This is a genomic window from Streptomyces sp. NPDC091280 (assembly GCF_044768565.1).
In the GTDB taxonomy this organism is placed as follows: Bacteria; Actinomycetota; Actinomycetes; order Streptomycetales; family Streptomycetaceae; genus Streptomyces.
The window spans coordinates 381,865-437,684 of the sequence record NZ_JBIVUZ010000011.1 but is presented as its reverse complement, the minus strand read 5'-3'; the positions used below and the strand labels follow the sequence as shown (position 1 = coordinate 437,684).

The window sequence follows — 55,820 nt, the reverse complement described above, 5'->3', positions numbered from 1 at the left end:
GGCGGGGCTGCTGGCGGACTGGAGCGCCCGGCTGCTCGCGGCGGACGGCGTCAACCATGTGGACGCCTCGCTGCTCACCGTGCACGAGAACAAGTTCTACGCCGACACCGCCGGGACCGTGACCACCCAGCAGCGGGTCCGGCTGCACCCGCAGCTGAGCGCGGTGTCGGTCGACGAGTCGAGCGGCGAGTTCGACTCGATGCGCACCATCGCGCCGCCCGTGGGGCGCGGCTGGGAGTACCTCACGGGTACCGGCTGGGACTGGGACGAGGAGCTGGCGCGGATCCCCGAGCTGCTCGCCGAGAAGATGCGCGCGCCGAGCGTCGAGGCGGGCCTCTACGACCTCGTCGTCGACCCGTCCAACCTCTGGCTGACGATCCACGAGTCCATCGGCCACGCGACCGAACTGGACCGCGCGCTCGGCTACGAGGCCGCCTACGCGGGCACCTCGTTCGCCACCTTCGACAAGCTCGGCAAGCTCAAGTACGGCTCCGAGCGCATGAACGTCACCGGCGACCGCACCGCCGAGCACGGCCTCGCCACCATCGGCTACGACGACGAGGGCGTCGAGGGCCAGTCCTGGGACCTGGTCAAGGACGGCACCCTGGTGGGCTACCAACTCGACCGTCGCATCGCCAGGTTGACCGGCTTCGACCGCTCGAACGGCTGTGCCTACGCCGACTCCCCCGGCCATGTCCCCGTGCAGCGCATGGCCAACGTGTCGCTCCGGCCCGACCCGGCGGGGCTGTCCACGGAGGATCTGATCGGCGGGGTCGACCGCGGGATCTACGTGGTGGGCGACCGGTCCTGGTCGATCGACATGCAGCGCTACAACTTCCAGTTCACCGGACAGCGGTTCTTCAAGATCGAGAACGGGCGGATCACCGGACAGCTGCGGGACGTCGCGTACCAGGCGACGACCACCGACTTCTGGGGGTCCATGGCGGCCGTCGGCGGTCCGCAGACCTATGTCCTGGGCGGCGCCTTCAACTGCGGCAAGGCCCAGCCGGGCCAGGTCGCGGCGGTCTCGCACGGCTGCCCGTCGGCCCTCTTCACGGGCGTCAACATCCTCAACACCACGCAGGAGGCCGGTCGATGAGCGCCCGTACGAACAAGCCGCACGAGATCGTCGAGCGCGCCCTCGAACTGTCCCGGGCCGACGGCTGTGTCGTCATCGCCGACGAGCAGTCGACCGCCAATCTCCGCTGGGCGGGCAACGCGCTGACCACGAACGGGGTGACGCGCGGGCGCACGCTCACCGTCATCGCGACCGTCGACGGCAAGGAGGGCACCGCCTCGGGGGTGGTGTCCCGGTCCGCCGTCACCCCGGAGGAACTGGAGCCGCTGGTGCGGGCCGCCGAGGCCGCCGCGCGCGGGGCCGCGCCCGCCGAGGACGCCCAGCCGCTGGTCACGGGCGTGGCCGCCTCGCCCGACTTCACGGACGGGCCCGCCGAGACCTCGTCCTCCGTGTTCACCGACTTCGCCCCGGCGCTCGGCGAATCGTTCGCACGCGCGCGTGCGGGCGGTCGCGAGCTGTACGGCTTCGCCAACCACGAACTGGTCAGCAGCTACCTGGGGACCTCGACGGGCCTGCGGCTGCGCCACGACCAGCCCAACGGGACGCTGGAGCTGAACGCCAAGTCCCCGGACCGTACCCGCTCGGCCTGGGCCGGCCACTCCACGCGGGACTTCAAGGACGTCGACCCGGCCGCCCTGGACGCCGAGCTGGCCGTACGACTGGGCTGGGCCGAGCGGCGGATCGAGCTGCCCGCCGGGCGGTACGAGACGCTGCTGCCGCCGACCGCGGTCGCGGACCTGCTGATCTACCAGATGTGGTCGGCGTCGGGACGGGACGCGGTCGAGGGCCGCACGGTGTTCTCCAAGCCGGGCGGTGGCACCCGCGTCGGCGAGAAGCTCACCGAGCTGCCGCTGACGCTGCGCAGCGACCCGAACGAACCGGGCCTGGAATCCGCCCCGTTCGTGCTCGCGCACTCCTCCGGGGGCGACCAGTCGGTGTTCGACAACGGCCTGCCGCTGGCGGCGACCGACTGGGTGCGCGAGGGCGAGCTGCGGCATCTGCTGACGAGCCGGCACAGCGCGGGTCTGACCGGGCTGCCGGTGGCGCCGTCGATCGACAACCTGGTGCTGAGCGGGGGCGAGGACCGTTCCCTGGAGGAGATGGTCGCGGACACCGGGCGCGGGCTGCTGCTCACCTGCCTCTGGTACATCCGCGAGGTCGACCCGGCGACCCTGCTGCTCACCGGGCTGACCCGGGACGGCGTCTACCTCGTGGAGAACGGCGAGGTGACGGGCGAGGTGAACAACTTCCGGTTCAACGAGTCGCCGGTGGATCTGCTGGGGCGGGCGACGGAGGCCGGGCGCACGGAAAAGACGCTGCCCAGGGAGTGGAGCGACTGGTTCACTAGGGCTGCGATGCCCGCGCTGCGGGTGCCGGACTTCAATATGAGCTCTGTCAGTCAGGGCGTATAACCTCGTAACCGACGCACGTCGTACGTGCGTCACAAGACCAGTCAAGGAGATACGAGAACCGTGACGGACATCGTCGACGAACTGCGGTGGCGCGGGCTGATCGCCCTCTCCACTGACGAGGACGCATTGCGCAAGGCGTTCGCGGACGGTCCCGTCACGTTCTATTGCGGTTTCGACCCGACCGCGCCCAGCCTGCACCTCGGCAACCTCGTACAGATCCTCACCATGCGCCGGATCCAGCAGGCCGGCAACCGCCCGCTGGGCCTGGTCGGCGGTGCCACCGGTCTGATCGGCGACCCGAAGCCCACCGCGGAGCGGACGCTGAACTCGCCGGACGTCGTGGCCCAGTGGGTCGAGCGGCTGCGCGCGCAGATCGCGCCGCTGCTGGACTTCGAGGGCCCGCACGCCGCGATCATGGTCAACAACCTGGACTGGACCCAGGGTCTGTCGGCCATCGAGTTCCTGCGGGACATCGGCAAGCACTTCCGGGTCAACAAGATGATCGCGAAGGAGGCCGTCTCCCGGCGGCTTAACTCCGACGCGGGCATCAGCTACACCGAGTTCAGCTACCAGATCCTCCAGGGCATGGACTTCCTGGAGCTGTACCGCAGGCACGGCTGCACGTTGCAGACCGGCGGCAGCGACCAGTGGGGCAACCTCACCTCGGGCACCGACCTGATCCACCGGGTCGACCCGGAGGCCGTGGTGCACGCGCTGGGCACCCCGCTGATCACCAAGGCGGACGGCACCAAGTTCGGCAAGACGGAGTCCGGCACGGTCTGGCTGGACCCGGAGATGACCACGCCGTACGCCTTCTACCAGTTCTGGCTGAACGCGGACGACCGGGACGTCTCCAAGTTCCTGCGCATCTTCAGCTTCCGGTCCCACGAGGAGATCGAGGAGCTGGAGCGGCAGACCGAGGAGCGTCCGCAGGCGCGTGCCGCGCAGCGCGCGCTGGCCGAGGAGCTGACGACGCTGGTGCACGGCGCCGAGCAGACGGCCGCGGTGACCGCCGCGTCCCGGGCCCTCTTCGGGCAGGGCGAGCTGGCGGAGCTGGACGAGAGGACGCTGGCCGCGTCCCTCTCCGAGCTGCCGCACGTCCAGGTCGCCGAACTCGGCCCGGTCGTCGACCTGTTCACCGAGGTGGGGCTGGTGGCGAGCAAGTCCGCGGCGCGGCGGACCGTGAAAGAGGGCGGGGCCTACGTGAACAACGTGAAGGTCACCGCGGAGGATGCCGTGCCGGACACGGCGGAGCTGCTTCACGGGCGGTGGCTGGTGCTGCGGCGGGGCAAGAAGAATCTGGCGGCCGTGGAGGTCACGGGCGCGTGAGCGCGTGACGAAGGGGCGGCCTCCCGGTCCGGGAGGCCGCCCCTTCGCCGTAGGCCCTCAGGTCCGCTGTTTGTTCTTGCCGATGGTCGCCATGTAGGCCATGTCGACCACGAAGACGATGATGATCGCGGCGATGAGCTGGAACGCGTGGCGGCTCCAGTCGATGCCGCTGGTCGCGTCGACGCCGGCCGCGCGGGCGATCGCGTTGCCGACGATGGCCCCGAGCATGCCGCAGATGGTGGTCAGCCAGAGCGGACTGTGCTGCTTGCCCGGGATGATCGCCTTCGCGATCAGGCCCAGCACGAATCCCACGATGATCGCCCACAACCAGCCCATGGCTGCCTCCTTGTACGGCTCGACGTGAGCATTACGCCAAGTGTGGGCCCGGTCGCCGTACGCCGCATGTCGGGCACGGCCGTACGTGGTACGGCGCAGATCGCTCACCCGGACCCGGGGTGCCCCGGTCTCGAAGGCGGCGCAGGCGCGGCGTAACGTTGGAGGCATCGGGGCCCGGTTCCCGGATCGGGTACGACACCGGGTGCGGGCCGGGGAGAGTCCGATGCGGGCGGATGGTGGAATGTGATGCGGAAGCTGCACGGCGAGGGCAACGCCCAGGTGTTCCGGATCACCGGAGCCCGGACGGGACTCGCGGAGGATGTCCGCGGCCGGCAGCGCCGGTATGTCATCTCGATGTCGATCCGTACGGTGGCGGTGATCCTCGCCTGCTCCCTGTGGAACGTCGAACGGCACGTCGCGATCGTCGCGCTGGTACTCGGTGTGCTCCTCCCCTATGTCGCCGTGGTGATCGCGAACGCGGGGCGGGAGAACGCGCCCGGTCTGCCGTCGACGTTCGTCACCACGCCGCTGCGGATGGGGGCCCCTCCCACGCTTTCGGCAGTCGGGGAGATCGCACCGCCGCGGCCGGACGGGGCGTTCGCGGAACCCGTCCCGGAAGACGTCGTGCCCGGGCCGACACCGGGTGCGGGGGGCGAACCGCGGGGCCGGTCGTGACCATGGCGAACGTGCCATAAACGGAAGTCGGCTCCGCACCAAGCTCAAGAAAAGCTCAGATCAATCATGTTGTTCCGGTGCCGGGCGACCGGTTACCCGTGACATACTTCGTACGCGCTCCGCATCCCCCGTCGGAGCGACAGACCGACGCCGGGCAGCTCCCCCCGTGGCTGCTCGGCGTCGCCTTTTCAGCGCATCTGTGAGACGAATTCCGTGAGTTCCCGTGAGTGACGAGACACCGATCTGCTCCGCGAAGGGCTGCCGCGCGGACGCCCTGTGGGTCCTCGCGTGGAACAACCCGAAGATCCATACGCCGGAGCGGCGCAAGACGTGGCTCGCGTGCGAGGAGCACCGCGAGCATCTGTCCCAGTTCCTCGGTGTGCGCGGGTTCCTGAAGGACGTCGTCCCGTTCGAGGACTGGGCAGCACCCGAACTCCCGTAGGCCCGGCCCGAAGTCCTGTGGCCCCCTCCTTCGGCTACGGCGGCCGGTCAGCCGCCGATCGCCGACATCGGCCGGTCCGGCTGAAGGAACGAGGGGTCGTCCAGGCCCGAGCCGGCCTTCTTGCCCCACATCGCCCGGCGCCAGATACGGGCGATCTCCTCGTCCGGGGCGCCCTCGCGCAGGGCGGTGCGGAGGCTGGTCTCCTCGCGGGCGAACAGGCAGTTGCGTATCTGGCCGTCGGCGGTGAGGCGGGTGCGGTCGCAGGCCCCGCAGAAGGGGCGGGTGACCGAGGCGATGACGCCCACCCGGTGGGGGCCGCCGTCCACGGTCCAGCGCTCGGCCGGGGCCGAGCCGCGCTCGTCGGAGCCTTCGGGGGTCAGCTCGAAGCGGGTGCGCAGGGAGGCGAGGATGTCGTCCGCGGTGACCATGCCCTCGCGCTTCCAGCCGTGCTGGGCGTCCAGGGGCATCTGCTCGATGAAGCGGAGTTCGTAGTCGTGGGCCACGGCCCAGGACAGCAGGTCCGGGGCCTCGTCGGCGTTGAGGCCCGGCATCAGGACCGCGTTGACCTTGACCGGGGCCAGGTCCGCCTCGCGGGCGGCTTCGAGGCCGTCGAGGACGTCCTGGTGGCGGTCGCGGCGGGTGAGGGTCTTGAAGACGTCCGGGCGCAGGGTGTCCAGGGAGACGTTGACCCGGTCCAGGCCCGCCTTCTTCAGGGCGGTCGCGGTGCGCTTGAGGCCGATGCCGTTGGTGGTGAGGGACATCCGGGGGCGGGGCTCAAGGGCCGCGACCCGCTCGACGATGCCGGCCAGGCCGGGGCGCAGCAGGGGCTCGCCGCCGGTGAAGCGGACCTCCTCGATACCGAGGGAGGTGACCGCGATGTCGATCAGGCGGACGATCTCGTCGTCCGTGAGGAGGTCGGGCTTCGCCAGCCATTGCAGGCCCTCCTCGGGCATGCAGTACGTGCAGCGGAGGTTGCACCGGTCGGTCAGCGAAACCCGCAGGTCGGTGGCTACTCGGCCATAGGTGTCGATGAGCACGTGGGCCCCCTCCCTCGATTCTGATCGCATGTTTTCCGACACCTGCGAGCCTACGCGACACCTCTGACAACACGAGCGGCCCGATCCCACGAGGTACGACGGGGCCGCGTCGTAGAGAGCTACGACGCGGCCCTGGGAGGTGGGGTGGCTCAGTGGGCTCCGGTGCCGGTCAGGGACCGTACCTCCAGTTCCGCGTACTTGGCGGTGTCGGTCTCCTCCTTGGAGAGGACCGTGCCGAGCCAGCCCAGCAGGAAGCCGACCGGGATGGAGATGATGCCGGGGTTCTCCAGGGGGAACCAGTGGAAGTCGACGTCCGGGAACATCGAGGTGGGTTTGCCGGAGACGACCGGCGAGAACAGGACCAGGCCGACCGCGGTGACCAGGCCGCCGTAGATCGACCACAGGGCTCCGGAGGTGGTGAAGCGCTTCCAGAAGAGGCTGTAGAGGATCGTCGGGAGGTTGGCGGAGGCGGCGACCGCGAAGGCGAGGGCGACCAGGCCGGCGACGTTCAGGTCGCGGGCGAGGGCGCCGAGAAGGATGGAGACGGCGCCGATGCCGACCGTGGCGTACCGGGCGGCGGACATCTCCTGCTTCTCCGTCGCCTGCCCCTTCTTGATGACGTTGGCGTAGATGTCGTGGGCGAAAGAGGAGGACGAGGCCAGAGTGAGGCCGGCGACGACCGCGAGGATCGTGGCGAAGGCGACGGCCGAGATGCTGGCCAGGAGGATGGCGCCCCAGTTGGAGTCGACTCCGCCCAGATGGAGCGCCAGGAGGGGGGCAGCCGTGTTGCCCGCCTTGTTGGAGGCGATGATCTCGTCGGGTTTGATCAGTGCCGCCGCGCCGAAGCCGAGGGCCAGGGTCATCAGATAGAAGGCGCCGATGAGACCGATGGCCCAGTTGACGGACTTACGGGCGGCCTTGGCGGTGGGCACCGTGTAGAAGCGGATCAGGATGTGCGGCAGGCCGGCGGTGCCGAGGACGAGGGCGATGCCCAGGGAGATGAAGTCCAGCTTGGTCGTGCCGGTGGCGCCGTACTTGAGGCCGGGGTCCAGGAAGGCGGAGCCCTTGCCGCTGTTGTCGGCGGCCTTGCCGAGCAGGTCGGAGATGTTGAAGTTGAACTTGAGCATCACCAGGAAGGTCAGCAGCAGGGCGCCGGCGATGAGCAGGCAGGCCTTGACCATCTGGACCCAGGTGGTGCCCTTCATGCCGCCGATGGTGACGTACACGATCATCAGGACGCCGACCAGGGCGACGATGCCGATCTTGCCCGCGTCGGACGTGATGCCCAGGAGCAGGGAGACCAGGACGCCCGCGCCGGCCATCTGGGCCAGCAGGTAGAAGATCGACACCACGATGGTGGAGGTGCCGGCCGCGGTGCGGACCGGGCGCTGGCGCATGCGGTAGGCGAGGACGTCACCCATGGTGTAGCGGCCGGAGTTGCGCAGCGGCTCGGCCACCAGGAGCAGGGCGACCAGCCAGGCGACCAGGAACCCGATGGAGTACAGGAAGCCGTCGTAGCCGAAGAGGGCGATGGCGCCGGCGATGCCGAGGAAGGACGCGGCGGACATGTAGTCGCCGGAGACGGCCAGTCCGTTCTGGAAGGCGGTGAACTGCCGGCCGCCCGCGTAGAAGTCGGCGGCGCTCTTGGTCTGGCGGCCCGCCCAGACGGTGATGACGAGCGTCGCGGCGACGAAGACCGCGAACAGGGTGATGATCAGCGGCCGGTGCTCGCCGGCCTCGCCGGCGGCCAGGGTGATCGCGGGGCTCATGCGCCGTCCTCCATCCGGGACTTGATGGCTTCGGCCTTGGGGTCGAGCTTCGCGGCGGAGTACCGCGCGTACCACCAGGCGATGAGGAACGTGGTGAGGAACTGGCCGAGGCCCAGGACGAGGGCGACGTTGACGTTGCCGACGACCTTGGTGTCCATGAAGTCGTCCGCGTAGTTGCACAGCAGGACGTACAGGAGGTACCAGGCGATGAAGGCGACGGTCAGCGGAAAGGCGAAGGAGCGGTGGGCGCGGCGCAGTTCGGCGAACTCCGCGCTCTCCTGGACCTGTTCGTACTCCTCGGTACTGGGGAGCTTGCGTTCGGCTTTCGAGGGCGGTGGTGTCTCGGTGGCCACGGTGTCTCCTCGCGTTGCGGACATGCTGGTTGCGACCTCACAGACCTACGGATCACGCCACCAGGAGTGATCGGGCGACTCCCCTGTGCAATGCCGGCGGGGTCCCCGATCCTGCTGGCGGTTCCTGCCCAAGGTCCACGGCGCCACGCGCGGACCGGTTCAACTCCTTTGACTTCTTTGAGGACTCGCCTTTGGGAAGTCATTGCTGGCCAGCCCTCGCGGGAGATAGCTTCAGCTCGCACCACTCGTCATGTACCTGCCCGAACGGCACCGCGTCTCGGGCCTTCTCGCTTCCGGATGATGTGGAGATCCCATGGCTCATCTGCGCCCCAGACACCGGCTCGCGCTCGCCGTACCGGTCGTGCTGTCGCTGACCGCCTCGCTCGGTTTCCTCCCGTCGGCGGCTTCGGCGGTCCCGATCGCGGGGACCACCGCGCAGACCGCCGACGCGCCCAACCTCGCGTATGTGGTCAACACGCGACTGGACCACCGCACGATCAACACGGTCAAGAAGGCGATCAATGCGGCAGGCGGCACCATCGTGGTGACGTACGAGAAGATCGGTGTGATCGTCGTGCACTCGGCGAACCCCGACTTCGGGCCGGTCATCCGCAAGGTGCCCGGTGTGCAGTCGGCCGGCGCCACGCGCACCGCGCCGCTGAGCCCCGCCTCGACCACGGACGAGGGCGCGGTGCAGTACCTCTCCAAGGAGCAGGCCGCGAAGACGGCGAAGGCCTCCGCCGCGGCCGGTGACAGCGAGCCCCTCGAAGCCGACCAGTGGGACCTGCCCGCGATCGGCGCCGACAAGGCCGCGAAGATCAACCCGGGCAGCAGGAGCGTGACGGTCGCCGTCATCGATGTCGGCGTCGACGACACCCACCCGGACATCGCCCCGAACTTCTCCCCCTCGCAGTCCGCGAACTGCGTGGGCGGCAAGGCGGACACGACGTACGGCTCCTGGCGTCCCGTCGACTCCGCGCACTACCACGGCACGCATGTCGCGGGTGAGATCGCCGCCGCCCGCAACGGCATCGGTGTGGCGGGCGTCGCGCCGGGCGTGAAGGTCGCCGGGATCACGGTGGCGGAGCCGGACTCCAGCCAGTTGTTCTACCCGGAGAGCGTGGTCTGCGCGTTCGTGTTCGCCGCGGACCACGGCGTGGAGATCACCAACAACAGCTACTACGTTGATCCTTGGCTGTACAACTGCATGGACGACCCCGATCAACGTGCCATCGTGGACGCGGTCAACAGGGCCCAGCTGTACGCCCAGAGCAAGGGCACGCTCAATGTCGCCGCGGCCGGCAACTCCAACGACGACCTCGACTCGCATGCCCTGGTCGACGACTCCAGCCCCGACGACTCGACCGCGGTGACCCGCACGGTCGACCCGCACGAGTGCTTCGACGTACCGACCCAGCTGCCGGGCGTCGTGACGGTGAGCTCGGTCGGCGTCAAGAAGGCCAAGTCCTACTTCTCCAGCTACGGCAAGGGCGTCATCGACGTGTCGGCGCCCGGCGGTGACGCCCTCCAGATCCCCGACACCCCGTCGAAGAACGGCCGCATCCTGTCGACGCTGCCGAACAACTCCTACGGCTACCTCCAGGGCACGTCGATGGCGACCCCGCACGTCGCCGCCGTGGCCGCGCTGCTGAAGTCGACGCACCCGCACGCCTCGCCGGCCCAGCTCCAGGCGCTCCTGAAGGCCGAGGCCGACAACCCGGGCTGCCCGACCGGCATCTACGACACCAACGGCGACGGCGTCGCGGACGCGACCTGCGAGGGCGGCAAGCGCGTCAACGGCTTCTACGGGTTCGGCATCGTGAACGCGCTGCGGGCGGTCAAGTAGCCGTAGCCGTAGCCGTTGTTGTCGGCTGTTGAGACTGCGGGCCGGGCGGACATCCGCCCGGCCCGTTCTCATGTCTGCATCACGAGGGCATCTATATTGATTGAATCAATACTGCATAGTGAAATCATGACTGGCATCAAGGTGGCATGGGCCGCCATCGGTGGCGATCCCGCCCTGCTCTCACGGGTCTCGACCGTCGCGCGCGAAGGCGCGCTCGAAGCGCGGCTTCCCGTACGGGAGTTGGCGCGGGCCTGCGTGGGGGCGTGCGCGCTGGCAGCCGCCGAGTTGGGGGCACGGCGGGCCGGGCGCACGGAGGTGCCCGGAGTGCGGGTGGACGACGGGGCCCTCGCGACGGCGTTCGTCAGTGAGCGGCATCTGCTGATCGACGGGCGGGCGCCGGTCTCCTTCGCGCCGCTGTCGCGGTTCTGGCGGACGGCGGACGGCTGGGTCCGCACCCACGCGAACTATCCGCACCACCGGGCGCGGCTCCTCGGCGCATTGCGGCTGCCTGCGGACGCCTCCGTGGAGGACGTGGCCGCCGTGCTCGCCGAGCGGTCCGCCCTGGAGACCGAGAACACGGTCTACGGCGCCGGAGGTCTCGCGGTCGCGCTGCGGACGGCGGCCGAGTGGGCTGTACACCCGCAGGGGGTCGCGGTGTCCGGGCGGGCCCTCGTCGAGCGTGAGCGGCTCGGCGGCGCACGCGCGCGTGCGCTGCCGCCACTCGACGGCGACCCCTCGCTGCCCGCCGCCGGGCTGCGTGTGCTGGATCTGACCCGGGTGATCGCGGGCCCGGTCGCAACCCGCACGCTGGCGCTGCTGGGCGCGGACGTGCTGCGGGTGGACGCCCCGGAGCTGCCCGAGGACGCCGACGCGCACGCGGACACCGGTTTCGGGAAGCGGTCGACCCGGCTGGATCTCGGCCTGGCCGCCGACCGGCGGACCTTCGAGGACCTGCTCGGGCGGGCCGACGTGATCGTCACCGGGTACAGGCCGGGCGCTCTCGACCGGTTCGGGCTCTCCCCCGAGGCGCTGGCCGACCGCCGACCCGGGCTGATCGTGGCGCAGTTGTCGGCGTGGGGCGCGTACGGGCCGTGGGGCGAGCGGCGCGGGTTCGACAGCCTGGTGCAGGTCGCGACCGGTGTCGCGGTGGCGGAAGGGTCGCCGGAGCGGCCCGGGGCGCTGCCCGCGCAGGCCCTCGACCACGGGACCGGGTACCTGCTGGCGGCCTCGGTGCTGCGGGCGCTGACGGAACAGGCCGGGGAGTCCGGCCAGAGGTGCGGCTTCGCCCTCCGGCTGGCGCTCGCGCGGACCGCGGCCTGGCTGACCGCACCGGGAGTGGCGGGGCCGGTGCACGCGGAGAGCGGGACGGCGTACGACCGGCCGGATGCCTGGCTGGTCGAGACGGACAGCGGTGTCGGGCGGCTGCGGCACGCGTTGTCACCGGTCTCCTTCGCCGGCGGACCCGTGAACTGGGCGCGCCCGCCGGGCCGTTGGGGCACGGACCCGGCTCGTTGGGCTTGACTCGGGAGCGGACCGGATACACACCTATGAGCGGAATCCGGTTCCGCCAGTTGTTTTGCTGCACTTGCCCGGTTCTGTGGCGGCTGGTGAAGATCTTGGGGTGACCTTGATACGACCGACTGTCGAAGCGGCCGACACCCGTGGCCCCGGGCGGCGCCCCGGTACGCGCCGGGCCGTCGCCGTGCTGGCCCTGGTGCTGCTCGCCGCCCTGATCCCGCTGCTCGGCCCGTCCGCCGCGCTGCACGGCACCGGGGAGGCCGCGGCGCCCGGTGTCGGTGGTATCGCGCTGCTGCGGGCGGTGCTGTTCGGCGCGCTGTGCGTGCCGTTGGGCGAGTTGTTCGTGAACCGGCTGGCGCGCACCGTGCCCGGCGCTCCCCCGAACGGCCCCGGCAGTTGGGCCCTGTACGCGGCCGGTGCCGGTTTCGTCGCCGCGCTGGGACTCGCGTCGGTGGTGGCGACGGGCAATCTGGTGCCGCACGGCCTCGCCGAGATCGATGTCGGCGGCCTGTACCAGTCCCGGGACGGCAAGCTGGCGCTCCTGGAGGTCAACGCGTTCGCGGTGGCCGCCCTGTGCGCCCGGTCGCGCCGGCCCGCCGTCCAGGTGTGGCCGCCGGCCGCCGTGGTCCTCGCGGAGGCGCTGCGCGCGCACCCGGTGGGCGAGCCCGGCCCGCTGGTCGGCTCGGAACTGACCGCGGTGCATCTGACGTGCGCGGCCCTGTGGGTGGGTGGGCTGCTGCACGCGCTGCGGACCTTGCGGCGGTGGCGGGACGCGGAGGCGGGCGCCGCGCTGCTGGGTCTCTACGCGCGCGTGGCGGCCGTGCTGCTGGCCGCGGTCACCGCCACGGGGGTGTGGAGTTCGCTGCGCAGGATGCCGGCCGGCACGATCCTGGACCAGCTGACGACGACGGCGTACGGGCGCACCCTGCTCGCCAAGGTGCTTCTCGTCGCCGCCGTCGCCGTCCTCGCGCTGTGGGCGCGCCGCCGGCTGCGGCGGGCCGCCGATCCGCTGGCCGCCTGCTCGCCTGCGCGGGCCGAGGTCGTCGCCCTGGGGGTGGTGGTCGTGCTGTCCGGACTGTTGACGGCCTTGCCGGTGCCGATCCGCTGGCATTGACCGGCTCAAGTGTTGACCGGCTCAGGCCTTGATCAACCCGGTGTCGATCAACTGTTGACGACCAGGACCTTCAGGGCCGTGCGCTCGTCCATCGCCTTGTAGCCGTCGGGTACGCCCTCCAGACCGACCGTCAGGTCGAAGACGGGCGAGGGGTCGACGACGCCGTCCAGAATGTCGGGCAGCAACTCGGGGATGTACGCGCGGACCGGCGCGACGCCGCCGCGCAGCGCGATGTTCCGGTCGAACATGACCCCGAGGTCGAGACCGGTGCCGCTGCCGTGCGGCACACCGACGAAGCCGATGGCGCCGCCGTCCCGCGCGATGTCGACGGCCGTACGCATGGACTGCTCGGTGCCGACGGCCTCGACGACGGAGTGCGCGCCCTGGCCGCGGGTGAGTTCACGGACGGCCTCGACGGCGGCCTCGCCGCGTTCGGCGACGACGTCGGTGGCGCCGAAGTCGCGGGCGATGGCGGTGCGGGTCTCGTGGCGGCCGAGGGCGATGATGCGCTCGGCGCCGAGGCGCTTGGCGGCGAGCACCGCGCACAGACCGACCGCTCCGTCGCCCACGACGGCGACGGTGGCACCCTTGCGGGCGCCCGCGCCGAGGGCCGCGTGGTGGCCCGTGCCCATGACGTCCGACAGGGTCAGCAGGGCGGACAGCAGGCGGTCGTCGGAGGCCGCCTCCTTGGGGAGCCGGACGAGCGTGCCGTCGGCGAACGGGACGCGTACCGCCTCGCCCTGGCCGCCGTCGTAGCCCACGGCGCCCCAGAAGCCGCCGTGCACGCAGGAGGTGGTGAGGCCCTCTCGGCAGTAGGCGCAGACGCCGTCGGACCACATGAAGGGCGCGACCACGAGGTCGCCGGCCCGGACGCCGTTCACCTCGGAACCGGTCTCCTCCACGATCCCGAGGAACTCGTGTCCGATCCGCTGCCCCGGCTGCCGGGCCGCCTCGCCGCGGTAGGCCCACAGGTCGCTGCCGCAGATGCAGGCCCGCAGCACCCGGACCACGGCGTCGGTGGGCAGTTGCACCATGGGCTCGGGCACGTCCTCCACGCGCATGTCGAACGGGGCGTGGATGGTGGTGGCGCGCATGGCGAGGGTCCTTCTCGTCGCTGGTCCGCTGCTGGTGCGGTGCGCTCAGGGGGTGGTCGAGCGCACTTCACGGTACGCCGTGACGGGTGCGGGCCGCGCATCGAGGGCGCCCCGGACCAGCAGGAACTGCGCCGCAGCGTAGGTCAGCATGATCCAGAAGTCGGGCCGGGGCGGCTGCGGCCAGTCGGCGACGCCGGTCGCGATGAGGGTGTCGGAGAGCACGAAGAGCGCCCCGCCGAGTCCGGCGGCCGGGCCGAGCCGGGTGGCCGCGGTGTACGCCATGGCGGTCAGGAGGGTGCTGTAGCAGGCGACGGGGACGCGGAGGCCGGCAGGCAGGCCGGGCCACAGCAGGGCGACCAGGGTGAGAAGGGCGACGGCGCAGCCGACGGCGAGCAGACCGGCACGCGCGCGTGCCGGACCGTGGCGCCGGAACAGGACGAGGTAGCAGACGTGACCGGCGGCGAAGGAGGCCATCCCGGCCATGAACGCGGGCTCGCTGTCCGACAGCAGCAGGACGTCGCCGCCCCAGCCGCACAGCAGGGCGGCGACCAGGAGCCGGGGGCCGCCCGCGCGGGCGGCGGACGCCGCGAGCAGCGGCATGAGCAGCGGCTTGGCGACCAGATGGCCGGCCCGGAAGCCCACGGCGAGGCAGACGAGGTCGAGGACCGCGGCGAGGACGAAGGCGGCCGACAGCGCCCGGGACGCTCTCACGCGGCCACGGACTCCTCGGTCTGCTCCACCGCGACCGCCGGCTGCCAGCCGGGTCCCCGGAACACCCGTCCCGCGCGCTCGCGCCAACTGGTCGCCCTCTTCAGGTCCTTGGCGATGGCGACGTACTCATGGGTGGCGACCTTGATCGGGTTGAACGTGTTGATGTTCTTCGTCAACCCGTAGACGGGCCGCTCGACCTCCGGGACGAACGACCCGAAGAGCCGGTCCCAGACGATGAGGATGCCGCCGAAGTTGCGGTCCAGATAGCCGCCCTGGGAGGCGTGGTGGACCCGGTGGTGGGACGGCGTGTTGAAGACGAACTCGAACCACCGGGGCATCTTGTCGATCCGCTCGGTGTGGATCCAGAACTGGTAGACGAGGTTCACGGAGGAGCAGAACGCCAGCGCGGCGGGATGCACGCCCAGGGCGACGAGCGGAACGTAGAACGGCCATACCGTGAGGGTCGTCCAGGGCTGGCGCAGGGCCGTGGTGAGGTTGAACCTGCGGCTGGAGTGGTGGACGACGTGACAGGCCCAGAGGATGCGGATCACGTGGTGGCCGCGGTGGGACCAGTAGTAGAAGAAGTCCTGCGCGAGCAGCATCAGCGGGATCGTCCACCACAGCACGGGCACGCGCAGCGGGGTGAGTTCGTAGACCGCCGTGTAGACCGCGACGATCGGGATCTTCCAGAGGAAGTCGAAGACGAGGCTCCCGAGCCCCATGCCGACGCTCGTGGCGGCGTCCTTGGCCTCGTAGCCCGCCGCGTCCTCGTCGGGGTGGACGCGCACGCTGATCACCTCGATCACGGTGAGCAGCACGAAGGCGGGTATCGACCAGAGCACGGCGTCGGGCAGGTTCGGCATGAGTGAACCGTAGGACCGCCAATCGGCCACGACCAGACGTTGTTACCCACAAGTATTTCCTGGGGTACGCGCTTGCTTGTTGGCGATCTCCGCCAACCGGTCACGCGCCCGCGGCTCCCAGCAGGGTCCCCGCCAGGTACGTGACCGCCATCGCCAGCGCGCCTCCGGCCACGTTCCGCGCGATCGCCGTCCTCGGGCCGGCCGCCCCGAGCCGTGCGCTGGTCCAGCCGGTGAAGACGAGGGCGGCCAGGGACGAGACGACGGTGACGCCGAGCCGCCAGCCGGCCGGGGGCAGGACGATCGCCAGGAGCGGCAGCAGGGCGCCGGCGGTGAAGGACAGGAAGCTCGCCCAGGCCGCGTGCCAGGGGTTGGTGAGGTCGTCGGGGTCGATGTTGAGTTCCACGCGCGCGTGGGCGCGCAGCGCGTCGCGTTCCGTGAGCTGGGCCGCCGCCTCCATGGCCACGTCGCGGGACAGACCGCGGTCCTGGAGGATCTCGGTCAGCTCCTCCAGTTCGGCCTCCGGCTGCTCCCTCAGTTCACGTCTCTCCAGGGCCAGGGCGGCCTTCTCCGAGTCGCGCTGGGTGGAGACGGACACGTACTCCCCGGCGGCCATCGACATGGACCCGGCGAGGAGACCGGCGAGGCCGGCCGTCAGCAGTGCCGAGCGGTCGTCGGTGGCACCGGCCACGCCCACGACGAGACCGGCGGTGGACAGGATGCCGTCGTTGGCGCCGAGGACCGCGGCCCGCAGCCAGTTCAGCCGGGACCCGAGGCTGCCGCCGTGCGCCTCGGCATGGGACTCGCCGTTGGTTTCAGTCACCCCCGGAGGATTCCACCCCCGGCCTCACCACACCCGCACCGACGCCCCTCGCGCGAACACCGGGCTCGTGGCGTCCGCCGGCGGTTCGGCGAGCGGTCGCGCGATCTCGGCCACCGTGGGGCCGACCTTCGCCGCGATCGGGTCCAGGAGGTCCAGGTCGAAGCCGTAGACGCGGGCCGCGTTGCCGCCGAGCATGGCGGCGACCTCGTCGCGGGGCACGCGCGCGTAGGCGAAGCGCAGGCCCTCCCTGGAGTAGGGGTAGGTGCCCTCGTCGTGCGGGTAGTCGCTGCCCCACATGATCTTCTCGATGCCGATGCGGTCACGCAGGGGCACCTCGTGCGGGCGCATGAAACTGGCTCCCACGAAGCAGTTGTCGCGCCATACCTCGGAGGGACCCTTGCCCATCGAAGCGGCGAGCCCCGCACCGAACTTGGACTCCGCCGTGGCCGCCTTCGACGCCGCCGCGACCAGGCGCCCGTGGTAGTAGTCCAGCATGTCGAGCACCCCGGGTATCCAGCCGGAGCCCTGCTCGGTCAGCACCAGCCGCAGGTCCGGGTGGCGGCGGAAGGCACCGCCGAAGATCAGGTGCCACAGAGCGCGGTGCGAGAACCAGGTCGTCTCGACCATGAACACCGCGCGGGCGGCCGGTTCCTCACCGAGGGGCGGGGCGGCCGAGCCCGCGTGGTGGTTGACGGGCACGCCGAGTTCCGCGCACACGGCCCAGATCGGGTCGTACGCCGACGAGTACAGCTCGGGCAGCCCCGAACCGGGTGGTGTGCCGGGCAGCAGCAGCCCGCCCCTCAGGCCCGCTCCGACCGCCCACCGGATCTCCCGGACGGCCTCCTGGACGTCGTTCAGGAGGATCTGGAAGACACCCGCCCGCCGGCCCGGCGCAGCCGCGCAGAAGTCCGCCAGCCAGCGGTTGTGGGCCCGCAGACCGGCCCAGCGGCACTCGAACTCCTCGGGCGTCGGCGCGGGCGCCATGAGGGAGCCGGAGGGGAAGAACGGCGGGATGGTGTTCGGGAAGACGACCTCGGCGACGATCCCGTCCTGTTCCAGCTCCGCGATCCGCCGCGCGGAGTTCCAGTTCTTGTCGGCCGCGTCGGCGACCAGGTCCTCGTACGGGTTGACGTAGGTGGCCGCCCAGGCGTCGAACCGGTCGTGGTACCGCTGCTCCAAGTAGGGCCGGTAGTCCAGGAGATCGGCACCCGCGTGGCAGTCCGCCGAGATGACCGTGTACCGGTCCTCGCCCCCGGGCGTCGCGGGCCCTTCGGCGGTCATGGCGTCACCCCCAGCGCCGGGAAGTCGTGGTCGGTCAGCCAGTGCCGCCCGACCTCGCGGGAGCGCGCCCAGGACGCCCGCACGGCCTCCTGGTCGTCCTGCTGGCCGAGTTCGGCGGGGGTGGGGCCGATCCGGCGGGCCAGCGGCTCCAGGGCCGCCACGTCGAAGCCGAAGGCCTCGGCCGCCGCCAGGCCCAGCATGCGGCGGGTCTCGTCGACCGGGATGTCGTGGAACGTGCGCTTCAGCCACGCGCGCGTGTCGGGCCAGGTGCCCTCGGGGTGCGGGAAGTCGCTGCCCCAGAGGATGTTGTCGACGCCGATCTCGTAGCGCTGGGCCAGTTCACGGCGCTTGGTGTTGGTCGCGCAGATGAACACCTGCCGGTCGAGGTACTCGCTCGGCGGCCGTTTCAACTCCGCGAAGGGAGACAGCTTCTTGCCGCCGTGGGCGCCCAGGTAGAGGCGGTCCATGAACCACAGCTGGTTCGGCAGCCACCAGCAACCCGACTCCGCGACACCGAACTTGAGGCCCGGGTGGCGTTCGAAGACCCCGGACCAGAGCAGGAACCACAGCGGCCTGGCGGGCCACCAGGTCACCTCGCTGACGTAGATGCCCAGATGGTCGCCGTACTCGTGGCGGGGCGCTGCCCCGGAGTGGGTCAGCACCGGCATCGCGCACTCGGCGGCGGCAGCCCACACGGGGTCGTAACGGCGGTCGTGGTAGGGCTCCTTGTCGACCCACATGGAGGGGATCATCAGGGCGCCGAGCCCCGACTCCTTGGCGCGGTGGATCTCCGCGACGACCTCCTCCGTGGGGGCCGTCACCGGCAACAGGGCGACCCCGCAGTGCCGTTGGGGGTTCTCGGAGACGAAGTCGGCGAGCCAGCGGTTGTGGGCCCGCGCGCCCGCCATGCCCAACTCCGGGTCCTGGTCCCCGGAGAGGCCGAGTCCGACACCGAACGGCGCGGCCGTCTGGCTGTCGACCGCGTCGGCGTCGGGGAAGACCACCTCGGCGGCCACCCCGTCGCCGTCCAGCTCCTTGAGGCGCTGCGCGGAGTCCCACCCCCCGCGCAGACCCTCCTCGTTGTCCTGGAACCACTTCGCGGCGAACGCCTCGTTGCGGATGCCGAGCCGGGTCATCTCCTCGCGTCGCCGGTCGCGTCCGGCGAGGAACTCGTCGAAGTCCCGGTGGAACCGGGCGTCCAGATAGGGCCGGTACTCCTCGGTGGGCAGTCCGGCGTGGCAGTCGGAGGAGATGATCAGGTACGGCTCCTGGTCGGTCACAACAGCCCCCTCAGTCCAGGATGAAGCTTTCGAGGTACGACGGGTTCGCCCGGTCGAGCATCGAACGCGCTCGGGCCCGGATCTGGGCGTCGCTGTGCTCGCTCTCGGGGAGCAGCCAGAAGCGGTCCGCGCGGATGCCGTCCACGACGAGGTCGGCGACCTCCTCGACGGGCGTGAAGGCGACCTCCTTGCCCGCCGCCTTCATGGCGCTCTCCCACTGGTCGAGGCTGCGGTAAGGGGTCCTGCGGGGGCGCTCCTTCGCGTACCGGGCGGGCCGGTTGCGATGCGACTCCCACAGGCCCGTGCGCAGCATGTGCGGCCCCGGGAAGAGCACCGAGGCACCCACGCGCGCGTGCTCCGCCCTCAAGTGGGCGTACAGGGACTCGGTCATCGTCACGACGGCCGCCTTGGTGACCGCGTACACGGAGGCGGTGGGCAGCGGGGCGATCCCGCCGTCCCCGGAGGACGTGTTGACGACATGACCGGGTTGACCCGACTCGATCATCCTCGGCACGAACGCCTGGATGCCGTGGAAGACGCCCCACACGTTGACGGCGAACGCCCACTGCCAGTCGTTCGGTTCGTGCTCCCACATCCGGCCCTCGGCACCCGACCCGACGCCCGCGTTGTTACACAGGATGTGGACGGCGCCGTACGTGTCGTACGCCGACTCGGCCAGATCCAGGACCTGTTGGCGTACGCCGACGTCGACCACGCGCGCGTGCACGTCGCCGCCGTCGGCACGCAGTTCGGCGGCGGCCTTGTCGAGGGCGCCCTGCTCGACGTCGGCGAGGACCACCTTGAGCCCGTCGGCGGCGAACCGCCGTGCCATCGCCAGCCCGATGCCGCTCGCCGCACCGGTGACGACGGCGACCTGGCCCTCCCTCAGCTCCATCAGACGCTCCCCTCGGGCGGCCCGTCGTGCACCTGCTGCGGATCGTCGTAGCGCTGGTGGATGTACGGCAACAGGGCCCGCGCGTCGACCCGTTCGACGACCCTGCCGCGCTGGTCGCTGGTCTTCTCGCCGATGGTGATGTCGACGAGGGTGCGGACGGGGAGGTCGGCGACCGGGTCGTACATCGACTCGCGCAGGACGACGTCGCCGGTGACGCGTTCGAGGCGGCGGACCTTCTCGTTGCGCCGGCAGTGCACGAGCACCGGGTCGGCGTCGAAGCCCGAACCGTCCACCGCGGGAAGGAACTTGAAGTAGAAGTCGGTCTTCTGCGTCGGCCCGGGAAGCGGCAGTTCCTCGCTGACCGCGCCGCGGACCTCGACGAAGGCGATGCCGTGCCGGGCCAGGGACGCGCGCACGACGAGACCCACGCGCTCGACGGTGACCTCGCCGAGCTTCTTGGGTTCGCCGAAGACCTCACGGCCGCCGGTCAGGGCCCGCTCGTGCGTCATCGGCATGACCAGCGGGTACCAGCCCTCGACGCCGTCGTGCGCCGCGGCGACCGCGAACGAGCCCGCGCCCAGGGGATAACCCGTCAGTTCGACCTTGCTGATGTTCACCCGGACCAGGGGCCGCCCGGTGGGCTTCAGGGGCGGCGGCAGCACCGCCGCGACCGCGTCCGGGTCGCTCTCCCAGACGGCCACCACTCCGGTGGACCAGATGTCCGGGAGCTTCGCGCCCACCGCGCGTGCCGCGGCGATCTCCGCCTCGGTCCGTGCGCCGTACCGTACGCGTGCCATACGCCGTACCGCCCCTCGTAGGCCGTCATCCGTCAGGCGGGCAGCACGGTCGCACCGGGCGGGCAAAAGGTCCATAGCCACGCGCGCGTGCGTTCGGCGGACCCGAACGGGCGGGCGGGACAAGGCACCTGACGGACAGGGCTGTCAGTGACGGCCCGTATCCTCAGTGACCATGCTCGAAGACCACTCGCCCGCAGTGTCCGCGGCCACCCCGTGGCCGGCCGCCTATCCCCAGGGGTATGCGGTGGTTGACGTGGAGACCACCGGTCTGGCCCGGGACGACCGGATAATCTCCGCGGCCGTCTACCGGCTGGACGCGTTCGGCGAGGTCGAGGACCACTGGTACACCCTGGTCAACCCGGAGCGCGATCCCGGCCCGGTGTGGATCCACGGTCTGACGAGTGACGTACTGGAGGGCGCGCCCCTCTTCAAGGATGTCGCCGAGGAGTTCGCGACCCGCCTGGAGGGCCGGGTGCTGGTCGCGCACAACGCGGTCTTCGACTGGCAGATGATCGCCCGGGAGTACGCGCGCGTGGCGATCGACCCGCCGGTCCGGCAGAGGCTGTGCACCATCGCGCTCTCCAAGGAACTGGCCCTGCCGCTGCCCAATCACAAACTGGAGTCCCTGGCGGCGCACTTCGGCGTCGTGCAGCAGCGCGCGCACCACGCCCTGGACGACGCCCGCGTGCTCGCCGAGGCGTTCCGGCCGAGCCTGCGCGCGGCGGCCCACAGCGGCGTACGGCTGCCCCTGCACGAGTGCCGGCCGCTGACCGAGTGGACCGCCGACCGGCCCGCGCCCCGGATCGGCCAGCAGGCGGGCCGCTACAGCGGCTACGGCGCCGGGAGTTGGCGTCCCGCGCGCAAGCGGCCCGCGTGCCCCTACCCGAACCCGGGGCGGTTCGAGGACGGCAAGCCGCTCAAGCAGGGGATGCGGATCGCGTTCTCCGGGGACACGTCGATCGAGCGCGAGCTGCTGGAGGACCGCGCGGTGGAGGCCGGACTGCATGTCGCGACGAGCCTGTCCCGGCTGACCAGCCTGCTCGTCACGAACGACCCGGACTCGGGCACCTCGAAGGTGGTCAAGGCCCGCCAGTTCGGCACACCCGTGGTGGACGAGGCGGCCTTCGGGCAACTGCTCCGGGACGTCGAGCAGGCGGACTGAGCGGGCCGTGGGGAGCCGTACGGACGGGTGATTGGGGCGCGACTCGCCCCGCGCCCGCTCGCCCGTGCCGGGCCGACGGCTCACCCTGTGGCGCATGGCGAGATGTGAAGTGTGCGGCAATGACTACGGCATGAGCTTCGAGGTGCACGCGCAGGGCGCGGTACACGTCTTCGACTGCTTCTCCTGCGCGATCCACCGCATGGCCCCGATCTGCGAGCACTGCCGGGTGCAGATCATCGGCCAGGGCGTGGAGGTCGAGGGCCACTGGTTCTGCGGCGGCCACTGTGCGCGGGCCGAGGGGAAGGTGGGGATCATCGACAAGGTCTGAGGACGGTCCGAGGACAGACCCCCCTGAATGCGCCCCACGGTCGAGTTGTACGGTCGTGGGGTGTACCGCTTCCTGATGTCCCGGCAGTGGGTGATCCTCGCGTTGATCACCCTCCTCCTGATCCCCACGATGATCAGGCTGGGCATCTGGCAGATGCACCGCTACGAGATGCGCAGCGCCCGCAACCAGCTCGTCGCGAACGCGCTGCACGCCAAGCCGGTCCCCGTGGAGACGATCAGCACCCCCGGGCACGCGGTCACCCGCACCGAGAGGTACCGCACCGTCACCGCGACGGGCACCTTCGAGCCCTCCAAGGAAGTCGTCGTCCGGCGCCGCACCAATGACGACGACGAGGTCGGCTTCCATGTACTGACCCCGTTCGTGTTGACGGACGGCAAGGTCGTGTTGATCAACCGTGGATGGATCCCGGCGAACGGCGCCCAGACCGCCTTCCCGAAGATCCCCGCGCCGCCGAGCGGGAAGACCACAATCACCGGGCGTCTGATGGCCGACGAGACGACCGCGGCGAGCGGTATCAAGGACATCAAGGGTCTGCCCGACCGGCAGATCATGTTGATCAACAGTGCGGAGCAGGCGAAGCGGCTGCACGCCCAGGTGCTCGGCGGCTATGTCGAGCAGACGGCGCCCGAGGCGAAGGGCGACACCCCGGAGCAGATCTCCGACCCGGGCAAGGAAGACGCCCCGCTGAACTACGCGTACATGATCCAGTGGTGGCTGTTCGCCGCGGCCGTACCGGTCGGCTATGTCGTGCTGGCCCGCCGCGAGGCCCGTGACCGCCGGGAGGCGGCGGCCAAGGAGCAGGAGACGGAGCGGGCGGAACCGGCGACGGTCTGACCCGCCGCTCGTCACCCGCCCGGCCCCGACCTTGATTGCGTGGTCGATACTCCGGGAACCCGCACCCCGTGCACCCACGTATCGAGGACTACGCCCTCATCGGCGACGAACAGACCGCGGCCCTGGTCGGCATGGACGGCTCGGTCGACTGGCTGTGCCTGCCACGCTTCGACTCGGCCGCCTGCTTCGCCCGGCTGCTCGGGGACGAGGACAACGGCCACTGGCGCATCGCCCCCGAGGGCGCGGAGCGCTGCACCCGCCGCGCCTACCGCCCCGACACCCTGGTCCTGGACACGGAGTGGGAGACCGACGCGGGCTCGGTGCGCGTCACCGACCTGATGCCCCAGCGCCACCAGGCGCCCGATGTCGTACGCGTCGTCGAAGGACTGAGCGGCAAGGTCACCGTCCGCAGCACGCTCCGTCTGCGCTTCGACTACGGCGCGGTCGTGCCGTGGGTGCGCAGGTCGGACGGACACCGGGTGGCCGTCGCGGGCCCCGACTCGGTGTGGCTGCGCAGCGAGCCCGAGGTACGCACATGGGGCGAGGACTTCAGCACCCTCTCGGAGTTCACCGTGGAGGCCGGGCAGAAGGTCGCCTTCGTCCTCACCTGGCATCCCTCGCACGAGCCGCGTCCGCCGCTCGTCGACCCGTACAAGTCGCTGCGGCACAGTGTCGCGGACTGGCGGCGCTGGGCGGCCCGGTGCCGCTACGAGGGCCCCTACAGGGACCTGGTCGTGCGCTCCCTGATCACGCTGAAGGCCCTCACCTACCGTCCGACCGGCGGGATCGTGGCCGCCGCGACCAGCTCGCTGCCCGAGGAGATGGGCGGCGTGCGCAACTGGGACTACCGCTACTGCTGGCTGCGCGACTCCAGCCTCACCCTCGGCGCTCTCGTCGCGGCGGGCTACCACAAGGAGGCCGAGGCCTGGCGCGACTGGCTGCTGCGCGCGGTCGCGGGCGATCCGGCGGACCTCCAGATCATGTACGGCGTGGCGGGCGAGCGGCGGCTGCCCGAGTTCGAGCTGCCGCACCTCTCCGGCTTCGGCGGCTCGGCGCCCGTACGGATCGGCAACGGCGCGGTCGACCAGCTCCAACTCGACGTCTACGGGGAGGTGATGGACTCCTTGTGGCTGGCCCGGCGCGCGGGTCTGTCGCCCAAGCCGCACATGTGGTCGTTGCAGAGCGTCCTCCTGGAGTGGCTGCGCGCGCAGTGGCGGCAGCCGGACGAGGGCCTGTGGGAGGTGCGCGGCGGACGGCGGCACTTCGTGCACTCCAAGGTCATGGTGTGGGTGGCCGCCGACCGGGCCGTACGCACCTTGGAGGAGTACGCCGACCTCCCCGGGGACCTGGCGGGCTGGCGCGAGCTGCGGGACGCGGTGCACCGGGACGTGTGCGAGAAGGGCTTCGACCCGGTCCGCAACACGTTCACGCAGTACTACGGCTCGCAGGAACTCGACGCCTCCTTGCTGCTCATCCCCCGCTTCGGGTTCCTGCCGCCCGACGATCCGCGGGTCGTCGGCACGGTCGACGCGGTCCGCGCGGCGCTCGGCCACGACGGTTTCGTACGCCGCTACGACACCGCCGCCGACACCCCGGTGGACGGGCTCCCGGGCGACGAGGGCGCCTTCCTGGCGTGCTCGTTCTGGCTCGTGGACGCGCTGCACATGACGGGCCGTACGAAGGAGGCCCGGGTGCTGTTCGAGCGGCTGGTGGGGCTGGTGAACGACGTGGGGCTGCTCGCGGAGGAGTACGACCCGGTGGCCGGCCGTCAGCTGGGCAACTTCCCGCAGGCGTTCAGCCACATCGGGCTGGTGAACACCGCCCTCGCCCTGTTCGGGGACGAGAGGGCAGGATAGGGGCCATGGATCTTGGACTGAAGGACCGGGTGTACGTCGTCACCGGGGCCACCCGGGGGCTGGGCAACGCCGCCGCGCGCGAGCTGGTGGCGGACGGCGCGAAGGTGGTCGTCACCGGGCGGGACGAGCAGCGGGCCGCCGAGGCGGCGGCGGGGCTGGGGCCGAACGCGGTGGGCGTGGGCGTCGACAACGCCGACGCGGACGCGCCGGCGCGGCTGATCGCCACCGCGCGGGAGCGCTTCGGGGGCTTCGACGGCATCTTGGTGAGCGTCGGCGGGCCGCCGCCCGGGTTCGCCGCGGACACCACCGACGAGCAGTGGCGGACCTCGTTCGAATCGGTCTTCCTGGGGGCCGTACGGCTCGCCCGCGCGGCGGCCGGGGAACTGGAGGCCGGCGGGGTCATCGGCTTCGTGCTGTCCGGTTCGGTGCACGAGCCGATCCCCGGGCTGACGGTCTCGAACGCGCTGCGGCCCGGGCTGGCCGGTTTCGGCAAGTCCCTCGCCGACGAGCTGGGCCCGCGCGGCATCCGTGTCGTGGGACTGCTGCCCGCCCGGATCGACACGGACCGGGTGCGCGAGCTGGACGGCCTCTCGGCGGACCCGGAGGCGACCCGCGCGGCCAACGAGTCGCGGATCCCGCTGCGCCGGTACGGGACGCCGGACGAGTTCGGGCGTGCGGCGGCGTTCCTGCTGTCGCCGGCCGCGTCCTACCTGACGGGGATCATGCTGCCCGTGGACGGCGGTATGCGGCACGGGTTCTGACGGGCGCCGTCAACTGACCCGCTCCGCGCGGTGCTTGACACCCGTCAGCTGCACCTCCGTGGGGAGGGCGTCCAGGCCCGCCGAGTCGCGGGCGTGGGACAGGGCGTTGGCCGTCAGGTGGTCGAGGGCGACTCCGGGGTCCACATGGGGTTCCAGGCTGAGCCGGACGCGGGCCGCAGGGGCCGTACGGGTGCCGGCGAGCCGGACGTGCGCGTGGGCCACGCCGTCCAGGTCGCCCGCGTCGGTGGCGAGGACGCCCTCCAGGGCCCGGCCCCGCAGCAGCGCGCCCTCGCCGTCGCCGGTGCGGACGGCGACCTCGGCGAGCCGGCGGCGCCGCAGCACCGCCACGAGCCACCACAGGGCCAGCAGGACGAGGACCGCGAGCACGGCGAGGACCGTGGGCCACCACCAGCCGTCGTGCCGCCAGCGGGTCCGCCGGGCGTCGCTCAGCAGGACGTCGTGCCGGCCGTCGTAGATCCACCAGGACGGCGGGCGCACGCCCAGGCCGACGGCCAGCACGGAACCGCCGAGCACGACCAGCACGAGGCCCACGACGCCGATCACGACACGGTTGACCGACCTCAGCACCGCGCTCACCCCTTCCGTCCGGAACGGCCGACACGCAGCGACAGCGCGAACGGCCGGGCCAGCCCGAGCCCGGTGATCGCGTCGGTCAGCACGGCGTCCAAGTCGGCCCGTACATCGTCGAGTTCACGGAAATGGGACACCGCGCGGACGTCTGCTCCGGTCCGGCTGGTCCGTACGCGCACGGACTGCACGCCCGAGACCTCCATGGCCCGGTCGCGCAGGACCATCGCGGCGGCGGCGCGTCGCAGGCCGGCCCGGACGTCGGCGTGGGTGCGGCGCATCGGCAGCACCTGGCGCAGGCCGGGCGTGAGGGCGAGCACGATCAGCCAGAGGCCGAGGGCGGCGGCGATGCCGGCGCCGACGAGGATCCAGGTGTCGTCCAGGGGCCGCTCGGCGAGCTGCCGGGTCAGTTCGCGGCGCCAGTGCGCGGACGGCCGCTTGGCGCGTACCGCGGTGATGTCGTAGAGCAGGGCGCCCGCGCCGAGGAGCAGCAGGACGGCGACGATGCCCGCGGGGACGCGGCGCGTCGACCAGAAGCGGCGGTCCTTTCCGCCGCCGTCGACCAGGGGGGCGGGACCGCGGTCCGCCACCGGGTCGTAGCCGCCGTGTCCCGGGTCGGTCTCCTTCTCGATGACCGGTAGTCGTTGGGTCGTGCCTTCGGAGCCCTGGGGCTCGCTCATCGCGTCCTCCCCTGTGCCGCGCGGTGTGTCTGTGCCGGATGCAGCCGTTCCACCTGGACGGCGACCTCGGGCACCTCCATGCCCACCAACGCGCGTACCCGCTGAACCACCTGTCGACGCACCTTGAGACAGCGGTCGCCGATGTCGCACGGATAGCCGAGTTCGAGGTGCACGCGCACGCGTGCCGTGTCGTGGTGGACGACCACGGTGGCGTGCGGCGGCGCGGCCTCCGGGGGCAGCGGTCCCAGCACCTCACGGGCCGCCTGGGCGGCGATCTTCGCGACGACCCGGTCGGCGATCCGGGTGGCGCCCCGCTCACCGCGCGGGACGGCCGCCGGGGGTCCGCCGCGCGTGTCGACCGCGCCGTCGCCGCTCACGGGTGTCATCGCCGCCGGTCGTCGCGCGGGCGGAAGAAGTCGCCGAGTTCCAGGTCCCCTTCGAGGAACCGGCCGACGACGAACCCGATGGCGCCCAGGGCGGCCACCAGCAGGAACGCGCCGAACCCGCCGAAGTATCCGGCGAAGCCCAGCGCCATTCCGGCGATCATGCCGACCACGGCCCTGCTCATCCTGCGCTCCTCAGCTCGTACGTCGGCCCGCTGCCCATGGGTTCGTCCGCCGGTCCGGTCACTGGAGCCGGGGTTCCGGTTCCTCGTCCTCCTCGTCGGGCAGTTTCACATCGCTCACCGCGATGTTGACCTCGACGACTTCGAGTCCGGTCATCCGCTCGACGGCCGCGATGACGTTCTCCCGTACGGCCCGGGCGACATCGGCGATCGACACCCCGTAGTCGACGACGATCTCCAGGTCGAGGGCGGTCTGCACCTCGCCGACCTCGGCCTTGACGCCCCGGGACACCGACTTCGACCCGCCGGGCACCCGGTCGCGCACGGCCCCGAAGGTGCGGGACAGCCCGCTGCCCATGGCGTGCACGCCCAGGACGTCCCGGGCGGCCAGCCCGGCGATCTTCTCCACGACCCCGTCGGCGATGGTGGTACGCCCTCTGGACGCCGGGTCGCCGCCGCCGCGCCTGGTGGGGGTCTTGCGGGTCTGCAACGGCTCCCTCTCGCCGTCTGGGTCCTGCGTCCGGTTCCGGTCCGTCATGTCGGTCATCGCCGTACGTCCTTTTCGGTCGTCGTCCTTCGACCACGGTAAGTGCGGTTTCGTTCTGCCGCGCCGGGGATGCGGCAGGCTGGAGGAATGACGGCGGACGCGTGGACGCGAGTGGTACGGCAGCAGTTGGGTCTCGGCAGGCTGCTGCCCCTGGGGGACCGGCGGGACGGCGCGTGGATCACGGAGCGGGCGACCGGGGCCGTGCTGCGGGGCGCGGCGCGGCACGTACGGGGTGTGCGGCCGGGTGCGCTGCGCATCGGGCTCGCCGATCCGGAGGATGTGCGCGAGCCCGCCGTGCCGCCGCCTCCGGGGGCGCTGCCGCCCGGTCCGCTGCGGATCTCGGCCGACTTCGCGGCCGTGGCGACCGAGCCCCTCCCGGAGACCGCGTCCCTGCTGCGGACGGCGCTGGCGACGGCCGCGGCGGAGCGGCTCGGGCTGGTGGTGGCTGAGGTTGATCTACAGGTGACGGGCCTGCTGGACCATATGGACGACATGGACCGTGTGGACGATGCGGATGACGCGGACATCCACATTGACCATGTTGATGACCTCGACCAGCTGGTCAATGTTGATGACGGCGGCGAGTCCCTGATCATCGCAGCCGCGCTCGGCGCCCCGGGCGTGGTCCGGCTGACCGGTGCGCTCGGCGGGCTGGGCCGGGCGGTGCACATCGAGAAGCGGCAGGGCGATGGCTCGTTGCCGCGCCTGCACGCGCGCGTGGAGATCGCCGTACGCGCGGACCACCGGGCCCTGGAGGTGGCCCGTGAGGTCCGCGCGAGGGTCGGCGAGGTGCTGCCGGGTCACCCGACCGTGGCGGTACTTGTCACGAAGGTCGAGTGACCCGCGGCCGGCCGGGCGGCTACTCGCCGACTCCCGCCAGGTCCCGCAGTCGCCGCGCCTGGGCGGCCCGCTCGGCGGCGCGCTGGTCATCGTACGTACGCCCCTGGACGCCCTGGAGCAGCGCCTTGGTCTCGATGAGGGCGTCGCGCGGCGCGGCGAGCAGGGCCGTCGCGAGGTCGCGCACGGCGTCGTCGACCTGGTCGGCGGGCACGGCGATGTTGGCCAGGCCGGTGCTCACCGCTTCCTCGGCCGCGACGAAGCGCCCGGTCGCGCAGATCTCCAGCGCGCGGGCGTAGCCGACGAGGCCCACCAGGGGGTGGGTGCCGGTCAGGTCGGGCACCAGTCCGAGGCTGGTCTCGCGCATGGCGAACTGCACATCGTCGGCGACGACGCGCAGGTCACAGGCGAGGGCGAGTTGGAAGCCGGCTCCGATGGCATGCCCCTGGACGGCGGCGATGGACACGATGTCGCTGCGTCGCCACCAGGTGAAGCCCGCCTGGTACCCGGCGATGGCCTCGTCCAGCTCGGCGTCACCGCTGTGCGCGAGCTCGATGAACGACGGTTCGCCGTCGAAGCCCTCGGGGGTGAACGCCTGCCGGTCGAGTCCGGCCGAGAAGGACTTGCCCTCGGCACGCAGCACCACGACACGGACGGTGCCCGGCAGCGACCGCCCGGCCTCCGCCAACGCCCGCCACAGAGCGGGACTTTGGGCGTTGCGCTTGGCCGGGTTGGTCAGCGTCACCGTGGCGATCGCGTCGTCGACGGTGAGCCGTACGCCGTCCTTGTCGAGTACGGGACCGAGGTCCTTGTCGTCCTGTTCGGGCGAAGCCATGGGGCGCCTCCGATGTGTGCGGTCAACAGAGCAGAGCTAAGTGACTGCACAGTAACCACCCGGCCGGTCAGTCGTCCGACCGGGTGGCCACCATCGAAGCCGATGAAACGCTCGGGGTCAGGCCGAAGCCTTCTTGCCCCGGGTCGCCCCGCCACGCCCACGGAGCGTGACGCCCGACTCACTGAGCATCCGGTGTACGAAGCCATACGAGCGGCCGGTCTCCTCGGCCAGCGCCCGGATGCTCGCACCGGAGTCGTACTTCTTCTTCAGGTCTGCCGCGAGCTTGTCGCGCGCGGCGCCGGTTACCCGGCTGCCCTTCTTCAGAGTCTCGGCCACCCGTGCCTCCTCATGGGAAGTGCGCTCTGGTCTCCTCATGATCACCCCTCAAGGCGTTCATGGCCACCCATTCGGCAAGGTCCGTGAGACAAGGTTTTGACGACAGGAGCGCGTCCCCACAAGCGGAATATGGAATTCCAGACGATCGTGTCCGTACGGCCGAACGAGTTGTTCCGCGAAATACCAGGTCAGAGACGCGGAGCGGCCGAGCCCCTGTCGATAAAGGACTCGGCCGGAAAATTGATGTACGACACACCTCGGTACGAGGAGATCTCACACAGATGGTGGATCACCGGTAGGCCGAATGATCCATACGCCGTGGATCAAGCATTCGATCAAGCCGGTTCGATCAGGCCAGGGCGACGAGATCCGCGTAGTCCGCGCCCCACAGGTCTTCGACGCCGTCCGGCAGCAGGATGATCCGCTCCGGCTGGAGCGCCTCCACCGCGCCCTCGTCGTGGGTGACGAGGACGACGGCGCCCTTGTAGGTGCGCAGCGCCCCGAGGATCTCCTCGCGGCTGGCCGGGTCGAGGTTGTTGGTGGGCTCGTCCAGGAGCAGGACGTTCGCCGAGGACACCACCAGGGTGGCGAGCGCGAGACGGGTCTTCTCGCCGCCGGAGAGGACCCCGGCCGGCTTGTCGACGTCGTCCCCGGAGAACAGGAACGAGCCGAGCGTCTTACGGACCTCGACCAGGTCCAGGTCGGGGGCGGCGGAGCGCATGTTCTCCAGGACCGTGCGCTCCGGGTCGAGGGTCTCGTGCTCCTGGGCGTAGTAGCCGAGCTTGAGGCCGTGGCCCTGGATGACCTCTCCGGTGTCGGGCTTCTCGGCGCCGCCGAGCAGGCGCAGCAGGGTCGTCTTGCCCGCGCCGTTCAGACCGAGGATGACGACGCGCGAACCCTTGTCGATGGCCAGGTCGACGTCGGTGAAGATCTCCAGGGAGCCGTACGACTTCGACAGGCCCTCCGCCATGAGCGGGGTCTTGCCGCAGGGCGAGGGCTCCGGGAAGCGCAGCTTGGCGACCTTGTCGGAGACGCGCACCGCCTCAAGGCCGGCGAGCAGCCGGTCGGCGCGCTTGGCCATGTTCTGCGCGGCGACCGTCTTGGTGGCCTTGGCGCGCATCTTGTCGGCCTGCGAGTGCAGGGCGGCGGCCTTCTTCTCGGCGTTCTGCCGCTCGCGCTTGCGGCGCTTCTCGTCGGCCTCGCGCTGCTGCTGGTAGAGCTTCCAGCCCATGTTGTAGACGTCGATCTGGGCGCGGTTGGCGTCCAGGTAGAACACCTTGTTGACGACGGTCTCGACGAGGTCGACGTCGTGGGAGATCACGATGAAGCCGCCGCGGTACGTCTTCAGGTAGTCGCGCAGCCAGACGATCGAGTCGGCGTCCAGGTGGTTCGTCGGCTCGTCGAGCAGCAGGGTGTCCGCGTCGGAGAACAGGATGCGGGCCAGCTCGATACGGCGGCGCTGACCGCCGGAGAGCGTGTGCAGCGGCTGGCCGAGCACCCGGTCGGGCAGGTTCAGCGCGGCGGCGATGGTGGCGGCCTCGGCCTCGGCGGAGTAGCCGCCCTTGGTGAGGAACTCGGTCTCCTGGCGCTCGTACTGGCGCATGGCCTTGTCGCGGGTGGCGCCGGTGCCGTTGGCGATGCGCTGTTCGTTCTCGCGCATCTTGCGGATCAGGATGTCCAGGCCGCGCGCGGAGAGGATGCGGTCGCGGGCCAGCACGTCGAGGTCGCCGGTGCGGGGGTCCTGCGGTAGATAGCCGACCTCGCCGGAGCGGGTGACGGCGCCGGCGGCGGGCTGGCCCTCGCCGGCCAGGACCTTGGTCAGGGTGGTCTTGCCGGCGCCGTTGCGGCCGACCAGGCCGATGCGGTCGCCCTTGGCGATACGGAAGGTCGCGGACTCGATGAGGACGCGGGCACCGGCGCGCAGTTCGATACCGGAGGCGGAGATCATGGTCAGACTCCAGAGCGGGGTCGTAGGCGGAAGGGGCGGCTGAGGACGTTCCCGCCGTCTAATGCGCGAGGAGAATGGCCATGGGCCAAGTCTAACGGGGCAACGCAAGCGTTTTTCCGGTGCGCGGGTGTGTTCGGCGCCACCAGGAGCGTCCCCCGTTCGGCCGCTCGTCCGGCGCCCCCGCGCGGGCCGCGGGCGAGGATGGGCGCCGGGGGTCCACACGCGCGGAGAGCGGGGCCCATGCAGTTCGACGACGACGCGAATCTGGACACCTCCGAGGTGCAGGACGTGCGCGGCAGCCGGATCCCCGGTGGGCGCGCGACCGTGGGCGGGGGCCTCGCCGGGCTGATCGCGCTGCTCCTGGGGCTGTTCTTCGGCGTCGGCCCCGACAACCTGGGGTTGTCGTCGGGCGGCGACTCACCGGTGGCCACTGCGTCCTCGCTGGCCCAGGTGCAGTCGCCCTGCCGTACCGGGCAGGACGCGAACACCAAGGAGGACTGCCGCATCGTGGCGGTGGTCAACAGCGTGCAGGACTTCTGGGCGCAGGAGTTCCGGCGGCGCAACGGGACGTACACCCGCTCCCCCACGGTCTTCTTCACCGGCCGGGTCGCCACCGCGTGCGGGACGGCGACCTCGGCGGTGGGGCCCTTCTACTGTCCCGGCGACCGGAAGGTCTATCTGGACCTGGGGTTCTTCGACGAACTGCGGACGAAGTTCGGCTCCAGCGGCGGCCCGTTCGCGCAGGCGTACGTCGTGGCCCACGAGTACGGGCACCACGTGCAGGACCTGCTCGGCACGCTCGGCCGGGCACAGGACGGGCGGACCGGCGCGAACAGCAACGCGGTGAGGGTGGAGCTTCAGGCGGACTGCTACGCGGGCGTCTGGGCGCACCACGCGACGACCACGAAGGACGAATCGACCGGGCGGCCGTTGATCACCAGCCTCACCGACGCCGACATCCGGGACGGTCTGGACGCGGCGGCGGCCGTGGGCGACGACCGGATCCAGGAGCGGTTCCAGGGCCGGGTGACGCCGGAGACCTGGACGCACGGGTCGGCGGCGCAGCGGCAGCAGTGGTTCCACCAGGGCTACCGGACCGGGGACATGGCGCGGTGCGACACCTTCCGCTGACGGCCGGGACGCCGGTTCGCGGGGCGTTGTCAGTGGCGGGTGCAAGACTTGCCGAAAGCGATCGAAGCATCGGAAAAACAGCGAAAGCACACGGGACCTGACAACACCTGACACAAGGAAGTGATCGGCATGGCAGCCAAGGACAGCGAGCGTCCCAGCATCTACCCGTCCCTGCTCTACACGGACGCGAAGGCGGCGATCCGGCAGCTCACGGAGGCCTTCGGCTTCACCGCGCTCGCGGTGTACGAGGGCGAGGACGGCTCGGTGATGCACGCCGAACTGGCGCAGGGCAACGGCGCGTTGATGCTCGGCTCCAAAGGCCGGGGCGGCCGTTTCGACGAGGCGATGAAGAGCGCGGGACCCGCCGGGGTGTACATCGTCGTGGACGACGTCGACGCCCACCACCGACGGGCCGCGGAGCACGGCGCGGAGATCCTGATGCCCCCGACGGACCAGGACTACGGCTCCCGGGACTACATGGCCCGGGACATCGAGGGCAACATCTGGAGCTTCGGCACCTACGCCCCGGAGATACCGGGGCCGGCGGGCGCCTGACCCCGGGGCCGGCTATCCCCCGGTGTGCACCTGGAAGGCGGCCCGGCGTACGGCCTTGGCGAGCGCCGGGTCGGGGTGCGCGGCGGCGAGCGCGACCAGGACCTGCACGGTGCGCGGGTGTCCTACGGCGCGGACCTCGTCGAGGAGCATGGGGACGGTCGGCTGGATCGCGGACTCCAGGTGGCGCACGAGCAGCGGGGCCTCCCCGTGGTCGGCGACCGCGGCGGCGGTGTCGACCCACATCCAGGTGGCCTCTTCGCGGGTGAGGACCTCGTGGGCGTCCTCCGGGTCGATCCCGTCGTGCTCCGCGAGCCACAGCAGGGCGTACGGCCGCAGTGTCGCCTCGTCCACCGCCGCGCGGACGTCGGGCTCGGCGGGGGCGCCGACGACGCGCAGCGCCTCGAACGCGAGGCCGCGCAGCAGGGCGTCCTCGCCGCGGGCGGCGTCGATCAGCTGGCCGACCGCGCTGCCCACGGTGCGGGCGGCGAGCCAGGCGCGGTACTCGGCGCGGGCGGCGTTCGGGCGGAGCTGGGAGCAGCCGCGGAGCATGTCCTCGGCGGACTGCTCGATGTTCCCGGCCGGGCTCTGCGCGGCCACGCAGATCTGCTCCAGCTTGACCCAGACCGCCCAGCTGCCGAGCGGGGTGAGGGTGGCCTGGGCGTCGCCGTAGGTGAGGGCACCGACGGAGGCGAGGGCGTGCAGGGCCCAGTCGAGGAGCGGGTCGAGCGGGGCGTCGGTGGCGGCCGGCGGCTGCTGGACCGGCTCGGGCTGCGGGCCGTAGGGGATCTCGCAGCGCTCGGTGCGCAGTTCGGTGACGCGCTGGCCGAGGAGGTCGAGGAGCTGGGCGACGGGGACGGGTCCGGCGGACAGCTGGAGGAAGGAGAGCACCTGGGGCATGGCCGAGACGACCTCGGCGACGGCTGAGGGCTCGTGCTCCCGGGGCTCCGGGTGGGCGAGCGACCAGGCGTCGAAGAGGGCGACCCAGCCGCGCAGTACGGCGCTGTCGTCGCGGTCCCAGGCGCGCAGCCGCCAGCCGGGGCGGGCGCTGTCTCCGTGCACCTCGACGAGGCCGGCGAGGCGGGCGGTGTCCCAGTCGGCTCGGACTTGAGCAGGGGTCAGGCCCAGGTCCGCGGCCGCGAGTTCGGCGGTCGCTTGGGAGAGAGTTCCTTTGCCGTCGGGGCTCGCGCCGTCACGGCCGGGTCCTAGTGCGGCGTCGGCCCAGTGGGCGACGCGGGCCGCTCCGGCCAGGCCGGAGCGTGCCATTCTGGCCAGTTCCGCGGGGGCCGGTGTGCCCTCCGGAGGACGGGGCGCGGGGCGGCGCGAGCGCCGCTGGTTCATCGCTCGGGGGGCGGCGGCCAGGGGTCGCGGGCGGACGAGTCGAAGCCTGGAGTCGCGCGGGATACGGGACGTCACGGGTGCAGTCTTCCGGTTGACGGTCCGAAAACCCAAACGGAATGCCGCGGCGGGCGACGGGGAGGGCCGGAGCAGGGGGTCCCGAGGGCTGCTGGGGACCGGGATCAGGCCAGTGGTAGAGGGCTAAACGGAAGCTCGGAGGGGGTGGAGCGGTGCGTGGGGTGGTGCGTGGACCGGTGGATGGGCCGGTACGTGAAGCGGGGCGCGAAGCGGTGCGTGGGCAGGGGCCGCATCGGCGGGGTCAGGACGCGCGGTCACATCAGGGGGGTCAGGAAGCGGCGCAGGATCTCCTCGTAGGCGGCCGGGTCGGCGTTCCACATGGCGCCGTGCGGGGCGGGGGCGACCGGCTGGAGGGTGATCAGGTCGGGGCGGCGGGCGGCGAGGCGGCGGGAGTGGGACCAGGGGGCGACGGTGTCGTCGGGCCCGTGGAAGATCAGGGTCGGGACGGTGAGCCGGGCGGGGTCGGCCGCCTCGGCGATGCGGTCGCCGTGCAGACCCGTGCGGCCCTGCGCGGCGCGGACCGCGAGCGGCAGCAGCGCGCCCGGAGTGTGCCGGGCGGTGGCCAGCGCGCGGAGCGTCGTCTCCCAGTCCAGCACCGGCGAGTCCAGCACCAGGCCCGAGACGCGGTCGCGCATCCCGGAGTGGGCGGCGGCGCGCAGCGCCATGGTGGCGCCGGTGGACCAGCCGTACAGGACGACGTGCTCGGCGCCGTAGCGCACGGCGTAGCGGATCGCGGCGTCCAGGTCGCGCCACTCGGTCTCGCCGAGGTGGCCCAGGCCGTCGGGGTTGCGGGGCGCGCCGAGGTCGCCGCGGTAGGCGAGGGCGAGCACCGGGAAGCGGTGTCGGTGCAGGAACTCCATGACGTTCAGGGCGAGTTCGCGGGTGGTGCCCAGGCCGTGCACCGCGATCACCCAGGTACTGCGCGCTCCGGGTACGAACCACGCGGGCAGGGAGCCGAGTTCGCCGGGGATGTCGATGTCGGCGTGGTCGAGGCCGAGGGCGGCGCTCGGGTCGCCGATGTGGAGGTTGGGGGTGAGCCACACCTTGTCGCGGGGGTGCAGGGTGCCGTGGGTGACGCGCTCCAGCCGGCGTACGACGGTGTCGGCGGAGGGGGCCGCGCTGTCGACGACTGGGCCGACGACCGCGTGGGAGCCGTCACCGGCGAGGCCGTAGACACCCGGCCGCAGGGAGGCCAGGTCCCGGGTGAGGGTGATCTGCCCGGCGGCGGTGGCGTGCACCGTGAGCCGGGGTTCGGTCGGCAGCGGACGGCCGGGCGGTGCCTTCAGCGCGGCGTCGCTGGCGTAGCGGCCGGCGGCGACGCCCACCGCACCGGCCGCGAGGGCCACGGAGACGGCCGCGGCCGTCGCTTTGACTGTGCGCACCGCTCCAGTGTCCCGGCGGACCCGGCCACCGGCCAGCCGGAGGAGGCACGGGGGTGGGCCGGAGGCCGGGGAGAGCGGGCGTGGGGAGAGTCGGCGTGGGGAGGGTGCAGTGGGGGGGAAGGTGCGGTGGGGGGAAGGTGCGGTGGGGGGCCGTCGGGCGGTTTGGGCGGCGCCGGCCGCCCTGTCAGTCCTGCCGGCCCTGGCCGCCCTGTCAGCCGGGGCAGTCCTGCCAGCCCCGTGAGCCCTTCCCGGTTCGGCGGATCCCGCCAGCCCTGTCAGTGCCGCTGGCCCCGCCAGTCCCGGGAGCCTTCCTGGTTCGGTCGCCCCCGCCAGTCCCGCCAGCCAGCCGAAGGCCCGCCCCGGTCAGCCCTGCCGACACCGCCAGCCCCGCGAACCGCCCCGGTTCGATCGCCCCCGCCAGCACTAGCGGTCCCGCCAGTCCCGCCAGCAAACCGAAGCCCAACCCGGTCAGCCCTCCCCTCGACCGACCTCAGCGCCACCGCCCCGGTGAGCATCCCCGCCAGCCCTTCCCCGCCAGCCCTCGGGCCCTCCCCTCGCTCACCCCGCCGGCCCTCTCGACCCCACGCACCCCACGCACCCCGCTCACCCCCGCTGCCCATACCCCCGCAACCGCTTCCCCGCCTCCGCCACCTGCTCCCCCGACAGCAGCGTCGGCGACAGCCCGGGTACCGACGACGCCGTCAGCCACAGGCGGCACATCCACTCCAGCTGGGCCGTGCGGTCGTAGGCCTGGTCCAGGGAGGTGCCGTAGGCGATCGTGCCGTGGTTCTGGAGGAGGCAGGCGGAGCGGTCGGTGAGGGCACGGAGCATGTTCTCGGCCAGCTCCTCCGTGCCGTAGGTCGCGTACGCGGCGACCCTGACCGGGCCGCCGAGGGCGCCGGACATGTAGTGGATGGAGGGGAGTTCGGGGACGAGGGTCGAGACGGCCGTCGCGTGGACGGCGTGGGTGTGGACGACCGCGCGGGCGTCGGTGTCGCGGTACACGGCGAGATGCATGGGCAGTTCGCTCGTCGGGAGCAGGGTGCCGAGGACCTGTCGGCCGTCGAGGTCGACACCGACCGTGTCGTCGGACGTCAGCCGGTCGTAGGGGACGCCCGACGGGGTGACCAGGACGATGTCGCCGACGCGCGCCGAGACGTTCCCGGAGGTGCCGACCACCAGGCCGTCGGTGACCGTCCGGCGGGCCGTGACGACGAGTTCGTCCCAGGCGCTCGCCTCCTCGGGGCGCACCCGCCTGCGCCACGGCTCCCCCACAGCCTCCACGGACTCCACTCCCTCCAGACCGCCCCGCTCGCCTCGGTCTCCCCGCCCTCCCCGCTCGCCCTGCCCGCCCCGCTCGTCCCGCCGCCGCTCAGCCATGCCGTGATCCTGCCAGCCGGTTCCTCAACACGCGCTCGGACTGGAGCACTTCAGGCCGGAAGCCGCGCACCCAAACAGGTACATATGGGCAACCAGCACCCATTCACGCACTCCGCATCGCATACAACCCGCACGACGGAAAGCGCGGCCACCACAACCCGACCAAGCACAAGGCCAGCAACCCAAGCAGACCGCCAAAGAAGCCCACCCCGGAGTTACCGGCCCGTACAGACACCCCAGAGACCCCCTTAGTTCATCTTCCGTTCATCCAGGTTGCCTACGGTCAACGCGCCAATGACCTCGAACGATTGCCTGGGTAAATGGAAAGCTTCTCGCTGATTCTCGCGATTGTGGTGGTCACCGCACTCGCGTTCGATTTCACGAACGGTTTCCACGACACCGCCAACGCGATGGCCACCACCATCTCGACCGGTGCGCTCAAGCCCAAGGTCGCGGTGGCCATGTCGGCCACCCTCAACCTGGTGGGCGCGTTTCTCTCCGTGGAGGTCGCCAACACGATCTCCAAGGGTCTTGTCGACGAGAGCGGCATCCGTCCCGAGGTCATCTTCGCCGCCCTGGTCGGCGCGATCCTCTGGAACCTGGTGACCTGGCTCGTCGGCCTGCCGTCCAGTTCCTCGCACGCCCTGATGGGCGGTCTGATCGGCGCCACCATCGCCTCCGCCGGGACCGGCGCGGTCCACGGCGACGTCCTGGTCACCAAGGTGCTGCTGCCCGCGGTGGCCGCCCCGATCGTCGCGGGTGTCGCGGCGATGCTCGCCACCAGGTTCTCGTACGCGCTGAGCCGCGGCGCGGACGGCAAGGCCGCCGACAAGGGCTTTCGCGTCGGCCAGATCGCCTCGGCCGGCCTGGTCTCACTGGCCCACGGCACGAACGACGCGCAGAAGACGATGGGCATCATCACCCTCGCGCTGATCGCCGGCGGTTCCATCGCCCCCGACTCGGACCCGCCCACCTGGGTCATCCTCTCCGCGGGCCTCGCCATCGCGATGGGCACCTACATCGGCGGCTGGCGCATCATCCGCACGATGGGCAAGGGCCTGACCGACCTCCGGCCCCAGCAGGGCTTCGCCGCCCAGACCAGTGCCGCCGCGGTCATCCTGGCCTCCTCGCACATCGGCTTCTCGCTCTCCACCACGCACGCCGTCTCCGGCTCCGTGATGGGCGCGGGCCTCGGCCGCAAGGGCGGTGTCGTCCGCTGGTCGACCGCCACCCGGATGTTCGTCGCCTGGGGTCTGACGCTGCCGGCCGCCGCGCTGGTCGGCGCGCTCGCCGAGTCCGTGACCGACCTCGGCGACTGGGGCACCGCGTTGGTGGCCGTCTTCCTGGTCGCCTCCAGCGCCGGCATCTGGCTGCTCTCCCGCCGCCAGGTGGTCGACGCCTCGAACGTCAACGAGTTCGAGGAGCCGGCCGGTGTGGTCACCGCGGCCATCGCCGCCGTCACCCCGCCCCCGTCCGTCGCCCTCTCCGAGGGCCTCACCGCGACGATCCCCTCGCCGCCCGTGAGCCCCGCCCCCGCCTCCGCGGCGCCCGACACGGCCACCCCGCCGGCCGCCGCGGTCTGAGTCCTCGAACCCCGTCGGCAGGAACCAGCAGGAACCAGAAGGAACGAATCAGCATGGACATCGACTGGGCAGCCCTCGGCTCCGTCTTCGGCGTCAGCCTCGTGGTCACCGTGGCCCTCGTGGCCGTCTTCACCCTCGGCATCACCGCCCTCTCGCGCCGCGAACGGGCCACCGCCCAGGGCGACTCCGCGACCCTCGCCCTGACCGGCGCGTACGCCTGCTTCGCGGCCTGCGTGGCGGCGGTGGCGTACGGGATCTACATCATCGTGGCCTGACCGGCCGCCAGTTGGACCCACGTGGGGTGCGGGACGGACACCGTCCCGCACCCCACGTGCGCGTGGCCCCTCCGACGCCCCGCGTGTGGGCCTCAGCACACTCCTCCCCCGCAGGTCAACGGCAAGTTGACGCCCCTTCCAACCCCGTGGTGGACTGCCGGGGCCATGTACGGCGGCAGGAGAGGAAGCCGGTGCGAATCCGGCGCGGTCCCGCCACTGTCACCGGGGTAGACAACCCCGGGAGCCAGGAACTCTCACCGCCGGTCTCGTCGAACCAGGGCGTGGACACCCTGAGTGAGGACATATCGCCATGCTCGGCTGCCGTTCGAGGTCCCGTACCAGCTCAGCGAACGCCCCAGCGACCGCCCCAGTGTCCGACTCGGCGACCGTAGCGACCGGCTGAGCCGATGCGTGCCGATCGCGTCTTCGCGTACGGCGCCGCCGCCGGCCTCCTCGGTGACCATCTGCTCGGCGATCCCCGCCGCGGTCATCCGGTCGCCGCGTTCGGCCGCGCCGCCGGTGCCGTGGAACAGCTGCTGTGGCGCGACCACCGAGGCTGGGGCGCCCTGCACACCGCCGTGTGCGTGGGCGGCGCCGTCTCCCTCGCCACCGTGGCCACTTCGGCCCTACGACCGTCCCGTACGGCCTCTGCCGCCCTCACCGCCGCCGCCACCTGGGCGGTCGTCGGCGGGACCTCCCTCGCGCGCGAGGCCGGGATCGTCGGCCGGGCGCTGGAGGCCGGTGACATCGAGGCCGCCCGCGCCCGGCTCCCGCACCTGTGCGGGCGCGACCCGCAGGCCCTCGACGCGGACGGGATCGCCCGCGCCGTAGTCGAGTCCGTGGCCGAGAACACCTCCGACGCGGTGGTGGGCGCCCTGGTGTGGGGCGGTGTCGCGGGTGTCCCGGGTCTGCTCGGCTTCCGGGCCGTGAACACCCTGGACGCCATGGTCGGGCACAAGTCGGCCAAGTACCGCCGCTACGGCTGGGCTTCGGCCCGTCTCGACGACGTGGCCGGCTGGCCCGGCGCCCGCCTCACCGCCGTCCTCGCGACGCTCGCGGGCGACGACCCGCGCGGAGCGGTACGCGCCTGGCGCACCGACGCCCGCCGGCACCCGAGCCCCAACGCCGGTCCCGTGGAGGCCTCCTTCGCGGGCGCCCTCGGCGTACGGCTGGGCGGCACGCTCTCCTACGGCGGCCGGGTCGAGCACCGGCCCGTGCTCAACGGCGCCGGCCGGGCCGTCGCCGTGGCGGACATCGACCGAGCCGTACGGCTGTCCCGGCGCGTCGGCTGGCTCGCGCTCGGGGTCAGTGTCGCCGGGCGGCTGCTGCTGAAGGGACCCAAGTCATGAGCGGCGGCGGGCTGTTGGTCGCGGGCACCACCTCGGACGCCGGGAAGAGCGTCGTCACCGCCGGGATCTGCCGGTGGCTGGTGCGGCAGGGCGTGAAGGTCGCGCCGTTCAAGGCGCAGAACATGTCGCTGAATTCGTTCGTGACGCGCGAGGGTGCCGAGATCGGCCGGGCGCAGGCCATGCAGGCGCAGGCCTGCCGGATCGAGCCGACCGCGCAGATGAACCCGGTCCTCCTCAAGCCGGGCGGCGACCGCAGCAGTCAGGTCGTGCTCATGGGGAAGCCCGTGGGCGAGATGAGCGCGCGCGGCTACCACGGTGGCCGGCAGGAGGCGCTGCTCGGCACCGTGCTGGACTGCCTGGCCGAGTTGCGGGGCACGTATGACGCGGTGATCTGTGAGGGGGCCGGCAGTCCGGCCGAGATCAATCTGCGCCGGACCGACATCGTCAACATGGGGATCGCCCGGAACGCCGGACTCCCCGTACTGGTCGTCGGGGACATCGACCGCGGCGGTGTCTTCGCCTCCTTCTTCGGGACCGTCGCGCTGCTCTCCCCCGAGGACCAGGCGCTCGTCGCCGGGTTCCTCGTCAACAAGTTCCGGGGCGATGTCTCGCTCCTGGAGCCGGGGTTGGAGATGCTGCGCGGTCTCACCGGGCGGCGTACGTACGGTGTGCTGCCGTTCCGGCACGGGCTCGGGATCGACGAGGAGGACGGGCTCCGGATCTCGCTGCGCGGGACCGTCCGCGAGTCCAGCACCGCGCCGCCGGTCGGCGCGGACGTGCTGCGGGTCGCGGTCTGCGCGATCCCCCTCATGTCCAACTTCACCGACGTGGACGCGCTGGCCGCCGAACCGGGCGTGCTCGTGCGGTTCGTGGACCGGCCCGAGGAGTTGGCCGACGCCGATCTCGTCGTGATCCCGGGGACCCGGGGCACGGTGAAGGCGCTGGAGTGGCTGCGGGAGCGCGGCCTCGCGGACGCGATCGTCCGCCGGGCCGCCGAGCACCGGCCCGTCCTCGGCATCTGCGGCGGCTTCCAGATCCTCGGCGAGCACATCGACGACGAGGTCGAGAGCCGGCGGGGGCAGGTCGACGGTCTCGGGGTATTGCCCCTAAGGGTCCGGTTCGCCCCCGAGAAGATCCTTACCCGGCCGGAGGGGAGGGCACTCGGGGAGCGGGTCGAGGGATACGAGATTCATCACGGGGTCGCCGAAGTCACCGGCGGGGACGCCTTCTTGGACGGCTGCCGGGTCGGTCAGACCTGGGGCACCCACTGGCACGGCTCGCTGGAGTCGGACGGGTTCCGGCGGGCCTTCCTGCGCGAGGTGGCCGCCGCCGCGGGGCGCCGGTTCGTGCCGGCCGCCGACACCTCGTTCGCCGGGCTGCGCGAGGAGCAGCTCGACCGGCTCGGCGACCTCATCGAACAGCACGCGGACACGGACGCGCTGTGGCGGCTCATCGAGTCCGGCGCGCCACAAGGACTGCCTTTCATTCCACCGGGAGCGCCCGCATGAGCACAGTGTTGTTGTTGTCGACCGCCGACACGGATCTGCTGGCGGCCCGTGCCTCCGGCGCCGGGTACCGGATCGGCAACCCGTCCCGCGTGGACGCCGTCGAGGAGCTGCCCGCGCTCCTCGCAGGGGCGGACATCGCCGTCGTACGACTGCTCGGCGGCAAGCGCGCCTGGGAGGACGGGCTCGCCGCGCTCAAGGCCTCGGGCGTCCCGACCGTGCTGCTGGGCGGGGAGACGGTCCCCGACGCGGAGTTGATGGCCGAGTCGTCGGTACCGGCGGGTGTGGTGGCCGAGGCGCTGCGGTATCTGGTCGAGGGCGGTCCGGACAACCTCACCGAACTCGCCCGCTTCCTCTCCGACACCGTGCTGCTCACCGGCGAGGGCTTCGAAGAGCCGCGGAAAATGCCGGAGTTCGGGGTGCACGGCGAGCGTGCCGTCGTCGAGGGCCGACCCACGGTCGGCGTGCTCTTCTACCGGGCGCACCAACTCTCCGGCAACACCGGCTTCGTGGACACCCTGTGCGAGCAGATCGAGGCGAAGGGCGCCAACGCCCTTGCCGTGTACTGCGGTTCGCTGCGCGGTGCCGACCCCGGGCTCTACGACATCCTCGGACGGGCGGACGCGCTGGTCGCCACCGTTCTCGCGGCGGGCGGTGCGCACGCCTCGCAGGCCTCGGCCGGCGGTGACGAGGAGGCCTGGGACATCGGCGCCCTGGCCGACCTCGACGTGCCGGTGCTGCAAGGGCTTTGCCTTACGTCGTCGCGTGCGGCCTGGGACGGGTCCGACGCCGCCCTCTCCCCCATGGACGCGGCGATGCAGGTCGCGATCCCGGAGTTCGACGGGCGACTGATCACCGTCCCGTTCTCCTTCAAGGAGCAGGGTCCGGACGACGTCCCGGTCTACGTCGCCGACCCCGAGCGGGCCGCGCGGGTCGCCGGGATCGCCGTACGGCACGCGAAGTTGAAGTACAAGCCGAACGCCGAGAAGAAGCTCGCGCTGGTCTTCACCGCCTATCCGACCAAGCACTCGCGGGTCGGCAACGCGGTCGGTCTCGACACCCCCGCCTCGGCGATCCAGGTGCTGGACGCGCTGCGGGACGCCGGGTACGGGGTCGACGGACACCCGGACAACGGCGACGAGTTGATCCACCGGCTCATCAACGCCGGTGGCCACGACGTGGAATGGCTCACCGAGGAGCAACTCGCCGCCGCGCCCGCGCGGGTGCCGCTCGCGGATTACCAGGCGTGGTTCGACAAGCTCGAACCGGCGCTCAGGCAGGGCATGGTGGACGCGTGGGGCGAGCCGCCGGGCAGTCTCTACGTCGACGGCGACGACATCGTGCTGGCGTCCCTCCAGTTCGGGAACGTCGTCGTCATGATCCAGCCGCCGCGCGGTTTCGGCGAGAACCCGATCGCGATCTACCACGACCCGGACATGCCGCCGTCGCACCACTACATGGCCGCGTACCGCTGGCTGGACAACAGCTTCGGCGCGGACGCGATCGTCCACATGGGCAAGCACGGCACGATGGAATGGCTGCCCGGCAAGGGACTTGGGCTGAGCGGTGGCTGCGCGCCGGACGCCGTGCTCGGTGAACTCCCGCTGATCTACCCGTTCATCGTGAACGACCCGGGCGAGGGCACCCAGGCCAAGCGGCGCGGGCACGCCACGGTCGTCGACCACCTGGTGCCGCCGATGGCACGCGCCGACACCTACGGCGACCTGGCGAAGCTGGAGCAACTCCTCGACGAGTACGCCCTGGTGTCCGACCTGGACCCGGCGAAGGCACCGGCCGTGCGGGCGCAGATCTGGACGCTGGTGAAGGCGGCCGAGCTGCACCACGACCTGCATGTGGACGACCAGCCGGACGACGCGGCGTTCGACGAGTTCGTGATGCACATCGACGGCTATCTGTGCGAGATCAAGGACGTGCAGATCCGCGACGGTCTGCACATCCTGGGCGGCGGCCCGGTCGGCGAGGCGCGGGTGAACCTCGTGCTGGCCGTACTGCGCGCCTCGCAGGTGTGGGGCGGGCAGGCCAACGCGCTGCCCGGACTGCGGGCCTCGCTGGCGGAGCATTTCGGCCTGGTCGAGAAGGAGTTGCTGGCCGAGCCGGGCGCGCCCGTGAAGGCTCCGGTGGAGCTGACGGACCTCGTGGCGGGTCCGGCGCGTTCGGCCGCCGACGCGATCGATCTGCTGGAGCAGCTGTGCCGCCGGTTCGCGGAGGGCATGGAGTCCCAGGAGTGGGAGGTCACGGCCGTCCCGGCGCTGGTCCGTGCCGTCGTCGGCACCGAACTCCCGGACGCGGTGGCGGTGTTGGAGTTCGCCTGCACCGAGGTGGTGCCACGGCTCGCCCGCACCACGGACGAGATCGACCACATCCTGAAGGCGCTGGACGGCGGTTACGTCCCGGCGGGCCCGTCCGGGTCCCCGACCCGCGGTCTGGTCAACGTCCTGCCGACCGGCCGGAACTTCTACTCGGTCGACCCCAAGGCCATTCCGTCCAGGCTGAGTTGGGAGGTCGGCCAGTCGCTGGCGGACTCGCTCGTGCAGCGCTACCTCCAGGACAACGGCGAGTTCCCCAAGTCGGTGGGCCTCACGGTGTGGGGTACTTCCGCGATGCGCACCCAGGGCGACGACATCGCCGAGATCCTCGCGCTGCTGGGCTGCCGCCCGGTCTGGGACGACGCCTCGCGCCGGGTCACCGGCTTCGAGGTGGTCCCCGTCACGGAGTTGGGCCGCCCGCGCATCGACGTCACGGTGCGGATCTCCGGCTTCTTCCGGGACGCGTTCCCGCACGTCGTCGGGCTGATCGACGACGCGGTACGGGCCGTGGCCGAGCTGCCGGAACCCCCGGAGTCCAACTACGTCCGCGCGCACGCCGACGAGGACACCGCCGAGCACGGCGACCGCCGTCGCGCCACGGCCCGTATCTTCGGCTCCAAGCCGGGCGCGTACGGCGCCGGTCTGCTGCCGCTGATCGACGCCCGGAACTGGCGCAGCGACGCGGACCTCGCCGAGGTGTACGCGGTGTGGGGCGGCTACGCCTACGGGCGCGGCCTCGACGGGCGGGCGGCGCGCGGGGACATGGAGACGGCGTTCCGCCGCATCGCCGTGGCGGCGAAGAACGTCGACACCCGCGAGCACGATCTCGTGGACGCCGACGACTACTTCCAGTACCACGGCGGCATGGTCGCCATGGTCCGCCATCTGACGGGCACGAGCCCCGAGGCATACGTCGGCGACTCCGCCACCCCCGACCAGGTCAAGACCCGCACCCTGGGCGAGGAGACGCACCGCGTCTTCCGCGCCCGCGTGGTCAACCCCCGCTGGATGGCGGCGATGCGACGCCACGGCTACAAGGGGGCCTTCGAGATGGCGGCGACGGTCGACTACCTCTTCGGCTACGACGCGACGGCCGGGGTCGTGGACGACTGGATGTACGAGAAGTTGTCGGCCGAGTACGTATTCGACGCGGAGAACCAGGACTTCATGCGGAAGTCCAACCCGTGGGCGCTGCGCGGCATCACCGAACGGCTCCTCGAAGCCGCCGAACGCGGTCTGTGGGCCGAGCCGGACGCGGACACGCTGGAGCGGCTGCGGGCCACCTATCTGGAGCTCGAAGGCGACCTGGAGGGCGACGACCAGTGACAACTCCCTTTCCGTTCACGGCCGTTGTCGGCCAGGACGATCTGCGGCTCGCGCTGCTGCTGAACGCCGTGTCGCCGGCGGTCGGCGGGGTGCTGGTGCGCGGCGAGAAGGGCACCGCCAAGTCGACGGCCGTGCGCGCCCTTTCGGCGCTGCTGCCCGAGGTCGCCGTCGTTCCCGGCTGCCGTTTCTCCTGCGACCCCGCGGCCCCCGACCCGGCCTGCCCGGACGGACCGCACGAGGCCGGAACCGGCACCGAACGCCCGGCGCGCATGGTCGAGTTGCCGGTCGGTGCCTCCGAGGACCGGCTCGTCGGCGCGCTCGACATCGAGCGGGCGCTCGCCGAGGGCGTCAAGGCCTTCGAGCCGGGCCTGCTGGCCGACGCGCACCGCGGCATCCTCTACGTCGACGAGGTCAACCTCCTCCACGACCACCTGGTCGACCTGCTGCTGGACGCGGCGGCGATGGGCGCCTCCTACGTCGAACGCGAGGGTGTCTCCGTGCGGCACGCCGCCCGCTTCCTGCTCGTCGGCACCATGAACCCCGAAGAGGGCGAACTGCGCCCGCAGTTGCTCGACCGCTTCGGCCTCACCGTGGAGGTCGCCGCCTCCCGGGAGCCCGACCAGCGGGTCGAGGTCGTACGGCGCAGGCTGGCCTACGACGACGATCCGGCCGGTTTCGCCGGGCGCTGGGCGGGCGAGGAGTCCGCCGTGCGGGCCCGGATCGTCGCCGCGCGGGCCCTGTTGCAGTCCGTGCGGCTGGGCGACGGGGCGCTGCGGCAGATCGCGGCGACCTGTGCCGCCTTCGAGGTCGACGGGATGCGCGCCGACATCGTGATGGCGCGGACGGCGACCGCGCTGGCCGCGTGGGCCGGGCGGACGGACGTGCTCGCCGAGGACGTCCGGCAGGCCGCGCTGCTCGCGCTGCCGCACCGCAGGCGGCGAAATCCCTTCGACGCGCCGGGACTTGACGAGAACAAGCTCGACGAGACGCTCGAAGAGTTCGCCGAGCAGGAGCAGGAGCAGGAGCAGGACCAAGAGCAGGGACAGGAGCCGGAGCCCGAGGACGACGATCCGGGGCCGGACGGGGGTCCCGACGGTCCCGGTGGTGGCGGGCAGCAGCCGCCCGGGCCGGACTCCGAGGGGCCCCAGGGCGGTGACACGGGCGCGCGGCCCGAGGCCGGTGAGGGCGGGGAGCCGCGGCCTTCCGGCTCCGCCGAGCAGCAGCCCGTACGGGCCTCCGAGCCCTTCCGCACCAAGGTGCTGAGCGTGCCGGGCATCGGTGAGGGTGCCGCCGGGCGGCGTTCGCGGGCGCGCACCGAGCACGGGCGGACCACCGGGGCCCGGCGGCCTCAAGGGGCGCTCACCAAGCTGCACTTGGCGGCGACCGTGCAGGCGGCGGCGCCGCATCAGCTGGCGCGCGGACGGGCCGGGCGCGGGCTGGTGGTGCGGCGGGACGATCTGCGGCAGGCGACGCGGGAGGGGCGTGAGGGCAACCTCGTGCTGTTCGTCGTGGACGCCTCCGGGTCGATGGCGGCCCGGCAGCGGATGAGCGCGGTGAAGGGCGCCGTACTGTCGCTGCTGCTGGACGCGTATCAGCGGCGGGACAAGGTGGGGCTGGTGACCTTCCGGGGGTCGGCCGCCGATGTCGCGCTGCCGCCGACGTCCTCGGTGGACGCCGCGGCCGTACGGCTGGAGTCGTTGCCGACCGGTGGGCGGACGCCGCTGGCGGCCGGGCTGCTCAAGGCGCGGGACGTGCTGCGGGTGGAGCGGCTGCGGGATCCCGCGCGGCGGGCGCTGGTGGTCGTGGTGACCGACGGGCGGGCCACCGGTGGTCCGGAGCCGGTCGCGCTGGCCGGGCGGGCGGCGCGGCTGTTCGCGGCCGACGGGGTGGCCTCGGTGGTCGTGGACTGCGAGTCGGGGCCCGTACGGCTGGGCCTGGCCGGGCAGTTGGCCGGTGAGCTGGAGGGTACGGCGGTGACGCTCGACGAGTTGCGGGCCGATTCGATCGCCGGTCTGGTCAAGGACGTGCAGAGGAGGGCCGCGTAGTGCCGCAGGGACAGCCGAGTGTCGTACCGGACGACGGTCTGACGACCCGTCAGCGTCGGAATCGTCCGCTGGTCGTGGTGCACACCGGGATCGGCAAGGGCAAGTCCACCGCCGCGTTCGGGCTGGCGTTGCGCGCCTGGAACCAGGGGTGGCCGATCGGGGTGTTCCAGTTCGTCAAGTCGGCGAAGTGGAAGGTCGGCGAGGAGAACGCGCTGCGGGTGCTGGGGGCTTCCGGCGAGGGCGGGTCGGTCGACTGGCACAAGATGGGCGAGGGCTGGTCGTGGGTCCAGCGCGACTCCCAGATGGACAACGAGGAGAAGGCCCGCGAGGGCTGGGAGCAGGTCAAGCGGGACCTGGCCGCCGAGACGTACAAGCTGTACGTGCTCGACGAGTTCGCCTATCCGATGCACTGGGGGTGGGTCGACACGGACGAGGTCGTGTCCGTGCTGCGGGACCGGCCGGGCACCCAGCACGTGATCATCACGGGGCGCAACGCACCTGAGAAACTGGTCGACTTCGCCGATCTCGTGACCGACATGTCGAAGGTCAAGCACCCGATGGACACGGGGCAGAAGGGGCAGAGGGGCATCGAGTGGTGATGTCTTCCGTGCCTCGGCTGGTCATCGCCGCGCCCTCCTCGGGCAGCGGCAAGACCACCGTCGCCACGGGCCTGATGGCCGCGTTCACCGCGCGGGGGCTCGCCGTGTCCCCGCACAAGGTGGGGCCGGACTACATCGACCCCGGGTACCACGCGCTCGCCACCGGGCGGGTGGGGCGGAACCTCGACGCGTACCTGTGCGGGCCGGAGTCGATCGGTCCGCTGTTCGCGCACGGCGCGCGCGGGTGCGGGCTCGCCGTCGTCGAGGGCGTGATGGGCATGTACGACGGGGCCGCGGGCGAAGGGGAGTTGGCGTCCACGGCCCAGGTGGCGAAGCTGCTGCGGGCGCCGGTCGTGCTGGTCGTCGACGCGTCCTCGCAGTCCCGGTCGGTCGCCGCGCTGGTGCACGGGTTCGCGTCCTGGGACCCGGAGGTGCGGGTCGGGGGCGTGATCCTCAACAAGGTGGCGTCCGACCGCCACGAGGCCTTGCTGCGGGAGGCGTTGGACTCGGCCGGGGTGCCCGTGTTGGGGGTGCTGCGGCGGGCGCCGCAGGTGGACACGCCGTCCCGGCATCTGGGGCTGGTGCCGGTCGCGGAACGTAGGACGGCGGCGGTCGAGGCGGTCGCGGCGATGGCCGCCCAGGTACGCGAAGGCTGCGATCTGGACGCCCTGTTGGCGCTGGCGCGGAGCGCGGGCGCGCTGACGGGGCAGGCGTGGGAAGCGCCGGTCGCCGAGACGGCGGGACGCGAGGTGATCGCCGTGGCCGGCGGCCCCGCCTTCACCTTCTCCTATGCCGAGCACGCCGAACTCCTCACCGCGGCCGGTGCCGAGGTCGTCGTGTTCGACCCCCTGCGCGATGAACAACTCCCGGACGGGACACGCGGGTTGGTCATCGGGGGCGGGTTCCCCGAGGTGTATGCGGCCGAGCTGTCGGCGAACGAGCCGTTGCGGAAGGCCGTCGCAACCCTCGCGGGCGGTGGCGCGCCCGTGGCCGCAGAGTGCGCCGGACTGCTGTATCTGTGCCGGGAGTTGGACGGCCTGCCGATGTGCGGGGTGCTGGATGCCACCGCGCGGATGAGCGAACGGCTGACCCTGGGGTATCGGGACGCCGTCGCGTTGAGCGACAGTGTGCTGGCCGTGGCCGGGACGCGGCTGCGCGGGCACGAGTTCCACCGGACCGTCGTCGAGCCCGGCTCGGGGGCGGCTCCCGCCTGGGGGGTGCGCGCCCCCGAACGGCGGGTCGAAGGTTTCGTACAACAGGGTGTGCACGCGAGTTATCTGCACACGCACTGGGCGGCCGAGCCCGGTGTGGCCCGTCGGTTCGTGGAGAGGTGCCGGACGTCATGAGCAGCAGCAGGTTGATCGGAGTCGGGGTGGGTCCCGGCGATCCGGAGCTGGTGACCGTCAAGGGCGTCAACGCGCTGCGGGCGGCCGATGTCGTCGTCGTACCCGTGATGGCCGCGTCCGACGGAAAGGACGGCGGTGAACCGGGGCGCGCCGAGGCGACCGTGCTGCACTACGTGCCTCAGGAGAAGGTGCTGCGGGTGGTGTTCGCGCTCAACGAGCGGACCGACCGGGCCCGGCGCGAGGCGGCCTGGGACGCGGCGGGGGCGAAGGTCGCCGAGTTGCTCGGTGCCCATGGTGTCGTCGCCTTCGCGACCATCGGGGACCCGAACGTGTACTCCACCTTCACCTATCTCGCCCTGACCATCGGCGAGTCGGTGCCGGGGGTGGTGGTGGAGACCGTGCCCGGGATCACCGCGATGCAGGATCTCGCCGCGCGCTCGGGGGCCGTCCTCACCGAGGGGACCGAGCCGTTGACGCTGGTGCCGGTGACCGCCGGGTCCGCGGTGCTGAAGGACGCGCTGGCCGGGCCGGGGACGGTCGTGGCGTACAAGTTCGGGCGGCAGGCGGCCGAGGTGGCCGAGGCGCTGCGGGAGACCGGGCGGATCGAGGACGCGGTGTGGGGGTCGGCGCTCGGGCTGCCCGAGGAGTCGATCCGCTCGGCCGCCGAACTCGACGGGGAGCCGTTGCCCTATCTGTCGACGCTGATCGCGCCCGCGCGGCGCGAGGGCGGGCGGGGCGGGAAGTTGTGACCGGTCGCGGACCGCGTGGATCAGGCCGCGAGGCCGACCACCAGCCAGATGAACGCCGCTCCGGCGACCGTGCACAGCAGGGTCGCCGGCGCGGGGTGTTCGTGGTGGGCCTCGGGGAGGATCTCGGCGGCGGCGAGGTAGAGCAGCACTCCGCCGAAGAAGCCGAGATAGCCGCCGAGCAGTGGGGCCGGGATGCTCAGGAACGCCGTCGAGGCGGCGCCCGCCACCGGGGCCGCCGCGTCCGCGACCAGCATCGCGACCGCCTTGCGGCGGGCGTTGCCGTACAGGCTGGTGATCGTGTACGTGTTGAAGCCGTCCGCGAAGTCGTGGGCGATGACCGCGAGCGCGACGGCCGTGCCCATGCCGCCGCCCACCTGGAAGGCGGCGCCGATCGCGACGCCGTCCATGAAGCTGTGGCCGACCATCGCGGCGGCGGCCGTCAGGCCCACCTCGGGGACGCGGCCGTTCGTCCGTTCCTCCGCGCCGTGCGCGGCCTGCCGGGCGGCGAGCAGCCGTTCGACCAGATGGGCCACGAGGAAGCCGGCCACGAAGAGCAGCAGCGCGGCCGGTACGCCGAACACCTCGCGGCCCGCCGCGCGCAGCGCCTCCGGCAGCAGGTCGAGGCCCACGACCCCCAGCATCAGGCCGCCGGCCAGGCCCAGGACGAGATGGCGGCGGTCGGTCACCCGCTGTGCCGTCCAGCCGCCGGCCAGCGTCATCAGGAACGCGCCGAGCGCGACGAAGACCGCCATAGTCCCCTTGCTATCCGATCAACCCCTGTTCGCGCACATCCTGGGCCGTTCCACCCCCACGTGCACTGACGTTCCCGTTCCGTTTGTCCCGCTTGAGAGGATCCGACCCCATGGCCGCTGCCGCTGCCGCTTCCCCCACCGGCAAGGTGACCTTCGTCGGTGCCGGCCCCGGCGCCGCCGATCTGCTGACGTTCCGTGCCGCGCGTGCCATCGCCGAGGCCGATGTCGTGATCTGGGCGGCCAGCCTGGTGCAGGCGGAGGTCCTCGACCACGCGCGCGAGGGCGCCGAGATCCTGGACTCGGCGACGATGTCGCTGGAGGACGTCGTGGCCGTCTACGAGCGGGCGGCGGCCCGAGGGCTGCGGGTCGCGCGCGTCCACTCCGGCGATCCCGCCCTCTGGGGCGGCACGCAGGAGCAGCTGGACCGGTGTGCGGAGCTGGGCGTCGAGACCGAGATCGTGCCCGGTGTCTCCGCGTTCTCCGCGGTGGCCGCGCTCGCCCGGCGCGAGCTGACGATCCCCGAGGTCGCGCAGTCCGTCGTGCTGACCCGGCTCGGCGGCGGGAAGACCCCGATGCCGCCCGGGGAGGAGGTGCGGGAGTTCGCGCGCCACGGCACGACGATGGCGATCTTCCTGTCGGCCGCCCGCAGCGGGCAGCTGGTGCGGGAGCTGCTGGAGGGCGGCTATCCGACGGACACCCCGGTCGTCGTCGCCTACCAGGCGACCTGGCCCGAGGAGCTGGTCGTGAGGTGCACGATCGCCACGCTGGAGGAGACGGTCAAGGAGCACAAGCTCTGGAAGCACACCCTCTTCCTGGTCGGCCCGGCCCTCGACGCCCACGGCACCCGCTCGCACCTGTACCACCCGGGTCATTTCCACGGCTACCGCAAGGCCGACCCGGAGGCCCGCCGGGCCCTGCGCTCGCGGGGTGCCGGCACGTGATCACGGTCGTCGGTACCGGGACGGGGGCGCCCGTGGCGGACACCGTGCTCGCCGGTGCCCGGCTCGTCGTCGGCGGAAGACGCCATCTGGCCGCCGCCCGGCTCCCGGAGGCGGCCGAGCGGATCGTCCTCGGCCCGCTCGCGCCCGCCCTCGACACGATCGAGGCGTACGTCGGGAAGGGCGAGCCGGTGGTCGTGCTGGCCTCGGGCGACCCCGGGTTCTTCGGGATCGTACGGGCGCTGGCGGAACGGTTCGGCAGCGCCGCCCTCGACATCCGCCCCGGTGTCTCCTCCGTCGCCACCGCCTTCGCCCGCGTGGGCCTGACCTGGGACGACGCGGTCGTGGTCAGCGCGCACGGCCGCGATCCGCGTACGGCGGTCAACGTGTGCCGCGCGCATCCCAAGGTCGCCGTGCTCACCGGGCCGGGGGCCGGTCCCGCCGAACTGGGCGCCGCCCTCACCCACCGCACCACCGGGCGCGTCCTCGTCGTCGCGTCCGCGCTCGGCTCCGGACAGGAGCGCGTCGAACGGCTCACGCCCGCCGAGGCCGCCGCCCGGGACTGGGGTACGGCGGTGAGTGTGGTCCTGTGTCTGGACGGGTCGCGGGTTCCGGGCGCCGCGCGCACGGTCGCCGGGGCCGCCGTCGGACCGGCCCGATGGGCGCTGGACGAGCGGGAGTTCGAGCACCGGGACTCGATGATCACCAAGTTCGAGGTACGGGCGCTGGCACTGGCCCGGCTCGGCCCGCGCCTCGGCGAACTGGTCTGGGACATCGGCGCGGGCTCCGGTTCCGTGGCCGTGGAGTGCGCGCGGCTGGGCGCCGCCGTCACCGCCGTCGAGAAGACCCGGGACGGTGTCGAGCGGATCCGCGCCAACGCCGTGGCGCACGGTGTCGACGTGCACACCGTGCACGGGGCGGCGCCGACCGTGCTGTCCGACCTCGACGACCCCGACGCCGTGTTCGTCGGCGGCGGCGGGCGCGAACTGCCCGCCATCGTCAGCGCGTGCGCGCGCCGGGCACGGCGGACCGTGGTCGTCGCGATGGCCGCGCTGGACCGGGTACCGGCGGTGCGCGAGGCGCTCGGCGGCGCCGGGTTCGCCGTCGACGGCGTGCTGTTGCAGTCGTCCCGGCTCGCGCCGCTGCCCGGGGACGTGACCCGGCTCGCGGCGACCAATCCCGTTTTCCTGCTGTGGGGCGTCCGGCCTCCGGCATCTGCTGAAGGAGTTGCTTCGTGATCGGCCTCATCTCCGCCACCGCGGCGGGAGCGACGGCGCGCGACCGGCTGGCCGCCGCGTGGCCGGACCGTACGCGCGTGTACGAGGGTCCCGTGGGGGACGCCGTCCGGGCCGCGTTCGCGGAGTGCGAGCAGCTCGTGTGCTTTCTGGCCACGGGAGCCGTCGTACGGCTCATCGCCCCGCTGCTGGACGACAAGCGGACCGACCCGGGGGTCGTGTGCGTCGACGAGGGCGGCCGGTTCGCGGTGTCGCTGGTCGGCGGGCACGGCGGGGGTGCCAATGAACTCGCCGAGGAGGTGGGCGAGTTGCTGGCCGCGCGGCCGGTCGTCACCACGGCCACGGACGCGGTGGACCTGCCCGGTCTCGACACCCTCGGGTTCCCCGCGGAGGGCGATGTCGCGGGCGTCTCACGAGCGCTCCTCGACGGTGAACCGGTCGCTCTGGAGGCCGAGTTGGCGTGGCCGCTGCCGCCGCTCCCGCTGTCGGACCACGGCTCGTACGTCATCCGTGTCACCGATCGCGCGGTCGAGCCCGCCGAGCGGGAGGTCGTGCTCCGGCCGCCGTCGCTCGTCGTCGGGGTGGGCGCGTCCCGGGGGGCGCCGGTGGACGAGGTGCTGGACCTGATCGGGGACGCGGTGCGCGAGGCCGGGCTGTCCCCGGCGTCCCTCGCCGCACTCGCCACCGTCGACGCCAAGTCGGACGAGCCCGCGCTCGTGGAGGCGGCCCGTCGCCTCGGCGTCCCGCTGCTGACCTACTCCGCCGCCGAGTTGGCGGCCGTGGCCGTGCCCAACCCCTCCCCGGCCCCCCTGTCCGCCGTGGGCACACCGTCCGTGGCGGAGGCCGCCGCGCTGATCGGCGGCGGCGAACTCCTCGTCCCCAAGCGGAAGTCGGAACGCGCCGACGGGCGGCCCGCGATGGCGACCTGCGCGGTCGTACGGCGCCTCACGCGCGGCCGGCTCGCGGTGGTCGGGCTCGGACCCGGCGCCCGGGACCTGCTCACCCCGCGCGCCACGGCCGAACTCCGGCGCGCCGCCGTGCTGGTGGGCCTCGACCAGTACGTCGACCAGATCCGCGATCTGCTGCGGCCCGGGACGCTGGTCCTGGAGTCGGGGCTCGGCGCCGAGGAGGAGCGGGCCCGTACGGCCGTCGCCGAGGCGCGCAAGGGGCAGGCGGTCGCGCTGATCGGCAGCGGGGACGCCGGGGTGTACGCGATGGCCTCGCCCGCGCTGGCGGAGGCCTCGGACGACATCGACGTGGTCGGAGTCCCGGGCGTGACGGCCGCGTTGGCCGCCGCCTCGATCCTCGGGGCGCCGCTCGGCCACGACCACGTGTCCATCAGCCTGTCCGACCTGCACACGCCGTGGGAGGTCATCGAGCGGCGGGTGCGGGCCGCGGCCGAGGCGGACATCGTGGTGACGTTCTACAACCCGCGCAGCCGGGGCCGCGACTGGCAGCTTCCGAAGGCGCTGGCGATCCTCGCCGGGCACCGGGAGCCGGCGACGCCGGTCGGTGTCGTACGGAACGCCTCGCGACCGGACGGAACCAGCCGTCTGACGACACTGGCCGCGCTGGATCCGGCGACGGTCGACATGATGACGGTGGTGACCGTGGGCAACACGGCGACCCGGGAGATCGCGGGCCGCATGGTGACGCCGCGCGGCTACCGCTGGCAGGCCGCGCGGACCGTGGAGGAGGACGCCAAGTGACCGCTGTGGACCGCGTGGTTCATCCGATCGAGGTGGAGTCCTACCGGCGGATGCGCGCCCGCCTGGACACCTCGCACCTCCCACCGCTGACCCGCGCCGTCGTGGAGCGGGTCGTCCACTCCGCCGCCGATCTCGCGTACGCGTCCGATCTCGTCCTGGACGAGGGCGAGTTGGCGACGGCACACAGTGCGCTGCACGCCGGGGCGCCGGTGGTCGTGGACGTGGCGATGGTCGCGGCCGGGATCACCCGGCGCCGGACCGTGTGCCGGCTGA

At 72.1% G+C, this 55,820-nt stretch carries 53 protein-coding genes and 1 riboswitch (2 of these 54 only partly in view); of the genes, 29 read left to right on the top strand and 24 right to left on the bottom strand.

The window, feature by feature from the left end; genetic code table 11:
- The 3 genes in view from ACIQPR_RS32690 to tyrS are tightly spaced (at most 60 nt apart) and all read left to right on the top strand, a layout consistent with a single transcriptional unit that may run on beyond the window.
- A protein-coding gene (locus ACIQPR_RS32690; RefSeq protein ID WP_403655578.1) for a TldD/PmbA family protein crosses the window boundary here: on the top strand, nt 1-1,099 show its 3' portion. 425 nt of this gene lie to the left of the window's left edge; only the last 1,099 of its 1,524 coding nucleotides appear in the window; its start codon lies off the left edge, out of view; the stop codon is at nt 1,097-1,099.
- Complete coding sequence (locus ACIQPR_RS32685; RefSeq protein ID WP_403655576.1) at nt 1,096-2,490, top strand: metallopeptidase TldD-related protein; 1,395 nt, start codon at nt 1,096-1,098, stop codon at nt 2,488-2,490. The genes ACIQPR_RS32690 and ACIQPR_RS32685 overlap by 4 nt, the downstream gene beginning before the upstream one ends.
- A gap of 60 nt (nt 2,491-2,550) precedes the next feature.
- On the top strand, nt 2,551-3,819 hold the full coding sequence (gene tyrS / locus ACIQPR_RS32680; RefSeq protein ID WP_403655574.1) for a tyrosine--tRNA ligase: 1,269 nt from the start codon (nt 2,551-2,553) through the stop codon (nt 3,817-3,819).
- 57 nt (nt 3,820-3,876) lie between these two features.
- Here the strand turns inward: tyrS and ACIQPR_RS32675 are convergent, their stop codons facing one another.
- Nucleotides 3,877-4,155 (bottom strand): GlsB/YeaQ/YmgE family stress response membrane protein, encoded by a 279-nt coding sequence (locus ACIQPR_RS32675; RefSeq protein ID WP_403655652.1) that lies wholly within the window; start codon nt 4,153-4,155, stop codon nt 3,877-3,879.
- Nucleotides 4,156-4,401: 246 nt separating this feature from the next.
- Here ACIQPR_RS32675 and ACIQPR_RS32670 point away from each other — a divergent pair, with 246 nt between their 5' ends.
- Nucleotides 4,402-4,830 carry a DUF3099 domain-containing protein gene (locus ACIQPR_RS32670; protein ID WP_403655572.1) on the top strand — a complete coding sequence of 143 codons (429 nt, stop codon included), beginning with the start codon at nt 4,402-4,404 and terminating at the stop codon, nt 4,828-4,830.
- A gap of 223 nt (nt 4,831-5,053) precedes the next feature.
- Entirely contained in the window at nt 5,054-5,272 is a 219-nt protein-coding gene (locus tag ACIQPR_RS32665; RefSeq protein ID WP_403655571.1) for a hypothetical protein, read from the top strand.
- 47 nt (nt 5,273-5,319) lie between these two features.
- Here the strand turns inward: ACIQPR_RS32665 and moaA are convergent, their stop codons facing one another.
- The 3 genes from moaA to ACIQPR_RS32650 all read right to left on the bottom strand — a co-directional run bounded on the left by moaA (nt 5,320) and on the right by ACIQPR_RS32650 (nt 8,431).
- Nucleotides 5,320-6,309 (bottom strand): GTP 3',8-cyclase MoaA, encoded by a 990-nt coding sequence (gene moaA, locus ACIQPR_RS32660; RefSeq protein ID WP_403655569.1) that lies wholly within the window; start codon nt 6,307-6,309, stop codon nt 5,320-5,322.
- 149 nt (nt 6,310-6,458) lie between these two features.
- Complete coding sequence (locus ACIQPR_RS32655) at nt 6,459-8,078, bottom strand: cation acetate symporter (RefSeq protein ID WP_403655568.1); 1,620 nt, start codon at nt 8,076-8,078, stop codon at nt 6,459-6,461.
- Nucleotides 8,075-8,431 carry a DUF485 domain-containing protein gene (locus tag ACIQPR_RS32650; RefSeq protein WP_403655567.1) on the bottom strand — a complete coding sequence of 119 codons (357 nt, stop codon included), beginning with the start codon at nt 8,429-8,431 and terminating at the stop codon, nt 8,075-8,077. The genes ACIQPR_RS32655 and ACIQPR_RS32650 overlap by 4 nt, the downstream gene beginning before the upstream one ends.
- Before the next feature lie 313 nt (nt 8,432-8,744).
- Between ACIQPR_RS32650 and ACIQPR_RS32645 the strand changes: the two genes are divergently transcribed.
- The 3 genes from ACIQPR_RS32645 to ACIQPR_RS32635 all read left to right on the top strand — a co-directional run bounded on the left by ACIQPR_RS32645 (nt 8,745) and on the right by ACIQPR_RS32635 (nt 12,909).
- The gene (locus tag ACIQPR_RS32645) at nt 8,745-10,277 is read left to right on the top strand and encodes a S8 family serine peptidase (RefSeq protein ID WP_403655565.1); all 1,533 of its coding nucleotides are present in this window, start codon (nt 8,745-8,747) and stop codon (nt 10,275-10,277) included.
- 126 nt (nt 10,278-10,403) lie between these two features.
- Nucleotides 10,404-11,798 carry a CoA transferase gene (locus ACIQPR_RS32640; protein ID WP_403655564.1) on the top strand — a complete coding sequence of 465 codons (1,395 nt, stop codon included), beginning with the start codon at nt 10,404-10,406 and terminating at the stop codon, nt 11,796-11,798.
- Nucleotides 11,799-11,898: 100 nt separating this feature from the next.
- Nucleotides 11,899-12,909, top strand: coding sequence for a CopD family protein (locus tag ACIQPR_RS32635; RefSeq protein WP_403655563.1), 1,011 nt, complete (start codon nt 11,899-11,901; stop codon nt 12,907-12,909).
- A gap of 47 nt (nt 12,910-12,956) precedes the next feature.
- Here the strand turns inward: ACIQPR_RS32635 and ACIQPR_RS32630 are convergent, their stop codons facing one another.
- The 8 genes from ACIQPR_RS32630 to ACIQPR_RS32595 form a co-directional block, all read right to left on the bottom strand.
- Nucleotides 12,957-14,003 (bottom strand): zinc-dependent alcohol dehydrogenase family protein, encoded by a 1,047-nt coding sequence (locus ACIQPR_RS32630; RefSeq protein ID WP_403655561.1) that lies wholly within the window; start codon nt 14,001-14,003, stop codon nt 12,957-12,959.
- Nucleotides 14,004-14,048: 45 nt separating this feature from the next.
- Nucleotides 14,049-14,714, bottom strand: a complete 666-nt coding sequence (locus ACIQPR_RS32625; protein WP_403655560.1) for a lysoplasmalogenase — start codon at nt 14,712-14,714, stop codon at nt 14,049-14,051.
- Nucleotides 14,711-15,577 (bottom strand): sterol desaturase family protein, encoded by an 867-nt coding sequence (locus ACIQPR_RS32620; RefSeq protein ID WP_403655558.1) that lies wholly within the window; start codon nt 15,575-15,577, stop codon nt 14,711-14,713. Before ACIQPR_RS32620 ends, ACIQPR_RS32625 begins: the two co-directional genes overlap by 4 nt.
- A 100-nt stretch (nt 15,578-15,677) precedes the next feature.
- Nucleotides 15,678-16,397: a VIT family protein gene (locus ACIQPR_RS32615; protein ID WP_403655556.1), complete on the bottom strand. Its 720-nt coding sequence runs from the start codon at nt 16,395-16,397 to the stop codon at nt 15,678-15,680.
- A gap of 24 nt (nt 16,398-16,421) precedes the next feature.
- Nucleotides 16,422-17,678 (bottom strand): amidohydrolase family protein, encoded by a 1,257-nt coding sequence (locus ACIQPR_RS32610; protein WP_403655554.1) that lies wholly within the window; start codon nt 17,676-17,678, stop codon nt 16,422-16,424.
- A complete protein-coding gene (locus ACIQPR_RS32605; RefSeq protein ID WP_403655552.1) occupies nt 17,675-18,958 on the bottom strand; it encodes an amidohydrolase family protein in 1,284 nt (427 codons plus the stop codon). The genes ACIQPR_RS32610 and ACIQPR_RS32605 overlap by 4 nt, the downstream gene beginning before the upstream one ends.
- A gap of 10 nt (nt 18,959-18,968) precedes the next feature.
- A complete protein-coding gene (locus tag ACIQPR_RS32600; RefSeq protein WP_403655550.1) occupies nt 18,969-19,853 on the bottom strand; it encodes an SDR family NAD(P)-dependent oxidoreductase in 885 nt (294 codons plus the stop codon).
- A complete protein-coding gene (locus ACIQPR_RS32595; RefSeq protein WP_403655548.1) occupies nt 19,853-20,650 on the bottom strand; it encodes an acetoacetate decarboxylase family protein in 798 nt (265 codons plus the stop codon). Before ACIQPR_RS32595 ends, ACIQPR_RS32600 begins: the two co-directional genes overlap by 1 nt.
- Nucleotides 20,651-20,822: 172 nt before the next feature.
- Here ACIQPR_RS32595 and ACIQPR_RS32590 point away from each other — a divergent pair, with 172 nt between their 5' ends.
- The 5 genes from ACIQPR_RS32590 to ACIQPR_RS32570 all read left to right on the top strand — a co-directional run bounded on the left by ACIQPR_RS32590 (nt 20,823) and on the right by ACIQPR_RS32570 (nt 25,612).
- Entirely contained in the window at nt 20,823-21,812 is a 990-nt protein-coding gene (locus ACIQPR_RS32590; RefSeq protein WP_403655546.1) for a DEDDh family exonuclease, read from the top strand.
- Between the two features lie 94 nt (nt 21,813-21,906).
- Complete coding sequence (locus ACIQPR_RS32585; RefSeq protein WP_078532401.1) at nt 21,907-22,140, top strand: hypothetical protein; 234 nt, start codon at nt 21,907-21,909, stop codon at nt 22,138-22,140.
- A gap of 60 nt (nt 22,141-22,200) precedes the next feature.
- Nucleotides 22,201-22,995, top strand: a complete 795-nt coding sequence (locus tag ACIQPR_RS32580) for an SURF1 family protein (RefSeq protein ID WP_403655544.1) — start codon at nt 22,201-22,203, stop codon at nt 22,993-22,995.
- Nucleotides 22,996-23,063: 68 nt separating this feature from the next.
- Nucleotides 23,064-24,851, top strand: coding sequence for a glycoside hydrolase family 15 protein (locus ACIQPR_RS32575; protein WP_403655542.1), 1,788 nt, complete (start codon nt 23,064-23,066; stop codon nt 24,849-24,851).
- Between the two features lie 5 nt (nt 24,852-24,856).
- Nucleotides 24,857-25,612 (top strand): SDR family oxidoreductase, encoded by a 756-nt coding sequence (locus ACIQPR_RS32570; RefSeq protein ID WP_403655540.1) that lies wholly within the window; start codon nt 24,857-24,859, stop codon nt 25,610-25,612.
- 9 nt (nt 25,613-25,621) lie between these two features.
- Here the strand turns inward: ACIQPR_RS32570 and amaP are convergent, their stop codons facing one another.
- Genes amaP through ACIQPR_RS32545 form a run of 5 tightly spaced genes read right to left on the bottom strand, consistent with a single transcriptional unit; the run spans nt 25,622 to nt 27,992 of the window.
- Complete coding sequence (amaP, locus tag ACIQPR_RS32565) at nt 25,622-26,200, bottom strand: alkaline shock response membrane anchor protein AmaP (protein ID WP_403655650.1); 579 nt, start codon at nt 26,198-26,200, stop codon at nt 25,622-25,624.
- 5 nt (nt 26,201-26,205) lie between these two features.
- Nucleotides 26,206-26,880, bottom strand: a complete 675-nt coding sequence (locus tag ACIQPR_RS32560) for a DUF6286 domain-containing protein (protein WP_403655538.1) — start codon at nt 26,878-26,880, stop codon at nt 26,206-26,208.
- Entirely contained in the window at nt 26,877-27,266 is a 390-nt protein-coding gene (locus tag ACIQPR_RS32555; protein WP_403655537.1) for a hypothetical protein, read from the bottom strand. The genes ACIQPR_RS32560 and ACIQPR_RS32555 overlap by 4 nt, the downstream gene beginning before the upstream one ends.
- Entirely contained in the window at nt 27,263-27,448 is a 186-nt protein-coding gene (locus ACIQPR_RS32550; RefSeq protein ID WP_403655535.1) for a hypothetical protein, read from the bottom strand. Before ACIQPR_RS32550 ends, ACIQPR_RS32555 begins: the two co-directional genes overlap by 4 nt.
- Nucleotides 27,449-27,506: 58 nt before the next feature.
- Complete coding sequence (locus tag ACIQPR_RS32545; RefSeq protein WP_403655533.1) at nt 27,507-27,992, bottom strand: Asp23/Gls24 family envelope stress response protein; 486 nt, start codon at nt 27,990-27,992, stop codon at nt 27,507-27,509.
- 87 nt (nt 27,993-28,079) lie between these two features.
- Here ACIQPR_RS32545 and ACIQPR_RS32540 point away from each other — a divergent pair, with 87 nt between their 5' ends.
- Nucleotides 28,080-28,832 (top strand): nucleopolyhedrovirus P10 family protein, encoded by a 753-nt coding sequence (locus tag ACIQPR_RS32540; protein WP_403655531.1) that lies wholly within the window; start codon nt 28,080-28,082, stop codon nt 28,830-28,832.
- A 19-nt stretch (nt 28,833-28,851) separates the two neighbouring features.
- Here ACIQPR_RS32540 and ACIQPR_RS32535 read toward each other — a convergent pair whose 3' ends face one another.
- The 3 genes from ACIQPR_RS32535 to ACIQPR_RS32525 all read right to left on the bottom strand — a co-directional run bounded on the left by ACIQPR_RS32535 (nt 28,852) and on the right by ACIQPR_RS32525 (nt 31,948).
- Nucleotides 28,852-29,664, bottom strand: coding sequence for an enoyl-CoA hydratase/isomerase family protein (locus ACIQPR_RS32535; protein ID WP_403655529.1), 813 nt, complete (start codon nt 29,662-29,664; stop codon nt 28,852-28,854).
- Nucleotides 29,665-29,781: 117 nt separating this feature from the next.
- Nucleotides 29,782-30,000 carry a helix-turn-helix domain-containing protein gene (locus ACIQPR_RS32530; RefSeq protein WP_019060653.1) on the bottom strand — a complete coding sequence of 73 codons (219 nt, stop codon included), beginning with the start codon at nt 29,998-30,000 and terminating at the stop codon, nt 29,782-29,784.
- A 349-nt stretch (nt 30,001-30,349) separates the two neighbouring features.
- A complete protein-coding gene (locus ACIQPR_RS32525; protein WP_403655527.1) occupies nt 30,350-31,948 on the bottom strand; it encodes an ABC-F family ATP-binding cassette domain-containing protein in 1,599 nt (532 codons plus the stop codon).
- Between the two features lie 240 nt (nt 31,949-32,188).
- Between ACIQPR_RS32525 and ACIQPR_RS32520 the strand changes: the two genes are divergently transcribed.
- On the top strand, nt 32,189-33,079 hold the full coding sequence (locus ACIQPR_RS32520; RefSeq protein ID WP_403655525.1) for a neutral zinc metallopeptidase: 891 nt from the start codon (nt 32,189-32,191) through the stop codon (nt 33,077-33,079).
- Nucleotides 33,080-33,208: 129 nt separating this feature from the next.
- A complete protein-coding gene (locus ACIQPR_RS32515; protein WP_403655523.1) occupies nt 33,209-33,634 on the top strand; it encodes a VOC family protein in 426 nt (141 codons plus the stop codon).
- Between the two features lie 12 nt (nt 33,635-33,646).
- Here the strand turns inward: ACIQPR_RS32515 and ACIQPR_RS32510 are convergent, their stop codons facing one another.
- The 3 genes from ACIQPR_RS32510 to ACIQPR_RS32500 all read right to left on the bottom strand — a co-directional run bounded on the left by ACIQPR_RS32510 (nt 33,647) and on the right by ACIQPR_RS32500 (nt 37,809).
- Nucleotides 33,647-35,047 (bottom strand): hypothetical protein, encoded by a 1,401-nt coding sequence (locus ACIQPR_RS32510; RefSeq protein ID WP_403655521.1) that lies wholly within the window; start codon nt 35,045-35,047, stop codon nt 33,647-33,649.
- 254 nt (nt 35,048-35,301) lie between these two features.
- Nucleotides 35,302-36,429 carry an alpha/beta hydrolase family protein gene (locus ACIQPR_RS32505; RefSeq protein WP_403655519.1) on the bottom strand — a complete coding sequence of 376 codons (1,128 nt, stop codon included), beginning with the start codon at nt 36,427-36,429 and terminating at the stop codon, nt 35,302-35,304.
- A 603-nt stretch (nt 36,430-37,032) separates the two neighbouring features.
- On the bottom strand, nt 37,033-37,809 hold the full coding sequence (locus tag ACIQPR_RS32500; RefSeq protein WP_403655517.1) for a class II aldolase/adducin family protein: 777 nt from the start codon (nt 37,807-37,809) through the stop codon (nt 37,033-37,035).
- Between the two features lie 320 nt (nt 37,810-38,129).
- Here ACIQPR_RS32500 and ACIQPR_RS32495 point away from each other — a divergent pair, with 320 nt between their 5' ends.
- From ACIQPR_RS32495 to cobI, 9 genes are all read left to right on the top strand, one after another.
- Nucleotides 38,130-39,392: an anion permease gene (locus tag ACIQPR_RS32495; RefSeq protein WP_403655515.1), complete on the top strand. Its 1,263-nt coding sequence runs from the start codon at nt 38,130-38,132 to the stop codon at nt 39,390-39,392.
- 53 nt (nt 39,393-39,445) lie between these two features.
- Nucleotides 39,446-39,667 carry a hypothetical protein gene (locus tag ACIQPR_RS32490; RefSeq protein ID WP_403655513.1) on the top strand — a complete coding sequence of 74 codons (222 nt, stop codon included), beginning with the start codon at nt 39,446-39,448 and terminating at the stop codon, nt 39,665-39,667.
- A 132-nt stretch (nt 39,668-39,799) separates the two neighbouring features.
- A riboswitch (cobalamin riboswitch) is annotated at nt 39,800-39,942 on the top strand.
- A 132-nt stretch (nt 39,943-40,074) separates the two neighbouring features.
- A complete protein-coding gene (locus ACIQPR_RS32485; RefSeq protein ID WP_403655511.1) occupies nt 40,075-41,016 on the top strand; it encodes a cobalamin biosynthesis protein in 942 nt (313 codons plus the stop codon).
- Nucleotides 41,013-42,524: a cobyric acid synthase gene (locus ACIQPR_RS32480; protein ID WP_403655509.1), complete on the top strand. Its 1,512-nt coding sequence runs from the start codon at nt 41,013-41,015 to the stop codon at nt 42,522-42,524. Before ACIQPR_RS32485 ends, ACIQPR_RS32480 begins: the two co-directional genes overlap by 4 nt.
- A complete protein-coding gene (gene cobN / locus ACIQPR_RS32475) occupies nt 42,521-46,174 on the top strand; it encodes a cobaltochelatase subunit CobN (RefSeq protein WP_403655507.1) in 3,654 nt (1,217 codons plus the stop codon). Before ACIQPR_RS32480 ends, cobN begins: the two co-directional genes overlap by 4 nt.
- Nucleotides 46,171-48,219 carry a putative cobaltochelatase gene (locus ACIQPR_RS32470; RefSeq protein ID WP_403655505.1) on the top strand — a complete coding sequence of 683 codons (2,049 nt, stop codon included), beginning with the start codon at nt 46,171-46,173 and terminating at the stop codon, nt 48,217-48,219. Before cobN ends, ACIQPR_RS32470 begins: the two co-directional genes overlap by 4 nt.
- Entirely contained in the window at nt 48,219-48,818 is a 600-nt protein-coding gene (gene cobO / locus ACIQPR_RS32465) for a cob(I)yrinic acid a,c-diamide adenosyltransferase (RefSeq protein ID WP_403655503.1), read from the top strand. Before ACIQPR_RS32470 ends, cobO begins: the two co-directional genes overlap by 1 nt.
- Complete coding sequence (locus ACIQPR_RS32460) at nt 48,818-50,164, top strand: cobyrinate a,c-diamide synthase (protein WP_403655501.1); 1,347 nt, start codon at nt 48,818-48,820, stop codon at nt 50,162-50,164. Before cobO ends, ACIQPR_RS32460 begins: the two co-directional genes overlap by 1 nt.
- On the top strand, nt 50,161-50,913 hold the full coding sequence (gene cobI, locus ACIQPR_RS32455) for a precorrin-2 C(20)-methyltransferase (RefSeq protein WP_403655499.1): 753 nt from the start codon (nt 50,161-50,163) through the stop codon (nt 50,911-50,913). The genes ACIQPR_RS32460 and cobI overlap by 4 nt, the downstream gene beginning before the upstream one ends.
- A 20-nt stretch (nt 50,914-50,933) precedes the next feature.
- Here the strand turns inward: cobI and ACIQPR_RS32450 are convergent, their stop codons facing one another.
- On the bottom strand, nt 50,934-51,665 hold the full coding sequence (locus ACIQPR_RS32450) for a ZIP family metal transporter (protein ID WP_403655498.1): 732 nt from the start codon (nt 51,663-51,665) through the stop codon (nt 50,934-50,936).
- A gap of 110 nt (nt 51,666-51,775) precedes the next feature.
- On the opposite strand from ACIQPR_RS32450, the gene cobM reads away from it, so the two are divergent.
- The 4 genes in view from cobM to ACIQPR_RS32430 are tightly spaced (at most 5 nt apart) and all read left to right on the top strand, a layout consistent with a single transcriptional unit that may run on beyond the window.
- Nucleotides 51,776-52,606: a precorrin-4 C(11)-methyltransferase gene (gene cobM / locus ACIQPR_RS32445; RefSeq protein ID WP_403655496.1), complete on the top strand. Its 831-nt coding sequence runs from the start codon at nt 51,776-51,778 to the stop codon at nt 52,604-52,606.
- Nucleotides 52,603-53,841, top strand: coding sequence for a precorrin-6y C5,15-methyltransferase (decarboxylating) subunit CbiE (gene cbiE, locus ACIQPR_RS32440; RefSeq protein ID WP_403655494.1), 1,239 nt, complete (start codon nt 52,603-52,605; stop codon nt 53,839-53,841). Before cobM ends, cbiE begins: the two co-directional genes overlap by 4 nt.
- Complete coding sequence (gene cobJ / locus ACIQPR_RS32435; RefSeq protein ID WP_403655492.1) at nt 53,838-55,547, top strand: precorrin-3B C(17)-methyltransferase; 1,710 nt, start codon at nt 53,838-53,840, stop codon at nt 55,545-55,547. The genes cbiE and cobJ overlap by 4 nt, the downstream gene beginning before the upstream one ends.
- 5 nt (nt 55,548-55,552) lie before the next feature.
- A protein-coding gene (locus ACIQPR_RS32430) for a precorrin-8X methylmutase (RefSeq protein WP_403655648.1) crosses the window boundary here: on the top strand, nt 55,553-55,820 show its 5' portion. It continues 323 nt past the right edge of the window; only the first 268 of its 591 coding nucleotides appear in the window; it begins with the start codon at nt 55,553-55,555; its stop codon lies off the right edge, out of view.

What these genes read in the sequence shown, in the direction of transcription:
- ACIQPR_RS32685 (WP_403655576.1), top strand. Translation starts at nt 1,096, where the DNA reads ATGAGCGCCCGTACGAACAAGCCGCACGAGATCGTCGAGCGCGCCCTC.
- ACIQPR_RS32675 (WP_403655652.1), bottom strand. Translation starts at nt 4,155, where the DNA reads ATGGGCTGGTTGTGGGCGATCATCGTGGGATTCGTGCTGGGCCTGATC.
- ACIQPR_RS32670 (WP_403655572.1), top strand. Translation starts at nt 4,402, where the DNA reads ATGCGGAAGCTGCACGGCGAGGGCAACGCCCAGGTGTTCCGGATCACC.
- ACIQPR_RS32655 (WP_403655568.1), bottom strand. Translation starts at nt 8,078, where the DNA reads ATGAGCCCCGCGATCACCCTGGCCGCCGGCGAGGCCGGCGAGCACCGG.
- ACIQPR_RS32645 (WP_403655565.1), top strand. Translation starts at nt 8,745, where the DNA reads ATGGCTCATCTGCGCCCCAGACACCGGCTCGCGCTCGCCGTACCGGTC.
- ACIQPR_RS32640 (WP_403655564.1), top strand. Translation starts at nt 10,404, where the DNA reads ATGACTGGCATCAAGGTGGCATGGGCCGCCATCGGTGGCGATCCCGCC.
- ACIQPR_RS32630 (WP_403655561.1), bottom strand. Translation starts at nt 14,003, where the DNA reads ATGCGCGCCACCACCATCCACGCCCCGTTCGACATGCGCGTGGAGGAC.
- ACIQPR_RS32620 (WP_403655558.1), bottom strand. Translation starts at nt 15,577, where the DNA reads ATGCCGAACCTGCCCGACGCCGTGCTCTGGTCGATACCCGCCTTCGTG.
- ACIQPR_RS32610 (WP_403655554.1), bottom strand. Translation starts at nt 17,678, where the DNA reads ATGACCGCCGAAGGGCCCGCGACGCCCGGGGGCGAGGACCGGTACACG.
- ACIQPR_RS32600 (WP_403655550.1), bottom strand. Translation starts at nt 19,853, where the DNA reads ATGGAGCTGAGGGAGGGCCAGGTCGCCGTCGTCACCGGTGCGGCGAGC.
- ACIQPR_RS32595 (WP_403655548.1), bottom strand. Translation starts at nt 20,650, where the DNA reads ATGGCACGCGTACGGTACGGCGCACGGACCGAGGCGGAGATCGCCGCG.
- ACIQPR_RS32590 (WP_403655546.1), top strand. Translation starts at nt 20,823, where the DNA reads ATGCTCGAAGACCACTCGCCCGCAGTGTCCGCGGCCACCCCGTGGCCG.
- ACIQPR_RS32585 (WP_078532401.1), top strand. Translation starts at nt 21,907, where the DNA reads ATGGCGAGATGTGAAGTGTGCGGCAATGACTACGGCATGAGCTTCGAG.
- ACIQPR_RS32570 (WP_403655540.1), top strand. Translation starts at nt 24,857, where the DNA reads ATGGATCTTGGACTGAAGGACCGGGTGTACGTCGTCACCGGGGCCACC.
- ACIQPR_RS32560 (WP_403655538.1), bottom strand. Translation starts at nt 26,880, where the DNA reads ATGAGCGAGCCCCAGGGCTCCGAAGGCACGACCCAACGACTACCGGTC.
- ACIQPR_RS32555 (WP_403655537.1), bottom strand. Translation starts at nt 27,266, where the DNA reads ATGACACCCGTGAGCGGCGACGGCGCGGTCGACACGCGCGGCGGACCC.
- ACIQPR_RS32550 (WP_403655535.1), bottom strand. Translation starts at nt 27,448, where the DNA reads ATGAGCAGGGCCGTGGTCGGCATGATCGCCGGAATGGCGCTGGGCTTC.
- ACIQPR_RS32545 (WP_403655533.1), bottom strand. Translation starts at nt 27,992, where the DNA reads ATGACCGACATGACGGACCGGAACCGGACGCAGGACCCAGACGGCGAG.
- ACIQPR_RS32540 (WP_403655531.1), top strand. Translation starts at nt 28,080, where the DNA reads ATGACGGCGGACGCGTGGACGCGAGTGGTACGGCAGCAGTTGGGTCTC.
- ACIQPR_RS32535 (WP_403655529.1), bottom strand. Translation starts at nt 29,664, where the DNA reads ATGGCTTCGCCCGAACAGGACGACAAGGACCTCGGTCCCGTACTCGAC.
- ACIQPR_RS32525 (WP_403655527.1), bottom strand. Translation starts at nt 31,948, where the DNA reads ATGATCTCCGCCTCCGGTATCGAACTGCGCGCCGGTGCCCGCGTCCTC.
- ACIQPR_RS32520 (WP_403655525.1), top strand. Translation starts at nt 32,189, where the DNA reads ATGCAGTTCGACGACGACGCGAATCTGGACACCTCCGAGGTGCAGGAC.
- ACIQPR_RS32515 (WP_403655523.1), top strand. Translation starts at nt 33,209, where the DNA reads ATGGCAGCCAAGGACAGCGAGCGTCCCAGCATCTACCCGTCCCTGCTC.
- ACIQPR_RS32500 (WP_403655517.1), bottom strand. Translation starts at nt 37,809, where the DNA reads ATGGCTGAGCGGCGGCGGGACGAGCGGGGCGGGCAGGGCGAGCGGGGA.
- ACIQPR_RS32495 (WP_403655515.1), top strand. Translation starts at nt 38,130, where the DNA reads ATGGAAAGCTTCTCGCTGATTCTCGCGATTGTGGTGGTCACCGCACTC.
- ACIQPR_RS32490 (WP_403655513.1), top strand. Translation starts at nt 39,446, where the DNA reads ATGGACATCGACTGGGCAGCCCTCGGCTCCGTCTTCGGCGTCAGCCTC.
- ACIQPR_RS32485 (WP_403655511.1), top strand. Translation starts at nt 40,075, where the DNA reads ATGCGTGCCGATCGCGTCTTCGCGTACGGCGCCGCCGCCGGCCTCCTC.
- ACIQPR_RS32480 (WP_403655509.1), top strand. Translation starts at nt 41,013, where the DNA reads ATGAGCGGCGGCGGGCTGTTGGTCGCGGGCACCACCTCGGACGCCGGG.
- cobN (WP_403655507.1), top strand. Translation starts at nt 42,521, where the DNA reads ATGAGCACAGTGTTGTTGTTGTCGACCGCCGACACGGATCTGCTGGCG.
- ACIQPR_RS32460 (WP_403655501.1), top strand. Translation starts at nt 48,818, where the DNA reads ATGTCTTCCGTGCCTCGGCTGGTCATCGCCGCGCCCTCCTCGGGCAGC.
- cobI (WP_403655499.1), top strand. Translation starts at nt 50,161, where the DNA reads ATGAGCAGCAGCAGGTTGATCGGAGTCGGGGTGGGTCCCGGCGATCCG.
- ACIQPR_RS32450 (WP_403655498.1), bottom strand. Translation starts at nt 51,665, where the DNA reads ATGGCGGTCTTCGTCGCGCTCGGCGCGTTCCTGATGACGCTGGCCGGC.
- cobM (WP_403655496.1), top strand. Translation starts at nt 51,776, where the DNA reads ATGGCCGCTGCCGCTGCCGCTTCCCCCACCGGCAAGGTGACCTTCGTC.